This window comes from Paraburkholderia panacisoli, from assembly GCF_008369935.1.
Taxonomy (GTDB): Bacteria; Pseudomonadota; Gammaproteobacteria; order Burkholderiales; family Burkholderiaceae; genus Paraburkholderia; species Paraburkholderia panacisoli.
In genome coordinates this window covers 57,672-115,342 of record NZ_VTUZ01000022.1, presented here as the reverse complement: position 1 = coordinate 115,342, position 57,671 = coordinate 57,672, and the positions used below count along the sequence as shown (strand labels likewise).

The following is a 57,671-nucleotide window of genomic DNA, read 5'->3' as shown; positions in this document are numbered from 1 at the left end:
GCGCATTGACGAAGCGCAACTTGCCCACGTAAATGCCGACGTGCGAATGCGCGCGTCCCGTCGTATTGAAGAAAATCAGGTCGCCCGGCGCGATCTCATCCGGTTCGATGGTCTCGCCGCGTCCGCTCATATCCGCCGTGGTGCGAGGCAGGTTCACCGACGCCGCGCGCAGCACGACATAGCGAACTAGTCCGCTGCAATCGAAGCCGCTATCAGGCGTATTACCTCCCCAACGGTATGGAATGCCGACCAGGCTCATCGCCTGAATCGAGATTTCCTCGCGGCCGATGCTGTGGTCGACAAAATGGGGAAAGCCCGGTGGCGGCGCGTGATACGCGCCGTTCGCCACCACGATCGAGTTGCCGGACCCGCGCGAACTCTTCTGCGGTGCGCCGGCGCAGGCGGCGAGCAGCAGGACGGGCAGCAGCGAAAACGCGAGTCGGCGCATTGAAGGCAAGGCGAGCGTTAAGCGCTCGCTTACGGTCGGACGATCCTTGGATGGTAGCCCGCGCAACATGGCTCGGGCAAGAATTGTTGATAAATTACTTGAAGATCGTGCGCTAAGTGTTGCCTCTCCGTGACCGCCAGGCAATAAAAAAGCCGCGCCCGGACTCCCGGGCGCGGCTTTGCGATACAGCTAACTGACTGAAACTTAAAGAATTTCCGATGCGTAATCAGCCAGTCGCGAGCGCTCGCCACGCGCCAGCGTGACGTGCCCGCTGTGCGCCCAGCCCTTGAAGCGATCGACCACGTACGTCAAACCCGAACTGCCTTCGGTCAGGTAAGGCGTATCGATCTGCGCGATATTGCCCAGACAGATGATCTTCGTCCCCGGACCGGCGCGCGTGACCAGTGTCTTCATCTGCTTCGGCGTCAGATTCTGCGCCTCGTCGATGATCAGATACTTGTCCACGAACGTACGGCCGCGCATGAAGTTCATGCTCTTGACCTTCAGGCGCGAGCGGATCAGCTCCTGAGTCGCGGCGCGGCCCCATTCGCCGGCGGCGTCGTCGGTTTTCTGCAGAACTTCGAGGTTGTCGTCGAATGCACCCATCCACGGCTGCATCTTTTCCTCTTCCGTACCCGGCAGAAAGCCGATGTCTTCGCCGACCGGCACCGTGGCGCGCGTCACGATGATCTCGTTGTAGCGCTTGTCATCGAGCACCTGCGCGAGACCGGCGGCGAGCGCAACCAGCGTCTTGCCGGTGCCGGCCTGGCCCAGCAGCGTGACGAAGTCGATTTCCGGATTCATCAACAGGTTCAGCGCGAAGTTCTGCTCGCGGTTGCGCGCCGTGATCCCCCACACGTTGTTCTTGTTGTGGCCGTAATCGCGCAGCGTTTGCAGCAGCGCCGTCTTGCCGTTCAACTCGCGCACCAGCGCATGAAACGCGGGCTCGCCGTTTTGCGGCTCCAGATAGACGAATTCATTGACCAGCATCGACGCGCACAGCGGACCCGTCACGCGGTAGTACGTGGTGCCGGTCTTGGTGTCCTGCCAGCTCTCCATGCCCTTTGCGTGCTTGGTCCAGAAGTCCTGCGGCAGCGCGCGGATGCCCGAATACAGCAGATCGCTGTCTTCCAGCACCTGGTCGTTGAAGTAGTCTTCGGCGGGCAGACCGAGCGCATGCGCCTTGATGCGCATGTTGATGTCTTTCGACACCAGCACGACCTGGCGATCCGCCCGGTCGCGCTGCAGTGCGCGCACCACGCCGAGGATCTGGTTGTCGGCCTTGCCTTCCGGCAGACCTTCGACTGGCTCGATCGCGGTGAGCTTGGTCTGGAAGTACAGACGCCCGGATGCCTCGCGGCTGCCCAGCCGCGCGAGCGAAATGCCGTCGGACATATTGCCGGCGTTCGCCACCAGCGCGTCCAGCGTGCGGCTCACCTGGCGGGCGTTACGCGCGACTTCCGACATGCCCTTCTTGTGGTTGTCGAGTTCCTCCAACGTCATCATCGGCAGATAGACGTCGTGTTCCTCGAAACGGAACAGGCAGCTCGGGTCGTGCATCAGCACGTTCGTGTCGAGCACGAAGAGCTTCTGGACTTCGACCGGTTCGGCAGCCGTGCCGCGTTTCCTGCTCGTGCCACGCGTGCTGGGCGCGGCGGCGGGTGTGCCGGCCGCGGGTTGTTTCGCGCTCGGCGCGCGCGCGACGACCGGTTGCGGTTCGACTGCGGGTGGGGCCAGTTCGGCTTGCGGCCGCGCAGTCGGAACGGGCTGCAACAGGGCAGCGGTCTGCTTCGATTTGCGCCCGCGCGCCGGGGCGGCTTGCGCGGCGGACGAGTCGGCCGCGGCGGACGACGAAACCGGCACGGGGCGCAAGGTCGTCGCGGCATTGGCGGCGTGCGCCATCGGCGTGGCGACGTTCGCGCGGCCGTAATCGGCCGACTCTGCGGATTCCCCAACGCCTGCCTGTTTCTTCGCGGCGGAGCGCGCCGTCGAGGCGGGTTTGGCCTTGTATTCGTCAGGTGGCAGAAGATTGCCGAGCTTGCTGGGGGGAGTAGGCAAAGGCATGGTTTCCCTCGAATTTATCGGGTCACATATCGTGCGCCGCCTGTCGCATTCTGCCGGTGCCAGTGGATGCGCACGCAGTTTGCGCCCGGAGGCGCGCATTCGGTCTAGAGATGCCGGTTCGCCTGGTCTTCGATCGGCTCCTTGATGCAAGTGCGCGGCCGAGTGAACGAACGGTTGCGCGCAATTAAAAAAGCCGCCGCCCCGGCGTACGGGGCAAGCGGCTCGCCTTCGGTGCTCGCGTTGCGCCTCATGACCCGGACGGCCCCGGTAAATCCGGGAAAGCGGCCGTCAAGTCTGGCGCAGCGGAGGAAAATGTGGGGTGGACAGGCACTCATTGCAACCCAATATAACGCGCCTCAAAGCGCTTGTACAGCCGCCAGAATATCGTCGACGTGGCCGGGCACTTTCACGCCGCGCCACTCCTCGCGCAGCACGCCATCGGCGTCGATGAGGAACGTGGAGCGTTCAATCCCCCGTACTTCTTTGCCATACATTTTCTTCATTTTGATGACATTGAAGAGCGCGCACAGGTTTTCTTCCGGATCGGAGATCAGCGGGAAGGGCAGTTCGAGCTTGGCCTTGAAATTGTCATGCGAGCGCAGGCTGTCGCGCGACACGCCAATGACTTCCGCGCCGGCCTTCCTGAACTTCGGATATAAGTCGCGGAATTGCAGACCTTCGGTGGTGCAGCCCGGCGTGTTGTCCTTCGGGTAAAAGTACAGCACCACCTTCTTGCCCCGCAGCTTGGACAGCGTGATCTCGCCGCCGGTAGCGGGGGCGGTGAAGTCGGGGATGGGTTGGTCGACTGCGATGGACACGAGGTTCTCCGGTTGTTATGGCCGGCGCCGGATTGCTGCGGCGGCGTCGGCCTGGCATCGAGGCTTATGGGGAGGTCGGCCTGTGCGCGGCGTGCTCTCGCGCTGCGGCCGGGTCGTCAGGGTTGGCTGCTGGCGGGCCAGTCAGGGCTGGACGATCAGTTCGCCGGAGCGCCCTGGAATTTCACCCCACGTAACAGGGTACGATGGCAGCGTGCTGCGGTCTAGCGTGGCGTAGTAATCACCCATCGTCGCGAAGGTATGGCCTTGTGCGCGCCAGCCTTCCAGCAGTTGCTCGAAGATCGGCGCGAGCTTTTGCCCTTCGAGTTCCGCGTGCAGTGTGAACACCTGGTCGTGCGGATTGTTGGCAGTGTGTTTGAGCATCCATTGCGCGACGGTGTGCTCGTCGACGCCGTCCACGCCGAGCACTTCGTCGAGCGTGGGCAACGTGGTCGGCATCTGCACATGCGTGAGCGTCCTGCCGCCAACCACTGGTAGATACGGCGAGTGGCCGCGCCCGTCGGACGCGTAGCGCATGCCCCACGCGTCGATCTGCTCGAACGCGTGGCCGTTCATCTGCCAGCCCGCCGCGCCGTGCGTGACCGGCGGCCCGCCGAATACGTCGACGAAACGGTCGTGGCTTTTCTGCATCTGCGCGGTGGTCCACGCGCGATCTTTCGAGCGCACGTTGTCCTGCCAGTACACGTGATCCCACGTGTGAATGCCGCATTCGAAGCCGGCTTCGTGGATCGCGCGCATCTCGGCGGCCGCCTTCGCGCCGATGTCCGGACCGGGCAGCAGCACACCGTACATCAACTGCTTGACGCCGTAGTGTTCGACCACCGAGGTGCGCGACACCTTCTTCAGAAAGCCCGGCCGCAGTACGCGGCGCATCGCCCAACCAGTGTGGTCGGGGCCGAGGCTGAAGAGGAAAGTGGCGCGCGCCTTGAAGCGGTCGAAAATACGCGCGAGATTCGGCACGCCTTCGCGGGTGCCGCGCAGCGTGTCGACGTCGATCTTCAGGACGATACGGGCCAAGGATCAGCCCTTATTGCTGTTCGACGAGTGCGCGTGCTTCGCCGACATGGCCGCGATACGCTTCGAAAATCTTGCGCAGCGCTTCGTCGAAGGTCGACTTCGGCGCCCAGTGGAGTTCCTGCATCGTGTTGTCGATCTTCGGCACGCGGTTCTGCACGTCCTGGTAGCCCGCGCCGTAGTATGCGCCCGACGACGTTTCGATCAGCTGCACCTGCTTGGCCGTCGCCGCGTACTCCGGGAATTCGGCGGCGAGCGCGAGCATCTTGTGCGCGAGTTCGCGTACCGAAAAATTGTTGGTCGGGTTGCCGATGTTGTAGATCTTGCCCGTGGCGATGCCGTCCTTGTTCTCGATGATCTTCATCAGCGCGCCGATGCCGTCGTCGATATCCGTGAACGCGCGCTTTTGCGCGCCGCCGTCGACGAGGCTGATGTTCTCGCCGCGCACGATGTGGCCGAGGAACTGCGTGACCACGCGCGAGCTGCCTTCCTTCGGCGTGTAGATCGAGTCGAGGCCCGGGCCGATCCAGTTGAACGGACGGAACAGCGTGAAGTTGAGGCCTTCCATGCCGTAACCCCAGATCACGCGGTCCATCAGTTGCTTCGAGCACGCGTAGATCCAGCGCGGCTTGTTGATCGGGCCGTACGACAGTTGCGATTCTTCCGGATCGAACTGCTCGTCCGTGCACATACCGTAGACCTCGGACGTGGACGGAAACACGAGGTGCTTGCCGTACTTGACGGCCGAACGCACGATCGGGAGGTTCGCTTCGAAGTCCAGCTCGAACACGCGCAGCGGCTGCTTCACATACGTGGCCGGGGTAGCGATCGCGACCAGCGGCAGAATCACATCGCACTTGCGGATGTGATACTCGACCCACTCCTTGTTGATCGTGATGTCGCCTTCGAAGAAGTGCATCCGCTCATGATTGATGAGGTCGCCCAGGCGTTCGGTCTGCATGTCCATCCCGAAGACTTCCCAATCGGTCGTTTCGAGAATGCGTTTGGACAGGTGATGGCCGATAAAGCCGTTCACACCCAGAATCAGGACTTTTTTGGCGAAACCTTCGGTTTTCATGAATGTCGGGGAGTTGGGATGAGCTGGGCGAATTCGGCCGGGGTGACGACAGGCTCGCTGCCGTCGTGCTGGTGCCGCAATTCGTGGATGGCGATAGCGCGGCCGTCGCCGCAGATCGCAAAAACGGCATTATCGCTTACGTGCAGGCCCGGCGGCAAATCCGAGCGTAGCGCGCCTGGCGCGGCCAGGCGCGCGCGCGCGACGATGAAACGGTGGCCGTCGAGGTCGGTGAAAGCGCCGGGGTACGGCGGCGCGACCGCGCGGATCAGGTTGTACACCTGCTGCGCGGATTGCGTCCAGTCGATCCGGCCGTCTTCCGGCTTGCGTCCGCCGTAATAGCTGCCGTGCGCGAGGTCGTTCGGCAGATGCGGCGCTTCGCCCGCCAGCAAGGCCGGCAGTACGCGCCAAAGGGTTTGCTCGGCGGCGACTGTGACCTTGTCGAACACTTGCGCGGCGGTGTCGTCGGGCAGGATCGGCACCGGCGTTTGCGCGATGATCGCGCCCGCGTCGGGTTTGGCGGCCATCTCGTGCAGCGTTGCGCCGGTTTCGGTTTCGCCGTGGATCACCGCCCAGTTGGTCGGCACGCGGCCGCGATATTTCGGCAGCAGTGAACCGTGCATGTTGTAAGCGCCCCGTGCGGCGAGCGCGAGCAGGTCGACCGGCAACATGTGGCGGTAGTAGAACGAGAAGATGAAATCGGGCCGCGCGGCGCTGATCGCGGCGCGCAGCTCCGGGCTCTTCGGGTCACCCGGCGTGACGACCGGAATGCCGTGTTCGGCGGCAACCGACGCCACGCTGCCGAACCAGATGTTTTCGCTCGGGTTGTCTTCGTGGGTGACGACCAGCGTCACGTCGACGCCGCGCGCGAGCAGCACCTGCAGGCAGCGCACGCCGACGTTGTGATACGCGAATACGACAGCACGTGGCTTCATGGCGTCGGCCCCTGATCGGCCAGCGGCGCGGCTTGCACCGCCTGCACCACCGCCTGGCGCGGCGCTTCGGTGAAGGTCGTGCCGTCGCGCTGTTCGAGAATGGTCTGCACCAGATAGCGCGGCCGCGCGCGCACCTGTTGATAGATCCGCCCGATGTACTCGCCGAGCAGGCCGAGCGCGAAGATGATCACGCCGAGCAGGAAGAAGGTGATGGCGAACAGCGTGAACACACCTTGCACTTCCGCGCCGATGATGAAGCGGCGAATCAGCAGCAGCACGAACAGCGCCGCCGACCCGAGCGACAGGATCACGCCGATGAACGACAGCCATTGCAGCGGCACCACCGAGAAGCCGGTGACGAGGTCGAAATTCAGGCGGATCAGCGAGTACAGCGAGTACTTCGATTCGCCGGCGAAACGCTCTTCGTGCGCGACTTCGATTTCGACCGGATTCTGCGCGAAAGTGTAGGCGAGCGCCGGAATGAACGTGTTGATCTCGCCGCAGCGATTGATCGTGTCGATGATGTGCCGGCTGTACGCGCGCAGCATGCAGCCCTGGTCCGTCATCTTGATGCGGGTGATGCGCTCGCGCAGCTGGTTCATCGCGCGCGAGGCCTTGCGGCGCCACAGGCTGTCCTGGCGTTGCAGACGAATCGTGCCGACATAGTCGTAGCCTTCCCGCATCTTCGACACCAGCTTGCCGATTTCCTCGGGCGGATTCTGCAGGTCGGCGTCGAGCGTGATGACGATCTCGCCGCGCGATTGCTCGAAGCCCGCGAGAATCGCCATGTGCTGGCCGTAGTTGCCGTTCAGCAGGATCACGCGGGTCGTGTCGGGCCGCGCGCGGAATTGCTCGGCGAGCAGCGCGGCGGATTTGTCGCGGCTGCCGTCGTTGATGAAAATCACCTCATAACCGGTGCCGAGCGCGTCGAGCGCCGGATAGAGGCGCGCGAACAGCGCGGCCAGTCCGGCTTCCTCGTTGTACACCGGAATGATGATCGACACTTCCGGTGCGGCGGCGCGATGTTCCGAATAACTCATTTCCGCTTATTTTCCGTATTGTTCGCAAATTTCGTTGACCGCGCGGCACACGCGTTCCACGTCGCTCCCGTTCATCAGCGTGAAGAGGGGCAGCGTGACGGTGCTCGCGCCGAAGCGCTCCGCATGCGGGAACATGCCTTCCCTGAAACCGAGCGCGCGATACAGCGTGAACAGATGGATCGCCGGGTAATGCATGCCCGAGCCGATCCCGCGCTCCTTCAACTGGCCCATGAAGCCGGCGCGGTCGAGCGAGAGTTTTTCGAGCGGCAGCGTGATCTGGAACATGTGCCAGTTGCTGTTCTCGAAGTCCGCAAGCGGCAGGCCGACGCCCAGCTTCACCGCCGCGCCGCCTTCGAAGCCCGCGAAATACGCGCGCACGAGCTTCCTGCGCTGCGCGAGGAAGCGCTCCAGATGCGGCAGCTGGCCGAGGCCGACGCGCGCGGCGACGTCCGTCAGGTTGTACTTGCCGCCGAGCACGTCGCAGTCCATCCCGTCGAAGCCCGTGCGGGTGATGCCTTGAAGCCGGTACTTCTGGGCCAGCACGGCTTCTTCCTCGTTGTTCAGCACCAGGGCGCCGCCTTCGATCGAGGTCAGGTTCTTGTTCGCATGGAAGCTGAACGACACGATGTCGCCGAGCTTGCCGATGCGCTCGCCGTGCCACGTCGAGCCGAACGCCTGCGCGGCGTCTTCGATCACGCGCAGCTTGTGCGCGCGGGCGATCGCGTAGAGCCGGTCCATGTCGACCGGCAGGCCGGACAGGTACACCGGCAGCAGCGCCTTGGTGCGCGGCGTGATGGCTTTTTCGAGCAGGTCGAGGTCGATGTTGCGCGTGGCCGGATCGATGTCGACGAACACCGGCGTCGCGCCGGTTTCGAGGATCACGTTGCTGGTCGAGACCCACGACGCGGGCGTCGTGATGACTTCGTCGCCCGCGCCCACGCCGGCGATGCGCAGCCCGATTTCCAGCGTCGCCGTGCCGGAGTTGAACGTGCGCACCGGACGGCCGCCGCAGAACTCGGACAGCGCCGCTTCGAACTTCTGGTTCTGCGGGCCGGTGGTGATCCAGCCGGAGCGCAGCACGTCGGCGACGCCCTGGATCGTTTCCTCGTCGATCTCAGGTTTGACAAACGGCAAAAACGGGACTGTTGACTGGCTCATGAATGCTTCGCTCGATTGATAGGGGCGCAACCCGAAAGGGCGCGAAGTAAACCACAAACTACGCGCAAACCCAAGGCCGCGCTAAAGAGCAACCGCACAGGATAGTACGGTCAACCTTATGTCATGCTTAGCCGGTTTGCAGCTTTTGCTTACGGTATCTTGTGCCGGCGCGCGCCGCGCCGGCCCGGTACGCACGATAAAAGGCAATGAATCGTGTCCGGCGATGCGCTGCCGGGTTCGCCGCGCGTGGCTAGCTGCGCGTCAGCACCACCACGCCGATCAGGATGATGCCGATGCCGATCAGCTTCTGCAGCGACAGCATTTCGCCGAACAGATACCACGCCGCGAACGCGTTGACGACGTAGCCGAGCGACAGCATCGGATAGGCGATCGACACGTCCACCCGCGACAGCCCCACCACCCACACGACCAGGCTGATCACATAGCACGCGAGCCCGCCGATGATCGGCGGCTGGGTCGCGAGCCGCCAGCCGATGGGCAGGATGTTCGCACGGGTGAATTCGAAGTGTCCAACAGCATTGGTGCCGGCTTTGAGCAGCAACTGCGCGCCGGCGTTCAGCGTCACGCCGGCGAGGATGCAAAAGAGGGAAATCGGGTTCATCGAACGGTTGGATCCTGAGATGGGGTCATGGTTGCTGCTTTTCCACCGGCGCCGGCGCATCGGGCGCCGCGAGCGGCTTCATCACCACCACCCGGCGCGAATCGCGCGCGATGACCTGCATCGGCAGGCCTTGCTTGACGAGCCGGTCGTAGGTCGGCGGCGGGATCAGCGCGAGCGCGTAGCGCTCGGCCTTCCAGCGTTCGATCCACGCGTCGACGGACGGCACCCATTTCTGCGGTTCGACGGACACGCCGAACGCCAGTTCGTCGGGATGCTCGACCATGATCATCGTGTGGTCGACGTAGAAAGGCAGCGTGTGGTCGAGCACGCCGACCGAGTAGAACGGGGTATCGGCCGGCAGCTTGGCGAGCTGGGCCTTGATCGCCGGGGCGAGCGGCGCGCCAGAGCTCAGGCGGCCGAACACGTCGTGACCCGTGCCGGCGATCGTGCCGAGCAGCAGCCACGCCGCGCCGAAGCAGGCGATCGCGCCGAGGCTGCCCGCCCGGCTGCGGCGGTTCAGCCACAGCGCGGCGAGCGTCAGCGCGAACGCGACGCCGAGCGCGGCGAGCACCCACGTGCGGTACTCGGCATACAGTTCGGCCGGATTGCGCGCGCTGCCAAAGCGCGTCATGAAGAGCGCGGCGAACGCGGCGACCACCAGAAACAGCGCGTAGCCGGCCAGATGCCGGCGCAACTGGTCGCGCGTGACGAGCGGCAGATACATGCCGATCAGCAACGCGATCGGCGGGGCGATCGGCAGCGTGTAGGACAGCAGTTTCGAGTGCGACGCGCTGAAGAACAGGAAGATGAAGCCGATCCACACCAGCATCAGGATCACCGGCGCGAAGCCGTTCGGCTGGCGCGGCAGGCGCCACGCGTGGCGCACGCTTTGCAGCGTCACCGAGAGCCACGGCAGAAAGCCCACCAGCAGCACCGGCACGAAGTAATAGAACGGCCCGGGGCGATTCTGCTCGGGCGTCAGATAGCGCTTGAACTGCTGAACGATGAAGAAGAAGTTCAGGAATTCGGGATTGCGCTGCTGCACCAGCACGAACCACGGCGTGACGATCGCGAAGAACACGATCAGGCCGCCGATCAGGTGCAGGCGCTTCCACAGCGCCCAGTCGCGTGCGACCACGGTATACAGCACCAGCACGGCGCCCGGCAGGATCACGCCGACGAGTCCCTTGGACAACACCGCCAGCGCCATCGAGCCCCAGCACACCCACATCCAGCCGCGCACGCTCGACGTCGACAGGTTGGGGCGTTGCGCGAGCAGCAGCGCGCACAGCGTGAGCGCCATCCAGAACGACAGGCCCATGTCGAGCGTGTTGAAGTGGCCCATCAGGTTCCAGTACGGCGAGCACGCCAGCACGATCGCGGCGAACACGCCGGTCGCGGCATTGAACACGCGCGCGCCGGTGAAGCCGATCAGCAGCACGCCGGCGAAGCCCGTCAGGGCGGTGTACAGGCGCGCCTGCCATTCGCCGATGCCGAACCACGCGAACGTGAGCGCGTTCGCCCAGGTTTGCAGCGGCGGCTTCTCGAAATATTTGTAGTCGTTGTAGCGCGGCGTGATCCAGTCGCCGGTGACGAACATCTCGCGCGCCATTTCGGCGTAGCGGCCTTCGTCGCTCGGCAGCAGGTGGCGCCAGCCGAGCGGCACGAACCAGATCACGGCGAGGGCCAGCACCAGCAGCAGGATCGTAGTGCGATTGAGCGGTAGCCTCGACGGCGTATCGTTCATGGATTTCAACCTGTTGGGCGACGCCGCGTGTGGGCGGCGAAGCGGAGTTGTCTGGAAACGGCGACCGGCTATGCGCGGGTGGCCATTTGCGGATTCTGCGGGCGGAGCTGCGGCGCCGGGCGAGCCGCGGACGGCTTCGGCGGCGGGTCGCCAAGGCGTCGGTTGCCTGCTGCCTGGCGGCGTAACGTGACCAGTCGATTGACGCACAGACGGGTGACGCACGGCCTGGCCGGGCTCGTCAGCACCGCACCGATGGCGCGCAGTGTACGTGATCAGCCGTGACGCGGCCAGGGTGGCCGGGGGCGATGTGGCGTCACGACCGTCTTTTCGCACGTTGCCACGCGGCGCGGAAGCGTGCCGCCGCTGCGAAGCCGCTCCGGGCGGGACGGCGCCACGGCCATGCCGCAGCCGCACCGGCGCGTCACGACGCCCCGGCCGCTACGCTTCGATCAGCAACGCGGCGGCGACCTTGCGGCCTTCGGCCATCAGAATGTTGTAGGTGCGGCAGGCGGCCTTGAAATCCATCGTTTCGACGCCGATGCGCTTCGCGGTGAGCGCGGCAGTCAGGCGCGGATGCGGAAAGCGCAGCCGCTCGCCGCTGCCGAACACGACCACTTCGGGCGCGGCCTCGATCAGCATCGCAAAGTGCTCGGCGCTCAACTGGTCGAACGACGACACGGGCCAAGGGATGACCGGTGCGTCCGGCAGCACGAGAATGCTGCCCGCATGACGCACCAGATTGATTTCGACGTAGTCGGCGCCGTAGCCGGTCACGGTGTTGAGGGCGCCGCTGGAATCCTGATGTAATTTCAAATTGGTTTTCCGAAGTCGTCGTGAGACATCATGCGTGCGGGCCGCCTGATCGGACGGAGCGAAGCAGGGCGGGTCGACGCGAGTGGGCACGAAGGGGCCGAAAAGGCTTGCCGATGCGGTTGGTGCATTGCGGAAGTCGGCCAAAATCCGCTAAATTATAACTTTTTGGCCGCCTTGCGGCGCCCCTCGCTCATGTGCCGCCACAAGCTGCGCCGTGCGCAGCGGCGCGGCCCATCGGCTACCTGCCCTGGTTTTGCCCGCTTTCGTCGGATTTTTGCCGGGTTTTCGCCCGTGTTGGCCCGTTTTGACTGCTTCATCCCGTTTTTTCCCGCTTCGCTGCTACCCCGGCGCAATCCGCCGCAAGCGCATGGCGGGCGCGGCGGGCGAAGCAACGGGCCGCGCAAGCGGCACTCGAGCGGCACGAAAGCAAGCGGCACGAAAGCTTGCCCCGAAAAACGCGTCAGCTGCGAAAATGCAGCGGCGGCTCGACAGGGCGGTCCGATTTGCGTCTGGCGGCCGTCGCCGGCCCTGCGCGCCCGAATCCCCCTATCGGCGAACTGGCCGGCCTGGCGTTTTTAGCCAGCGCCGGTTCGCCCAAGCCATCAACAGGATGAAGTGCCCGCCGTGAAACCGATTCTCAAATCCAACAAGTTGCTGAATGTCTGCTACGACATTCGCGGGCCCGTCCTCGAACATGCGAAGCGGCTCGAAGAAGAGGGCCACCGCATCATCAAGCTGAACATCGGCAATCTCGCGCCGTTCGGCTTCGAAGCGCCCGACGAAATCATTCAGGACATGATCCTGAACCTGCCGGGCTCGTCCGGCTACTCCGATTCGAAGGGCGTGTTCGCCGCGCGCAAGGCGATCATGCATTACACGCAGCAAAAGGGCGTGCACGGCGTCGAGCTGGACGACATCTACATCGGCAACGGCGCGTCGGAGCTGATCGTGATGGCGCTGCAGGGGTTGCTGAACGACGGCGACGAAGTGCTGCTGCCGGCGCCCGACTATCCGCTGTGGACCGCCGGCGTGAGCCTCGCGGGCGGCACGCCGGTGCACTACATCTGCGACGAGTCGAACCGCTGGATGCCCGACCTCGACGACATCCGCGCGAAAATCACGCCGAACACGCGCGCTCTCGTGGTGATCAACCCGAACAATCCGACCGGCGCGCTGTACTCGGACGAACTGCTGCTCGGCCTGATCGAAATCGCGCGCCAGCACGGCCTCGTGATCTTCGCCGACGAGGTCTACGACAAGATCGTCTACGACGGCAAGACCCATACGTCGATGGCGGCGCTTTCCGAAGACGTGCTCACCGTCACGTTCAACAGCCTGTCGAAGAGCTACCGCTCGTGCGGCTATCGCGCCGGCTGGATGTTCATCTCGGGCCTGACCGGCGAGAACCGCCGCAACGGCCGCGACTATTTCGAGGGCCTGGGCATCCTCGCGTCGATGCGGCTGTGCCCGAACGTGCCCGGCCAGTACGCGATCCAGACCGCGCTCGGCGGATATCAGAGCATCAACGACCTGATCGTGCCGACCGGGCGCCTGTACAAACAGCGCGAACTCGCGTATGACATGCTGACGGCCATCCCCGGTGTGAGCTGCGTGAAGCCCGAAGCGGCGCTGTACATGTTCCCGCGCCTCGATCCGAAGGTGTATCCGATCCAGAACGACCAGCAGTTCATCCTCGACCTGCTGCTCGAAGAGCGCGTGCTGCTCGTGCAGGGCACCGGTTTCAACTGGAAGACGCCGGATCACTTCCGCGTCGTGTTCCTGCCGAACGTCGACGACCTCGCGGATTCGATCAACCGGATCGCGCGATTCCTCGACGGCTACCGCAAACGGCACACGGCCTAGCGCACGAGGTGGCGCGCGGCGCGGCGCATAGCGCGCCGTGCAAAGCGCCACACCCGACATCCGTTTCCTTTCAATCATCTACTCGAAAACACACGCTGCATGGAACCGATCAAAGTTGGACTGCTGGGCTTCGGCACGGTAGGCAGCGGCACCTTCACGGTACTGCGCCGCAATCAGGAAGAAATCAAACGCCGCGCGGGCCGCGGCATCGAGATTGCGCGCATCGCCGTGCGCAATCCCGCGAAGGCGACGGCGGCGCTCGGCACACAAGCCGGCACGGTCGCGCTGACCGATGACTTCAACGCGGTGGTCGACGACCCCTCGATCGATATCGTGGCCGAAATGATCGGCGGCACCGGCGTGGCGCGCGATCTCGTGCTGCGCGCGATCAGGAACGGCAAGCATGTGGTCACCGCCAACAAGGCGCTGCTCGCGGTGCACGGCACCGAGATCTTCGAAGCGGCGCACGCCAATGGCGTGATGGTGTCGTTCGAGGCGGCAGTGGCGGGCGGCATTCCGATCATCAAGGCGTTGCGCGAGGGGCTGACGGCCAATCGCATCCAGTACATCGCGGGCATCATCAACGGCACCACGAACTACATCCTGTCGGAGATGCGCGACCGCGGGCTCGATTTCGCGACCGCGCTGAAAGCCGCGCAGGAGCTGGGCTACGCGGAAGCCGATCCGACCTTCGACATCGAAGGCGTCGACGCTGCGCACAAGGCGACCATCATGAGCGCGATCGCGTTCGGCGTGCCGGTGCAGTTCGACCGCGCCTATGTCGAAGGCATCAGCAAGCTCGCGGCGATCGACATCAAATACGCCGAGGAACTCGGCTACCGCATCAAGCTGCTCGGCATTGCGCGCCGCACCGACAAGGGCATCGAATTGCGCGTGCACCCCACGCTGATTCCGGAAAAGCGCCTGCTGGCGAACGTGGAAGGCGCGATGAACGCGGTAGTCGTGCATGGCGACGCGGTCGGCACGACGCTCTACTACGGCAAGGGCGCGGGCGCGGAACCGACGGCGTCCGCGGTGGTGGCCGACCTGGTCGACGTGACGCGCCTGCACACGGCTGATCCGGAGCATCGGGTGCCGCACCTCGCGTTCCAGCCGGACAGCCTGTCGAACACCCCGATCCTGCCGATCGACGAAGTGACGAGCGGCTACTACCTGCGTCTACGGGTGGCGGACGTGACCGGCGTGCTGGCCGACATCACGCGCATTCTGGCCGACACCGGCATCTCGATCGACGCGCTGCTGCAGAAGGAATCGGAGCAGGTCGACGCGAACGGCAAGGGCGAAACCGACATCATCCTGATCACGCATGAAACGGTCGAAAAGCACGTCAACGCCGCGATCAAGTCGATCGAAGCCTTGAAGACCGTCGTCTCGCAAGTCACGAAGCTGCGCATGGAAGCGCTGAACTAGGCCCACTATGAACTACCTCTCCACGCGCGGCGCCGGAGCCGGCGAGCGCCACACCTTTTCGGACATCCTGCTGGGCGGTCTCGCGAAAGACGGCGGCCTGTATCTGCCCGCCGAATATCCGCGCGTCAGCGCTGAAGAACTGACGCGCTGGCGCACCCTGCCTTACGCGGACCTCGCCTTCGAGATCCTGTCGAAATTCAGCGACGACATTCCCGCCGAGGATCTGCGCGCACTCACGCGCAAGACCTACACGGCCGCGACATACTGCAACGTGCGCGCCGATGAAAGCGCTGCGCAGATCACGCCGCTGAAAACGCTGGGCGTCGAGAACGGCGCGCCGCTCGCGCTGCTGGAACTGTCGAACGGGCCGACGCTCGCGTTCAAGGACATGGCGATGCAGCTGATCGGCAACCTGTTCGAGTACGCGCTCGCGAAGCACGGCGAGACGCTGAACATTCTCGGCGCGACCTCGGGCGACACCGGCAGCGCCGCCGAATACGCGATGCGCGGCAAGAAGGGCGTCCGCGTGTTCATGCTGTCGCCGCACAAGAAGATGAGCGCGTTCCAGACCGCGCAGATGTACAGCCTGCAGGACCCGAACATTTTCAACATCGCGGTTGAAGGCGTGTTCGACGACGCTCAGGACATCGTCAAGGCGGTGTCGAACGATCATGCGTTCAAGGCGAAGTACAAGATCGGCACGGTCAATTCGATCAACTGGGCGCGCGTCGTCGCGCAGGTCGTGTACTACTTCAAGGGCTACTTCGCGGCGACGAAGTCGAACGAGGAGCGCGTATCGTTCACGGTGCCGTCGGGCAATTTCGGCAATGTCTGCGCGGGTCACATCGCGCGGATGATGGGTCTGCCGATCGAGAAGCTGGTCGTCGCGACGAATGAAAACGATGTGCTCGACGAGTTCTTCCGCACCGGCATCTACCGCGTGCGCAAGGCGGCCGAGACGTACCACACCAGCAGCCCGAGCATGGACATTTCGAAGGCGTCGAACTTCGAGCGCTTCGTGTTCGATCTGCTGGGCCGCGATCCGGCGCGGGTGCTGCAACTGTTTCGCGATGTCGAGGAAAAGGGCGGTTTCGATCTCGCGGCGAGCGGCGATTTTGCGCGCGTAGAGGAGTTCGGTTTCGTGTCGGGCCGCAGCAGCCACGACAGCCGCCTGGAGACGATCCGAGACGTGTTCGAGCGTTACGACACGATGATCGACACGCACACGGCCGACGGCCTGAAGGTGGCCCGCGAGCATCTGCAACCTGGCATTCCGATGATCGTGCTGGAGACCGCGCAACCGATCAAGTTCGGCGAGACGATCCGCGAAGCGCTGTTGCGCGAACCGGAGCGGCCGGCGGCGTTTTCGGGGCTGGAGTCGTTGCCGCAGCGCTTCGAAGTGCTGCCGGCGGATGCGCAGCGCGTGAAGGACTTTATCGTGGCGAACACGGGCGGGTGAGGCTGTTCTGCGCGCTGCGTGAGCCGGCGGGCCACGCAGCGCTGCTCGGGCGGGCTGGAGCGGCCGGATGCGGTTTGATGCGCTGCGAGGCGCGCCGATAGGAGCCGCGCCGCGCAGACAGGCGTTCAGCCGCATTGGGACGGGCCGAAAGGCCCGCTGCAAAAAGAGCGCTTGCAGCGAGTTCGCTGAGCGCGCTAAATGAGCAACCCCCCCGCAGTCACACGAAGCAAAACCCCCGCATCATGCCGGGCCGCCCAGGCCGACGGCATCGACCGCTACAATGTTCATTTAATCCGCGGTTTCGAAACCAGAGATGTCCACACCAACGCCCCGCGCTCCCATGCTCGCCACTGCCGAAGCGTTGGCGACCCTGCTTGGTGCCGCGAGTCCGATCGCCGGCACAGAATCCATTCCCACGCTGGACGCGTTGAACCGCGTGCTGTCGGCCGACGTCACGTCGCCGCTCGACGTCCCACCGATGAACACCAGCGCAATGGACGGTTACGCAATCCGCACCGCGGATCTGGCGCGCGCGGGCGGCAGCCGGTTGCCGGTGTCGCAACGCATTCCGGCCGGCCATGCACCCATGCCGCTGGTGCCCGGCACCGCGGCGCACATCTTCACCGGCGCAACGGTGCCGCCCGGCGCCGACGCGATCGTGATGCAGGAGCAAACCGAAGCCGCCGGCGACGAAGTCGCGATCCTCCACACGCCGCAAACCGGTGAATGGATCACGGCGCAAGGCGCGGACATCCGCAGCGGCTCGATCATCCTGCCGGCGGGCACACGGCTCACGCCGCAGGCGCTGGGGCTCGCCGCGTCGGTCGGCTGCGCGAAGCTTCAGGTGCGCCGCCGCGTCAAGGTCGCGGTGTTCTTCACCGGCGACGAGCTGACCATGCCAGGCGAGCCGCTGAAACCGGGCGCGATTTACAATTCGAACCGCTTCACGCTGCGCGGGCTGCTGGAAAAGCTCGGCTGCGAAGTGACCGACTATGGCATCGTCGCCGACCGGCTCGACGCGACCCGCGCGACGTTGCGCGAAGCCGCCGGCGGGCACGATCTGATCCTGACTTGCGGCGGCGTATCGGTCGGCGAGGAAGATCACGTGAAGCCCGCCGTCGAGGCGGAAGGGCGTTTGTCGATGTGGCAGATCGCGATGAAGCCGGGCAAGCCGCTCGCCTTCGGCGCGGTGCGCCGCGCCGCGGCGCATACGAATGCGAATGCGGACGCATCGGCATCGGCTTCGGCATCGGCCGAAACGTTCTTCATCGGCCTGCCGGGCAACCCGGTTTCCAGCTTCGCCACCTTCCTGCTGTTCGTGCGTCCATTCGTTCTGAGTCTCGCCGGTGCACGGACGGTCGCGCCGCGCACGCTGTCGCTGCGCGCGGATTTCACCCAGAGCAAGGCCGACCGCCGCAACGAATTTCTGCGCGCGCGGCTCAACGAGGCAGGCGGCCTCGATCTGTTCCCGAATCAGAGTTCGGCCGTGCTGACCTCGACGGTCTGGGGCGACGGCCTGATCGACAATCCGCCGAACCATGCGATCCGCGCGGGCGAGACCGTGCGCTTCATTCCCTTTTCCGAATTGCTGAACTGAGGCCGGCCATGCGTAGCAGACCGGCGACATCCCGATGAAGATCGAACTCCGCTATTTTGCGAGCGTGCGCGAAGCGCTCAATCTGGCCGACGAAACCGTCGAGCTGCCCGACGGCGTCGCGACCGTCGGCGACGTGCGCGCGTGGCTGCGCGTGCGCGGCGGAATCTGGGCCGAGACGCTCGCCGAAGGCCGCGCGCTGCGCATGGCCTGCAACCACGTGATGACCGGCGCCGGCACCCGGATCACGGATGGCTGCGAAGTCGCGTTCTTCCCGCCGGTTACTGGCGGCTAGGCGGCAACGCCGCCAGATCGTCACCAGGGAGCCACCCATGCCCGTTCGCGTCCAGACTGAAGACTTCGACCTCACAGCCGAGGTGGCCGCATTGCGCGCACGCAATCCGAAGATCGGCGCGGTCGCCTGTTTTGTCGGCACCGTGCGCGATCTGAACGACGGCAGCACCGTCGAGACGATGGAGCTCGAGCATTATCCCGGCATGACCGAGAAGTCGCTGGAAGCGATCATCGTGAGCGCGCGCGAGCGCTGGCCGGGTATCGAGGTGCTGATCATCCATCGGGTCGGCAAGCTCTATCCGCTCGACCAGATCGTGCTCGTCGCGACCACGGCTGCGCATCGCGGCGACGCATTCGCGTCGTGTGAGTTCGTGATGGATTATCTGAAGACCCAGGCGCCGTTCTGGAAGAAAGAGAAGACCGAGGCCGGCGAACGCTGGGTCGACGCCCGCGTCACGGACGACGCCGCGCTCGCCCGCTGGGGCATCGAATCGGGGAATCGCACGCAGGAGTAGAGGCGGGTCAGGCCGCTATCGAAGCGGTGCTCGGCACTCGGCGTCAAGACGCCTGTCGTGCGCGATGCACCCAAACGCACCCAACACCCGTTCACTCGTCGCGAGGCCGCCCGATGATCCGCGCCGGAAACGGCTCGCCAGCCGGACGTGTCGCGTGAGCCGGCCCATCGTCATCGTGCGGACGGCGCTTCGGCGCCACGCGCTCCAGCAGCGCCTGCTGCTCGGGCGGAATCTTGTAATCCCAGCCGAAGCGGCTCAATTGCAGGCTTTGCGCGATACGCAGCGCCGGTTCCATGAAGCGCACCGCCGCAGCCGGCTGGTAGCGTGACTCGACCGTATCCAGAAACAGATACAGCCAGCGGCTGAAATGCTGCGGCTCGACGCCTTCCAGCGGCTGATGCGCCTGCTGCACGTTGCCGCGGTACTGCTTCGCGCCCAGCACGAGCGAGCCCCAGAACGTGCACATCTTCGGCAGATGGTCGTCCCAGCGGCCGGCCAGCTTTGCTTCGAAGACCGGGCCGAGCAACGCATCGGCGCGCACGCGATCATAAAAGCCGTAGACGAGTTCGCGAATATTCTCTTCGGTGGGCTCGGCGGCGCGCTCGACGACCGGCGCTGCGGGGAAGGACGGATTCATGCAAATTCCAGATAAATGCTGCGCAAGGCGGCGCGTCACGCGGCGCCCGGGCCGCTCGGAAGCGGCCCTTAAATGCGTGCGATCGAAAAGAAGGCCGGGAATAACTCGCTTTTCGCGTGAAAGGTTGACGCAGGAAACGTTACCATTACTACCCGAACACCGGCGCGAACACCAACGCCGCCCATCCGCGCAAAGTTGGCAAACATGCGTACTGGCTGCATCTTATGGCGAAGCGGTGCGCCACGGCAACCCTAGCATCGACGCGGTTATCTCAGGGATCGCGGCTTGCGCTTATCGTGACCTGCATTTATGAGACTGACCGATTATACGGATTACTCACTACGCGTCCTGCTGTACCTCGCTGTGCGGGGCGATGGCCTGTCGACGATCCAGGACATTTCGCAGGCGTACGGGATATCCAAGAACCACTTGATGAAAGTCGTGCAGCAACTCGCCGAGCACGGCTGGATCGAGACCGTGCGCGGGCGCAACGGCGGCCTGCGGTTCGCCGAACGATCTCGCGCGTTGACGGTGGGCGAGGTGGTCCGCGCGATGGAAAGCGACTTCGCGCTGGTCGCCTGTCTGCCCGACCAGCACGGCGCGCACCGCTCCTGTGTGATCATGCCGGCGTGCCGCCTGCGCGAGGCGCTCGACGCTGCGGGCAAAGCCTTCCTTGCCGAACTCGACCGCTACACCATCGGCGAGGTCGCGCAGCCGCATGGCGCGCTCTCTTCGCTGCTCGGCCTGGGTGGCGCGGTGATCCCGATCGTGCCGGTCGCACCGACGCCGTCCGCGTAAATCAGGGCGCGGACGGTTCTTGCGCTCAAATGTTAAATACTTGCTGTTGAGCGCAAAAAAGCGCTTGAAACCTGGATAAAACGCCTCATTTTGGTGGTAATCGAAATTGGAGGTCTCTTGATGAGAATCGACAAACTCACCACTAAATTCCAGGAAGCACTGGCGGATGCGCAGAGTCTGGCCGTTGGCCATGACAATCAATACGTCGAACCGGTTCATGTGCTGTCGGCGCTCGTCGCGCAGCAGGATGGGTCGGCGCGCTCGCTGCTGTCGCGCGCCGGCGTGCACGTTCAGGCGTTGCAAACCGCGCTCGGCGACGCGATGACGCGTCTGCCGCAAGTGCAGGGTACCGACGGCAACGTGCAGATCGGCCGCGAGCTGACCGGCCTGCTGAATCAGGCGGACAAGGAAGCGCAGAAGCTCAACGACACGTTCATCGCCAGCGAGATGTTCCTGCTCGCGGTCGCCGACGACAAGGGCGAAGCCGGACGCCTCGCGCGTCAGCATGGCTTGTCGCGCAAGTCGCTGGAAAGCGCGATTGCGGCGGTGCGCGGCGGCTCGCAGGTGCATAGCCAGGACGCCGAAAGCCAGCGCGAGGCGCTCAAGAAGTACACCATCGACCTGACCGAGCGCGCGCGGGCCGGCAAGCTCGACCCGGTGATCGGCCGCGACGACGAAATCCGTCGTTCGATCCAGATCCTGCAACGCCGCACCAAGAACAATCCGGTGCTGATCGGCGAACCGGGCGTGGGCAAGACCGCGATCGTCGAAGGGCTCGCGCAGCGCATCGTCAACGGCGAGGTGCCGGAAACGCTGAAGGGCAAGCGCGTGTTGTCGCTCGACATGGCCGCGTTGCTGGCCGGCGCGAAGTATCGCGGCGAGTTCGAAGAGCGGCTGAAGGCCGTGCTCAACGATATCGCGAAGGACGAAGGCCAGACCATCGTCTTCATCGACGAAATCCACACGATGGTCGGCGCGGGCAAGGCCGAAGGCGCGATGGACGCGGGCAACATGCTCAAGCCGGCGCTCTCGCGCGGCGAACTGCATTGCGTGGGCGCCACCACGCTCGACGAGTATCGCAAGTACATCGAGAAGGATGCCGCGCTCGAGCGCCGCTTCCAGAAAGTGCTGGTCGACGAACCGACGGTAGAAGCGACCATCGCGATCCTGCGCGGGCTGCAGGAAAAGTACGAACTGCATCACGGCGTCGATATCACCGACCCGGCCATCGTCGCGGCAGCCGAGCTGTCGCATCGCTACATCACGGACCGCTTCCTGCCGGACAAGGCGATCGATCTGATCGACGAAGCCGCGTCGAAGATCAAGATGGAAATCGACTCGAAGCCCGAAGAGATGGACCGGCTCGACCGGCGTCTGATCCAGTTGAAGATCGAACGCGAAGCCGTGAAGAAGGAAAAGGACGAAGCGTCGCAAAAGCGCCTGCAACTGATCGAGGAGGAAATCGAGCGGCTGAATCGTGAATATTCGGACCTCGAAGAGATCTGGACCGCGGAAAAAGCCGCGGTGCAGGGCAGCGCGCAGCTGAAGGAAGAGATCGAGAAAACGCGTGCGGAAATCATGCGCCTGCAGCGTGAAGGCAAGTTGGAGAAGGTCGCCGAGTTGCAGTACGGCAAGCTGCCGGGTCTCGAAGCGCAGTTGAAGGAAGTGACGCGGGTCGAGGCTGAGGAGCAGAGCAATCCGCAGCGTCCGCGTCTGTTGCGCACGCGGGTCGGCGCGGAAGAAATCGCGGAAGTCGTGTCGCGTTCCACCGGCATTCCGGTGTCACGGATGATGCAGGGCGAGCGCGAAAAGCTGCTGCAGATCGAAGCGAAACTGCACGACCGCGTGGTCGGTCAGGACGAGGCGATCAACGCGGTGGCCGATGCGATTCGCCGTTCGCGCGCGGGCCTCTCGGACCCTAACCGTCCGTATGGTTCGTTCCTGTTCCTCGGGCCGACCGGCGTCGGCAAGACCGAACTGTGCAAGGCGTTGGCGGCGTTCCTGTTCGATTCGGAAGATCATCTGATCCGTATCGACATGAGCGAATTCATGGAGAAGCACAGCGTCGCGCGTTTGATCGGTGCGCCGCCGGGCTACGTCGGTTACGAGGAAGGGGGTTACCTGACCGAGGCGGTGCGCCGCAAGCCGTATAGCGTGATCCTGCTCGACGAAATCGAGAAGGCGCACCCGGACGTGTTCAACGTGCTGCTGCAGGTACTCGACGACGGACGCATGACCGACGGCCAGGGACGTACGGTGGACTTCAAGAACACGGTGATCGTGATGACCTCGAACCTCGGCTCGCAGGTGATCCAGTCGATGGTCGGCGAGCCGCAGGAAGCGGTCAAGGACGCGGTCTGGGAAGAGGTGAAGTTGCACTTCCGGCCTGAGTTCCTGAACCGGATCGACGACGTCGTGGTGTTCCATGCGCTCGACCGCTCGAACATCCAGTCGATCGCGCGTATACAGCTGCAGCGTCTGCATGAGCGGCTTGCGAAGCTCGACATGCAACTGGTGGTGTCGGATGACGCGCTCGAGCACGTCGGCAAGGTCGGCTACGATCCGCTGTTCGGCGCGCGGCCGTTGAAGCGCGCGATCCAGCAGGAGATCGAGAACCCGGTCGCCAAGCTGATCCTGGCCGGCAAGTTCGGGCCGAAGGATGTGATTCCGGTGGAAGTGGAAGACGGCAAGCTGGTGTTCGACCGCGTCGTGCATTAAGCAAAACGCGTGTTCGGCGGCGAAAAGCGGCGCTAGTCGAGCTGCTTTCCCGCCGGCGATAATGAGTAGCAACGGAAAAGCGGCAACGAAGGTGACTTCGTTGCCGCTTTTTTTTTTGCGTCCGCAATGCCGCTCAGGTGCGGCTACTCGCGTCGTTAAGCGTTGTTGTTCTTGCCGAACAGCGCCGACAGGCCGCCGAGCGCGCCGAGCACGGTGGTCGCGTTCAGCTTGCCCTCGGCCGGCACTTCGCCTTCCGGCGTCGCCGCATTGACGACGTGCGGCAGGATCTGCGACAGCAGGCCGGTCACCTGATCCGGCTGCACGCCGGCTTTCGCCGCGAGGTTCGTGACGGCCTCCGAGCCGAGCACGCTATGCAGCGCATCAGGGGCGATCGGCTGGTTCTCGCCGTTGCTGACCCACGACGATACGACGTCGCCGAGGCCCTTTTCCTTGAAGCGGTCGATCAGGCCGTTCAGGCCGCCCGGCTGGCTATTGACGAATTCGAGTGCGGCTGCGACAAGCGCTTGCTGGCCGCCGCCTTCGGGCGATTTGCCAAGCAGGGAACCAATGGTGTCGAGTAGGCTCATGACGGTCTCTCTTGAAAGCCGGCACGTGCTTGACGGGCCGGCGGGTGAAAACGCCGCGCGGATGCGCGGCGCGGTGGGAAGGCGGGCGGGCCGCTTCGATATGGGCATGGCGCGAGGCTCATGCGTGTATCGGTGAAGCTTCGCGATGCCGTCGCCCGCCCCGTTGTGCGTCGTTGATGCGTCTGCCTATGTGTCTGCTTATGCGCCGGAAGCTGCAGCCGCCGAAGCGGCCTTGCTCTTCTTCGCCTTCTTCGAAGCTTTGGCGCCGGACGCGTCGGCGGGCGCTGCCGCCGGTGCGGAAGCCGCTGCCGCTTCGGAGGCCGCGGCTTTGCTCTTCTTCTTCGACTTCGACGCTTTGGTGCCCGACGCTTCCGCCGGCGCAGCCGTGGTCGTTGTCGTGGCCGGCGCGGCGGTGGTCGCGGCGGGCGCGGCTGCCGGCGCCGCCTTGGTGCTCGCGGTGCTGCTGGACTTGGCGGCGGGCTTGGCCCCGCTCGGCGGCGCGGACGAGCCGTTGATCGTCAGGCCGGCCGCCTCGAGGTTGGTGACCGATTTGGTGCCGATGCCCTTGACGCGGGCGGCGAGATCGTCGGCATCCTTGAAGGGGCCATTCTTGGTGCGTTCGTCGATGATCGCCTTTGCATGCACCGGCCCGATGCCCTTGACCGATTCGAGCGCCGCCTGATCGGCGGAATTCACTTCGACGGCCGCCGCAAATCCGGCCGACAGCGACAAAGCCAAAGCAACGCAAAGCATTAAAAGCTTCTTCAGCATGGCAAGCACTCCATTGAGGGCAAAAAAGTAAGCCGGGAACGGACGACGCATCCAGCACGCGCTGCGCTTAAGCATAGAACAATTCAAGCGCCCCTATTTGCGAACGCCGACGATTTATACCGACCGATTCATGACAAGTAAATCAGCGCGGACAATATTTAAACCTTTTGCATCGCGATTAGGCTCGTGCGAGTTTATCCATCCATATCGCGCGCCATAAAGAATGACAACGCAGACAAATGACAACGACGAGTGCTTGACTTAGAGTGCACTCGAAGTCCTAACCTGAGTCCGTCATGTCGAAACTCCCAACTGCACTCACCATCGGTCAGGTTGCCGAAACGATCGGCGTCTCGACGCATACGCTGCGTTATTACGAACAGGCCGGGCTGATTCGCCCGGTGGGGCGCACGCAGGCGGGGCATCGCCTGTATTCGCCCGCCGATCTCGACTGGCTGCTGTTCGTGATGCGTCTGAAAGCGACCGGCATGCCGATCGCCGGAATGCAGGCTTTCGCGACGCTGCGCGCGCAAGGCCGGCCGACGACAGGCGCGCGCCGCGACTTGCTGGTGGCGCACCGGGATGCGGTTTTGGCGCGCATCGCCGAGTTGCAGAGCAACCTTGGTGCGATCGTCGACAAGATCGCGTACTACGAAAAAGCGGCGCAGCAGAACGCCGATGCGGGAAATCCGGCACGACAGATCGACGCAAGTTCAACGCATTCACATTCGGACAAGGACTCACCATGGACTACGCACACAACGACCGCTACACCCGAGGCTGGGACAAACTGAAGGAGATCGACGGCTCGGCCGGCGAACAGGTGATCGCCGCGCTCGCGCCGATCGCGCCGGATTTCGGCCGGCTGCTGATCGAATTCGGTTTCGGCGATATTTACAGCCGGCCACAGCTCGATCTGCGTGTGCGCGAAATCGCCACCATCGCGTCGCTCGCGACGCTGGGCTGCGCACAACCGCAGTTGAAGGTGCATATCGAGGCGGCGTTGAACGTCGGCTGCACGCGCGAGGAGATCGTCGAGGTGTTTATGCAGATGGCCCTTTATGCGGGCTTTCCGGCGGCGCTGAATGCGCTGTTTGCCGCGCGGGAGATTTTCGAGCGGCACGATCGGGCGGCGGAGATGGCGCAGCGGGAGAGGGCAGGCGAGGTGGCGGAGGAGGCGCTCGTCGGTTGACGGGTTGGTGGTTGGGTGGGAAAGCGGCCGCCTTGTGGCGCCGCTTTTTCCTTCGACTTAAATGCAACTAACAGTCTGTTTTTGAGGGAGACCTCGAAGAGGCGTGCGTGGTGACTCCTGACAGCCGTTTAGCAGGAGCGGGGCCATGCCAAATTATCGTTGCCAGGCAAGCCAGCAACATGGTCAATTGGGGAGTCAGCCAGGCAGTCAGATAGGCACCGGGCCACGCGAGCAGCCCGTCAGGCCTACCCATCGACCTTCACCCCGCCGAATCCAGCGAAACCGCCGCACCGCCGCGCAAATACCGCTTGCTCACCGTCCGCCAGTACATCAGCAAACCAACTCCGGCAATCGCCAGACTCGCGGTATTCGCGACCCAGAATCCACGCGCGCCGGTCAGCCATTGAGGCGTGACGCCGCTCACATCGAAGCCGAGCAGATAGCCGCCGCCCAGTCCGACGCCCCACAGCGCCACCGCATAGATGACGGTCGGCACGACCGCCACCTTGTACGCGCGCAGCACGAACGCGGTGGTGATCTGCAACGCGTCGAACAGGTGGTAGCACACGACGATCAGCACGAGCGGCATCGCCGCCGCCACGACCTGCGCATTCGGCGTATAGCCTTCGATGATGTACGGCCGCAGCACCAGCACGATCGCGCCATAACAGCAGGCGATCGCGACCGCCATCACGATTCCGTGACGCGACAGCGTGCGCGCCGCTTCCGGACGATGCGCGCCGAGCGCCTGCGCGACCAGCGTCGAAGAAGCAATGCCGATCGACAGCGGCGTCATGTACAGCACCGCGCCGATGTTGCCGGCGATCTGATGTCCGGCGAGCGTCGTCGTGCCGAAGCGCGCGATGAACAGCGCCATGAACGTATAGGACGTGACTTCGATCAGATATGACAGGCCCATCGGAATGCCGAGCCGCAACTGCGCGGCCTGGCGCCGCCACACCGGCCAGCAGAAGTGCGCGAAGATCGCGAACGGCCTGAAGACGTCGACACGCGTCAGCAACACCATACCGAGCACCGCCAGAGCCCAGTTGATCGACGTACTGGCAAGCGCGCACCCCGGACCGCCTAGCGCCGGTACGCCAAATCCGCCGAAGATGAACCACGTGTTGAGCGGAACCTTGAGCAGCAGCGCGCCGATCTGCAGGATCATCACGAGCCGCGGTTTGCCGACCGCATTGGTGACCGAACTGTAGACGCGAAACGCGAGGCCGGCAGGCAGGCCGAAGGCCAGAATCCGCAGATACGCGACCGTGCGTTCATGCAGCGCGTCGGGCACGCGCGCCAGATGCAGCACGGGTCCGGGGAAAAACAGAATCAGGAAGCCGATCACGGTCAGCACGAGCGTGAGCCACAGCGACTGCCGCACTTCCTCGCCGATCTCGGCGTCGCGGCGCGCGCCGTAGAGCTGCGCGGCGATCGGCTGCAGCGCGGTCAGAATGCCGGTCAGTCCGATATAGACGGAGATATAGATCGACGAGCCGAGGCCGAGCGCGGCCAGATCGACCGCCGAGTATCGGCCGACCATCGCCGTGTCGATCACGCCGAAGGCGATGATCGCCAGCTGGCCGATCAATACGGGCCACGCCAGCGCGGCGATTTTCCGTACGTCGGCGAACATGGTCAGTCGAGCTTCTTGTGCCAGCTGCGACGCTTGACGACTGGCGGCTTCGGCCGGTCGATCCGTACGTACAGACGGAAGCGTTCATCGCGGTCAGCCACGCGGCGGCCTTCCCACACCAGTTTCCAGATGTAGTCGGGCATCGCGCTCGGGTCGCCGTACTCATTCGAGTCCTGACGCAGGATGACGTCGCAGTCCTGGTCGAACGAGAAGTGCATGTCGCCGAAATAAGCGAACGTGGCGATCTGCGCATTGCCCAGGCGCACCGGCGAAATGCAGGTGTAGTCATCCGGCAGATGGCTTGCGATCTGTTGCGCGACGTCCTTATAGGTCCGGCTGTAGTTGACGACGGGCAGCCACAGCGTCATCAGCAGCACCCACATCAGCGTCGTGCCGGCGCTCGAGAGCACCACGCTGCGCCACAATACTTTCGGATGACGCGCGAGACGCCAGCGCACCAGCACGAACCAGCACACGGTCACGGCGACCGCGCAGACGAACGACAGAATCTTGAACTGCGGCGCGAAACCTGGCGCGAGGCGCGCGAGATTGCGCGCGAGCGGATGCGGAAAGCCGGTCAGGCCCGCCACGTAAACCAGCCAGACGAAGCTGCCGAGGATCGTGAAGCTTAGCAGCGCGAACCAGTCGATCGCGTTGATCGCGCCGCGTTTGAGCGTGGGCAGCGCAAAGGTGGCGAGCACCGCGAGCGGCGGCAGCAACAGCATATAGAGCCGGTTGGACTGATGACTCTGCAGGATCACCAGCGCCAGTAGCGGCCCGATCACCGAAAGTGGAATCGCCACGTGCGGCGCACGCCGCAGACCTTTCCAGCTGAACCACGACCACAGCGCGAGCGGCCATGCCGGCCACGTGAAAAGCGGCAGGTTTTTCAGCGCATAGGCGGCGACCGAGCCCGGCGGCCCGGCAAACGAACTCAGGCTGACATGCACCCATTGATTCAGGTACCAGACGGCGTCGTCGGGAAAGGCGGCGAGCGCGGCGATCGGCCACGACACCGACACCACGAGCGCGACCGGCAGACCGGCAAGCAGCAGCCAGCGGGAACGCCCTTCGCGCACGATCAGCGACATCGCCAAGGTGCCGATCAGCAGTGCGCAGACCAGCACCGGGCTGCTCGCGAGCGTGACGAAGCCGAGCGCGAGACCCCAGATCAGCGCGCCTTGAATCGGCTTGTCGATCATCCGCACGAGCCCGTACACGAGCATCGCGATGCCGACGAACTGCACCAGTTGCGGCGTGGTTTCGTGACCGCGTTCGGCAAGGCCGAAGCAGGCCAGCAGAATCAGCAGCGCGCCGTCGGCGAGTGTGCGGCCGTAGTCGCGCGGCTCCGGCTCGCCGCCGAATGCGTACTTGAACGGCTGAACTTCGGCGCGCCGGCCGAGCAGGTAGGCCGCATACCAGACGAACGCGCAGCCCGCGCAAAACAGCAGGCCGGTGAACACGCGCGACGCGTTGCTCGCATCGACCCACGGCGCGAGCGCGCGGATCGCGCTGGCGCCGAGCCAGTACCCGAGCGGACCGTCCTCGGTCAGGTATTTGCCGACCAGATTCGGCAGCAGCCAGTCGTGGGCGCCGCCGTTCGCCATGGTCCACATGACACCGAAGCCGGCTGCGTCCTCGTTCTTCCACGGATCGCGGCCGAACAGCCCGAACGATGCGTAGACGATACAGATGGTCAGCAGCAGCCAGCGCGGTAGCGCACTGGTCGCAGAGGCAGTGAGGCGAACGACAGGTCTCATGCGGTGTGTGGAAATTGGATAAGCGGTGCGGCCATGACCGGACGACGTGTCCGGCCGGAATGGCCCATCTGGAGCATCCGGCATTGTAGTCGTGCCGTGCGTTGCGCGTCACGGCTGATAACGGTCCGCAACGTCGTTGTGAAGCCTGTAACACGCGCATTGCGAGCGCAGCTGCAGCGGGTGCCATGAGCACGGCATCGGCGATCCTTGGCCGGTGCATGAGGCAACTACCGAGGCTACAAACAAGCCCGCAAACAAGCCGCCAGCGCAGGTGACAAAAAAAGGGCAGCTCGCGCTGCCCTTTTTTGCTGCTTCGCTGCCGGCCAAAGCCAGCGACGAGGCGGGTATTACTTCGCTGCTGCCTTGCCGGTAGCGCGTGCGCCGAACTTCTTGTTGAACTTCTCGACGCGGCCTGCCGTGTCCATGATCTTTTGCTGGCCGGTGTAGAACGGATGCGATTCCGACGACACTTCGATCTTGGCGAGCGGGTAGGTCTTGCCGTTGAATTCGGCGGTTTCACGCGTCTGGATGGTCGAGCGCGTCACAAACTTGAAGTCGTTCGACATGTCGATGAACAGGACTTCGCGGTAATCCGGGTGAATGCCTTCTTTCATGGTCTTTCCTTTAATCTGGCGGTAGCCAACCCGCGTGCAGCCGCAAAGCGCGGACCGCATCTAGGCGCGAGCCACTTGCCTATGGTCGAAAAACGGCGATTATGCCAGAAAATCAGTCGCTTGACGACTTTTCTGCCAGCTTTTTGGCAGCCGTGAAGGAGGCTGTTTCCGCGACGACAATGCCGGCCGCCGCAGCGTGGGCGGATTTTGGGCTCTGGGCCTTGCCCGGCCGACCCGAGGCATAACGGCGGGAGAAGCGCGCTGTCAGGCCGGCGTGAAGGTCACTCCGACGCGCGCCGGGTCCTGCCGGTAATAGCGCGCGAGCAGCCGGTAAAGCTCCGGATACTCCGCTTCGAACGCCCGCGGCGTCGCGAACAGCGCCTCGCTGCACACGGCAAAAAATTCCGACGGATGATCCGCCGCGTACGGATCGATCAGCGACTCGCGCTCGAAACGCGCCCAGCGACGCTCCGGCACCGCATCGACGCGGGCGCAGAACTGGTCGTACGCGGAGTCGAACACGTCGGCCCACGCCTGCGAGTCGAGCGGCGCATGCCAGCGGCGCATCAGAGGCGGATGGCCGTCCGCCTCGCCGTTGAGCATGTCGATCTTGTGTGCGAATTCGTGAATCACGACGTTGTACGCTTCCGTGCCGTCCGTCATCTGCGCGTCTTCCCACGACAGCACCACCGGGCCGCCTTCCCACGCTTCGCCGCTCGCATCGTGCTCGACTTCGTGCACCACGCCGTCCTCGTCCTCGACGGTCTTGCGGATCACGAATTCGCCCGGATAGACGATCACCCCGACCCAGCCGCGGTACAGATCGAGACTCAGGTTCAGCACGGGCAGACACGCCTGCGCGGCGATCGCCACGGTCATCGCGTCGGTCAGCTCGAGCTCGTGGGCGGTCGAGAATTCCTTTTGCGCGATGAACAGGCTGGTCAGCTCGCGCAGCCGCGCGAGGTCCGGCGCATCGAGGTGCGCGAGAAACGGCAGGCCGTCGAGCGTGGCTTGCCACAGCGCGTCGTCGATCGCGTAGTCGCGCAGCGCGCGGTCGCGGCGGCGCGAGCCCAGCCATTGAGTGAGTTTCGAAAGCATTGCCTGGTGAACCTTAGTCGATCTGTTTTTGCCATGCGGCGAAAATGCCGCCGCAAATCGCTACGCCGATCAGAAAGTAGAAGCCGTCCAGCGAAGCCAGAAAGCTTGCCTGCTGCGCAACCGTCCGGCTGATTTCGACGAGCGCCAGCGAGTGCGCCTCGGGTGCCGGGCGGCCTGCTGCGGCGAAGCCGTGCGTCAGCGCGGCGAGCGCGTTCTGGAACACAGGATTGTACGGATTCACGAACTCAGAGAGGCGAGTTTGATGCAATGCCTGCCGATGCTGCTCGACGATGATCACCGAGGCTGTGGCGAACGAGATCGTCAACTGCCGAACGATGTTTTTCAGCCGGTAGCCGTGCGTGAATTCCTCGATCGCGAAGATTCTGAACGTCAGATTGGCGACCGGCAACACGATGAACAGCAACAGCAGTCCGCGTAGCAACAACGGCACGACGAGCGCCGCTTCGCCGACACCTGGCGACATACGTGTCATCCACGCAGCGGTGAACGCCGCCACCGCGAAGCCCGGCACGATGATCCACTTCTTGCGCGGCAGCAGCTTCGCATAACGCAGATAAACGAACAGCGCGCTCGCGGAAATCAGCGACGTCACGCCGACCAGCCGCCCGGTGTTGTCGACCGGAAAGCCGAGGCCGCCTTCGAGAAAGCGCGAGATCAGATAGCTGAACACGGTCGAGATGTAGTAGTAGAACATATACAGCACGAGCCCGACCTGGAAGACCCTTTCGCGCAGCGCATGTAGACGCATGAGCGGCGCGGGATGGTGCCACTGCTGATACGCGAACCAGCCCAGCGCGACGAGGCCGGCGACCGTCAGCAGAATCAGCCCGGGCGACGCGCTGAACAGCTGGAAGCGCAGCTGCTGCATCACGATCTGCAGCGCGCCTTGGGCGAACGCGAAGATCAGATATGGCCGGAAATGCGCCGACCCGCGCTCTTCGGGCAGGCGGTTGCCGGAGTCGGGTAGCGCGAGCAGGGCCAGTACCGCGAACAGCACGCCCAGTGGCGCGGTGCAGGCGAACAGCGCGCGCCAGTCGAAATGCGCGACCAGTTGACCGCCGATCAAAGGCGCGAGCGCGCTGCTCAACACGATCAGCACGAGAAACGCGCGCGTGGCCGCTGGCCGCTGCTGCGGCGTGAAACTCATCTGGATCAGAATGCGGCAAGTGCCCATCATCGGGCCGATGAAGTAGCCCTGAAAGCCGCGCGCCACGGCGAGTTCGATCGACGATTCGCAGAGTGCGGCGGCGATCGCGCCGGCGCAATAGAGCAGCATGCAGCCGGCCACGTAGCGCCGGTAGCCGAAGCGCTCGACCCACCATTGCTGCTGCAGGATGCCGAGCACCGCCGCGATCGCGTAGGCGCTCGAGGCCCACACCAGTTCGTCGGGCGACGCATTGATGCCGCCGGCGATATAGCTCGTGAAAAACGAGAAGATCGAATTGTCGAAGTAGTCGAGGCCGGTGACGACCGCCAATACCCAGGGGAAAAAATCGCCGCGCAGTTTTTCGACGCTGAAGAGCGCGACGCGGGACGACGCCGCGCTCATGACGATTCGTCCGGCGCGGCGGGTCGTGCTTTCTTTGCACGCTTTGCCGAAGGAGATTGTGCCGTGCTCGCGGTCTTTGCCGCTTTGGCAAGCGCGCTGCGGCGTTGTGCGAGCAGCGCGTCGGCATTCTCGCCGGCGAGGCGTCGTTCGAGATAGTCGAGGTCGGGGCTCAACTCGGCGCGCAGCTTTTGCGCTTCCTTGAGTTCGCGGCGCATCGTTTCGATGCGAGCGTCGAGCGCTTCGACCTGTTGCCCAATGGCGTCGCGAATCTGCTTCAGCGATTCGGTCGAAAAGCGATGCCCGCCATCGACGGGCTCCAGCGGACGCTTGAGCATTTCGGTGATGCCGTGCAGCGAGAAGCCGAGCGAGCGCAAACGCAAAATGCGGCCGAAGCGCTTGAGGTCCTCTTCGTCGTAGAGCCGGTAACGGCCCTCGCTGCGCGTGGGCGAGACGAGGCCGCGTTCCTCGTAGTATTTGAGCGTGCGCGGCGTGACGCCGAGGCGTTCGGCGGCGTCACGCACGGTCAGTAAGGCGGGTGAGTCCTTCGACATGAGCAGTGGCAGGTATGACGGACTGGTCGCATTGTACTCCAACGTGTACGTTCACGTACAGGTTCAGCGGCTGGGCAGCGCCGGAACCCGAAAAGCGAAGTGGGCGGACGAAAAAAAACCGCTCGTTGGTGACGAGCGGTTTTTGCGGTACGGCCGATGCGGCTGAGCTGGCGTGAGGCTTTAGCTGCCGCCGCCACGACGCATCATGTCGAAGAACTCGGAGTTGCTCTTCGTCTGGCGGATCTTGTCGAGCAGGAATTCCATCGACTCGACTTCGTCCATGTCGTGAATGAACTTGCGCAGCACCCAGATCTTTTGCAGGACTTCGGGCTTGATCAGCAGTTCTTCACGGCGCGTGCCGGACTTGTTCAGGTTGATCGACGGGTAAACGCGCTTCTCGGCGAGACGGCGCTCGAGGTGCACTTCCATGTTGCCGGTGCCCTTGAATTCTTCGTAGATCACATCGTCCATGCGGCTACCGGTTTCGATCAGCGCCGTGCCGATGATGGTCAGCGAACCGCCTTCCTCGATATTGCGCGCCGCGCCGAAGAAGCGCTTCGGACGTTGCAGCGCGTTGGCGTCGACACCGCCCGTCAGCACCTTGCCCGAGGCCGGCACGACGGTGTTGTAGGCGCGCGCGAGACGTGTGATCGAGTCGAGCAGAATCACCACGTCGTTCTTCATTTCGACGAGGCGCTTGGCTTTCTCGATCACCATTTCGGCGACCTGCACGTGACGCGCGGCGGGTTCGTCGAATGTGGAGGCGATCACTTCGCCGGCCACCGAACGCTGCATTTCGGTCACTTCTTCAGGGCGTTCGTCGATCAGCAGCACGAACAGCACGACGTCGGGGTGGTTCTGCTTGATCGCGTGCGCGATGTGCTGAAGCATCACGGTCTTGCCGGACTTCGGCGATGCCACCAGCAGGCCGCGCTGGCCTTTGCCGATCGGCGCGATCATGTCGATGATGCGGCCCGTGACGTTTTCCTCGCCGCGCATTTCACGCTCGAGCAGCAGCACCTTGTTCGGGTGCAGCGGCGTCAGGTTTTCGAACATGATCTTGTGCTTCGAGGCTTCCGGCGGCTGGCCGTTGACCTTGTCCACCTTGACCAGCGCGAAATAGCGTTCGCCGTCTTTCGGCGTGCGCACTTCACCTTCGATCGTGTCGCCCGTATGCAGATTGAAACGGCGGATTTGCGACGGGCTGATGTAGATGTCATCCGTGCTGGCGAGGTACGAGGTTTCCGGCGAGCGCAGGAAGCCGAAGCCGTCCGGAAGCACTTCGAGCGTGCCGTCGCCGAAGATCGTGTCGCCCGTTTTGGCTCGTTTTTTTAGAATGGCGAACATCAGTTCCTGCTTGCGCAGGCGGTTCGCACTTTCGATCTCGAGGCCATTGGCCATCTCGATCAATTCGGACACGTGCAGAGTCTTAAGCTCGGATAAATGCATACGGAGAACCCGCAGGAGAAGGTGCGACGAAATGAAATCTGGGAGGAGAGTGAGCGGAACCGCTCAAGGACTTACACGTCTTTTCGACGTTTTGCGGATTCTAGCATAGCACACGCCAATTTCCGCCAGTGCGGCGGCATGGCATCTTTCTTGTTGAGCGTGTTGCCGGATGACAACACGCCCATTTCGACCTGCTCGCGAGTCTCGCGGACTCCGGGAGCGCCGATATGCGCCGCTTTACAGGTTGCCGTCAAGGAACGCGGTGAGCTGCGACTTCGACAACGCGCCGACCTTCTGCGCGGCGACAGCGCCGTTCTTGAACAGGATCAGCGTGGGGATGCCACGCACGCCAAACTTGACCGGCGTCGACTGATGTTCGTCAACATTGATCTTGGCGATCTGCAGACGATCCGCGTAATCCTTCGCGACTTCGTCGAGGATCGGCGCGATCATCTTGCACGGACCGCACCATTCGGCCCAGAAATCGAGCAGCACGGGTTTGTCGGATTTCACGACGTCCTGTTCGAACGATGCGTCGCTAATATGCTTGATTTGTTCGCTCATTGTATGAATACCTCTATCGGTTCGAGGCCCGCCTGAATTGCTCGCCACGATACGTCAAAACCTAAGGAAACTTCCGTTCGCTTTGCCGCACTCGGAGTCTTGCCAACACATGCCGGAAACGTTGATGCCATATCCTGGAATGTGCGGAAGCCTCGCGCATGCGGGTCATCCGTACGGCAGTTTAGCTTAATTCGCTATGCGTTGCCGGGGGCGATAGTACTCATCAGGGGCAGTGGGGCTAACGGCTGCCGGTGAAGTGCTACTACGTTCCAGGCGCGTTTCAACCACCTTCAATCACTGTGACGCAGCTTATGTGGTGGCTGGCTGCGCGAACTCAAGTGCCTCGCCCGCGAGCAAGCGGGGCTCCGTCTATATGGTGTGAAGAGCCTGATTCGGCGCGTCGATGTCCCTTTGCTCGTATTAACAGTCGCGCGATGCGCCAAGCGGTGATAGAATGTTTCGTGACGGGCCTCCTCGCATGGAGGGATGGTCAACCTGGTCAGGTCGGGAACGAAGCAGCCACAGCCGTTTTCCACCAGTGCCGAGGGTCGGGCTCGTCACCTTCCTTTTTCTGTCGTTCTTCTGTTTGTCTCCGCGGGTTCTTCCGCAATATTCCTCAACTCGGGTTTTACCCTTAGCGTCGCCTTCCTCGGTGCATGCCGTCGTGTCGCGGTCGTATTTCGCGCGCTTCATCCATTTTTTTCTATCGGTCCGTTAGCCTCTTTCAATGAAGCGGTGACACGCGCTCGCACATCGTTTCGATTCGGTTTTGCGCGGCATCGTTACTGATACAATTTCCGGATGACCTATCAAGTTCTCGCACGCAAATGGCGGCCGAAGGATTTCGCTTCGCTCGTCGGACAGGAGCACGTGGTGCGCGCGCTCACGCACGCGCTCGACGGTGGCCGTCTGCATCATGCCTATCTGTTTACCGGCACGCGCGGCGTCGGCAAAACCACGCTGTCGCGCATCTTTGCCAAGGCGCTCAATTGCGAGACCGGCGTGACTTCCACGCCGTGCGGCGTGTGCCGTGCGTGCCGTGAAATCGACGAAGGGCGCTTCGTTGATTACGTCGAGATGGACGCGGCGAGCAATCGCGGCGTCGACGAAATGGCGACGCTGCTGGAGCGCGCGGTGTATGCGCCGGTCGACGCGCGCTTCAAGGTCTACATGATCGACGAAGTGCACATGCTGACTAACCACGCCTTCAACGCGATGCTGAAGACGCTGGAAGAGCCGCCGTCGCACGTCAAGTTCATTCTCGCCACCACGGATCCGCAGAAGATTCCGGTCACGGTGCTGTCGCGCTGTCTGCAGTTCAATCTGAAGCAGATGCCCGCTGGTCATATCGTGTCGCATCTCGAGCACATTCTCGGCGAAGAGAGGGTGCCGTACGACGCTCAGGCGCTGCGCCTGCTTGCGCGCGCAGCCGATGGCTCGATGCGCGACGCGCTGTCGCTGACCGATCAGGCCATCGCCTATTCGGCCAATCAGGTCAATGAAGAGGCGGTGCGCGGGATGCTCGGCGCACTCGATCAAAGCTATCTGATCCGTCTGCTCGACGCGCTCGCGGACGGCGACGGCGCCGCTGTGCTGGCGGTCGCCGACGAGATGGCGCTGCGCAGCCTGTCGTTTTCGACGGCCTTGCAGGATCTGGCGAGTTTGCTGCACCGGATTGCGTGGGCGCAGTTCGCACCTTCGTCGGTGCTGGACGAGTGGCCGGAAGCCGGCGATCTGCGCCGCTTTGCCGAAACGCTGAGCGCGGAGCAGGTGCAATTGTTCTACCAGATCGCGACGATCGGCCGAAGCGAACTGGGTCTCGCGCCGGACGAATACGCCGGCTTTACGATGACGCTGCTGCGGATGCTGGCGTTCGAGCCGGCGCCGACCGGCGGTGGCGGCAACAACGCGGCGGGTGCGGCGCGTGCTGCTGGTCAGACGGGGGCGGCGGGTGCGAAGCGCACGGGTGCGCCGACGGTGGCGGCATTGCGGGCCTTGCCGGGCTCGACCGTGACGGCTGCCGCTGCGCCGGCGAGTGCTCGCGAAGCGCAGGGCAGCGATGCGTTGGCGAACAAGGGTGCTGCATCGGTTGGGGCGGCCGCAGCCGCATCGTCCGCTGCGCTACGAAGCGCCGATGCAATGGGCGCTCAAGCGCCTTCGGTTGATACGGCAGCATCGCAATCATCTGCTGCCGAAGCGGCCAACGTCGTCGAGTCGATGCCGGCTGCCGATGAAGCGAAGTCGGCGCCTAGCGTACCGGCTGCGTTGGCTCCGTGGGACGATGCGCCCGCCGACGCCGTTTCGAACGCAGTCGCCGCGAACGCTGGTCTCGATAGCGCGCGCGTAAGCGATATCCCAGCAAAACCCGCTCCCGCTGCCGCGGCGCCTGCGTCATCTCTCACCGCGTCGGCCACTGCGGCGCTCGCGCGCACGGAACAGGCGGCGGCCTCGCAGCAAGAGCCGCCATCCGCAGCCGGAACCGCGCCGCGCCGCGCAGGCGGCGCAAGCGCCGCGCTCGACGTGTTGCGCAGCGCTGGCCTGAAGGTCTCGTCGGATCGTGGCCGCGCCACTTCAGCAGCGGCTGCCGCGCCGGCAGCGCCGAAGCCCGCCGCCGCGCCGCGCGTGGTGGTCCCGGTGCCGACGCCCGGTGGTCCACGCCGCGCGCCGCAGCAGGATGCCGCGCCGGCCGCTCGTGCAGCGTCGTCGCCGCCTGCGCGTGGCAGCGCGGAGCAGGGTGGCTCGTCGGTTCCGCCATGGGACGACATGCCGCCCGACGACTACGTGCCGATCTCGGCATCGGACGACGGCTATTTCGGCCCGCCGGACGACGACTACATGCCCGTCTTCGACCGCGGCCCGGACGATGTCCGCATGAATGCCACGGCCACGGCTGCCGCCGCATCGGCGCCGGCGGTCGACCCGCGCCCGCTGCCGCCCGCCGTGCCGCTCGATCCGCTCGGCTTCAAGGGCGACTGGCCGGCGCTCGCCGTCGATTTGCCGCTGAAGGGCATTTCGTACCAGCTCGCGTTCAACAGCGAACTGATGTCGCTCGAAGGCAACACGCTCAAGCTGAACGTGCCGGTGCCGCAGTACGCGGAAGCGTCGCAGGTCGCTAAACTGAAGAGCGCGCTCGCCGAAAGGCTCGGCCAGAATGTCGACGTGCTGGTCGAAGTCGGTGCGGCGCGGCGCACCGCCGCCGCGAACGACGCCGCGTTGCGCGCGCAGCGCCAGCAGGAAGCGGAGCGCGAGATCGGCGCCGATCCGTTCGTGCAGTCGCTGATTCGCGAGTTCGGCGCGAGCATCGTGCCCGGCTCGATTCGCCCGATTACCCCGGACGCCGCCTCGAACGGCGCGTCGTCGGTCCACTGATTCGCCGCGTTATCCGCTGTAGCGCGACCGATTTCCAGATTTCACGCTATCAAGAAGGAGCATGTCCATGATGAAAGGCCAACTCGCCGGGCTGATGAAGCAGGCTCAGCAGATGCAGGAAAACATGAAGAAGATGCAGGAGCAACTCGCGCAGATCGAAGTCGAGGGGCAGTCGGGCGCCGGTCTCGTGAAGGTTACGATGACCTGCAAGAACGACGTGCGCCGCGTGTCGATCGACCCGAGCCTGCTCGCCGACGACAAGGACATGCTGGAAGACCTCGTCGCCGCCGCGTTCAACGACGCCGTGCGCAAGGCCGAAGCCACCGCCCAGGAAAAGATGGGTGGCATGACCTCGGGCCTGCCGCTGCCGCCGGGCTTCAAGCTGCCGTTCTGAACCCCGCCGCGAGGCGGGCGAGCGCCGCGGCGTGAGCGGAACGCGCCGGCCGGACTCGCGAATGGAATGCGCGGCTCGAACGCAACGCGCCGCCTGCACGCGCATCTCCATTCGCGCCAGCTCGTGCTGGCTCACCCCAGCTCGAACTGCCCTGCGGCGCGGGTATCCGCGCCGCAGCCGCGCCGGCATTTGCCTGACCGAATCCGCCGCATCGCCACCCGCCTGCACGGGCACTAAACACTTCGACGCCGATCCGCATGAAACAACCTTCCGCCTTGTCGGCGCTCGTCGAAGCGCTGCGCGTGTTGCCCGGAGTCGGGCCGAAGTCCGCGCAACGCATGGCGTATCACCTGATGCAGCACGACCGCGAGGGCGCCGAGAAGCTCGGTCGCTCGTTGCTGTTCGCGACCGAGCATCTGCAGCACTGCGAGAAATGCAACACCTTTACCGAGGCGCAGATCTGCGAAGTCTGCCTCGATGATGAGCGCGATCCGACGCTGCTATGTGTCGTCGAAACGCCTGCGGACCAGATCATGCTCGAACAGACCATGACCTATCGCGGCCTCTATTTCGTGCTGATGGGGCGGCTGAGTCCGCTCGACGGCATCGGCCCGAAGGAGATCCATTTCGACCGGCTGGTCAGGCGCGCGTCGGATGGCGTCGTCAAGGAAGTCGTGCTCGCGACCAATTTCACCAACGAAGGCGAGGCTACCGCGCATTACCTCGGGCAGACGCTCAAGGCACGCGGTCTCGCCGTCACGCGTCTCGCGCGCGGCGTGCCGGTGGGCGGCGAGCTCGAATATGTCGACGCCGGCACGATCGCCCGCGCGATGCTCGACCGCCGTTCGATGTAGCGCGGCGCCGGCAGACGGCTGACCAGACCGCCGCGCGCATCCGCACCCGCCACGTCACGACCGCCCACGTCAGGACCAGAACAAAGGAGACCCATGAGCGCCACCCCTGAATCAGGCGCGAGCGCCGCGCCGCATGGACAGCCCGGCCCGCTCGCCGGCGTCAAGGTGCTGGAACTCGGCACGCTGATCGCCGGCCCGTTCGCCGCGCGTTTTCTCGGCGAGTTCGGCGCCGACGTCATCAAGATCGAAGACCCCAAAGGCGGCGACCCGCTGCGTAAATGGCGCAAGCTATATCCGGAAGTCGGCGGCACGTCGCTGTGGTGGGCCGTGCAGGCGCGCAACAAGAAGTCCGTCACGATCAATCTGAAAGCCGAAGAGGGCAAGGAGATCGTGCGGCGTCTCGCGAAAGAAGCGGATATCGTCGTCGAAAATTTCCGGCCGGGTTTGCTGGAAAAACTCGGGCTCGGTTACGACGTGCTGTCCGCCGAAAACCCCGGCCTCGTGATGGTGCGTCTGTCCGGCTACGGCCAGAGCGGCCCGTATCGCGACCGGCCCGGTTTCGGCGCGATCGCCGAATCGATGGGCGGCTTGCGGCATATCACCGGCTACCCGGATTTGCCGCCGCCGCGCATCGGCATTTCGATCGGCGATTCGATCGCTGCGTTGCACGGCGTGATCGGCGCGCTGATGGCGCTGCATCACAAGCAGGTGAACGGCGGCAAGGGCCAGGTCGTCGACGTCGCGCTGTATGAGGCCGTCTTCAACATGATGGAAAGCGTGGTGCCCGAGTACGGCGTCTACGGCATGGTGCGCGAGCGCACCGGCGCGTCGCTGCCGGGCATCGTGCCGTCGAATACGTATCCGTGCCGCGACGGCAGCATCGTGATCGGCGGCAATAGCGACCCGATCTTCAAGCGGCTGATGGTGGCGATCGAGCGCGACGATCTCGCCAACGATCCGGGGCTCGCGCATAACGACGGACGTGTGCCGCGCACCCAGGAAATCGACGGCGCGATCGCCGCGTGGCTCGCCACGCGCACCATCGATGAAGCGCTCGCGGTGCTGAATGCGGCCGACGTGCCGGTTGGCCGCATCTACAGCGTGGCGGACATGTTCACCGATCCGCAGTTCATCGCGCGCCAGATGATTCAGCGCTTCAAGTGGCAGGACGGCCAGGAAATCACGCTGCCGGCGGTCACGCCGAAGCTCTCGGCGACGCCCGGCGAGACGCGCTGGCTCGGTCCCGAACTGGGTGAACATACCGATGAAGTCCTGCAATCGCTAGGTTATGATGCTGAGCACATCGCAAGGTTGCACGCGCAACAGATCGTGTGAAGCGCAGCGCCCACGAGCGCCGCGGCAAAAAACAGAGCAGCGATAGAACAGCTGCAAAACAAGCTGAAAAAAGCCGGACAACAAAGTTTGGAGACGACAGACCATGCAACGCAGAACCTTTCTCGCCGGTAGCGCCGCGCTCGCGGGAGCGACGCTCGTGGCCCCGCCGTTCGCTTTCGCGCAGGGCAAACCTGAAACCACCAAGGTGGCGATCGCGGTCGGCGGCAAGAACCTGTTCTATTACCTGCCGCTCACGATTGCCGAGCGTCGCAATTACTTCAAGGACGAAGGGCTCGAAGTCGAGATTTCGGATTTCGCCGGCGGCTCGCAGGCGTTGAAGGCGGCGGTCGGCGGCAGCGCGGATGTGGTCTCCGGCGCGTTCGAACACACGCTGCTGTTGCAGGCGCAGAAGCAGATGTTCCGCGAATTCGTGCTGCAGGGCCGCGCGCCGCAGATCGTGCTGGCGGTGTCGAAGAGGACCATGCCGAACTACAAGTCGATCGCCGATCTGAAGGGCAAGAAGATCGGCGTCACCGCGCCGGGTTCGTCGACCTCGATCATGGCGAGCTTCGTGCTCGCGAAGGCCGGGCTGAGCGCGAAAGACGTTGCGTTCATCGGCGTGGGAGCAGGCGCGGGCGCGATCGCCGCGCTGCAGTCCGGGCAGATCGACGCGATCGCCAATCTCGACCCCGTGATGACCAAGCTCGAACGCGCGGGCGAGATCCGCGTCGTGTCGGACACGCGCACGCTCGCCGATACGCGCAGCGTGTTCGGCGGCGACATGCCGGCAGGGTGCCTGTATGCGTCGCAAAGCTTCATCACGAAGAATCCGAACACTACCCAGGCGCTGACCAACGCGATGGTGCGCGCGCTCAAGTGGCTGCAGGCGTCGACCGGCAGCGAGTTGATCAACACGGTGCCGGAAGGCTATCTGCTCGGCGACCGCGCGGTGTATCTGGATGCGTGGCAGCACGTGAAAGAAGCGATGTCGCCCGATGGCTTGATGCCCGCAGATGGTCCCGCGACGTCGCTGAAGACGCTGCAGACATTCGACCCAAATATGCAGGGCAAGCCGATCGATTTGTCGAAGGCGTGGACCAACGACTTCGTGAAGAAAGCGCTGACTACCGTCAAGGCGTGATGCGGGCGTAACGCGTAAGCGCAAAGCGCGGACGTAAAGCGCAACGCCAACGCGGCTCCGCTGCGTCTGCCTCGCCCACGCCCGCCACAACCACATCACCTACTAAAACCCGATCTTCGAAGAAGCGAGCCGAACGATGACCGTTGCCGCTCTGGCGCTCGAAAACATCACCTGCACGTTCGCCGCGCGCGACAACCGCGCGCAGCGCTACACGGCGGTCAAGGACACCACGCTGCGCATCGCACCCGGCGAGTTCGTCTCGGTGGTCGGCCCGACCGGCTGCGGTAAATCCACGCTGCTGAACATCGGCGCGGGCTTGCTGGCGCCGTCATCGGGCACGGTCAGCGTGTTCGGCGAACCGCTCGACGGCATCAACCGGCGCGCCGGCTACATGTTCCAGGCCGACGCGTTGATGCCGTGGCGCTCGGCCATCGACAACGTGATGGCCGGCCTCGCGTTTCACGGCGTGCCGGCCGCGCAAGCGCGCGTCAAAGCCGACGAGTGGTTAAAGCGCGTCGGCCTCGGCGGGTTCGGCGACCGTTATCCGCATCAACTGTCGGGCGGCATGCGCAAGCGCGTCGCGATGGCGCAGACGCTGATTCTCGACCCCGACATCATCCTGATGGACGAGCCGTTTTCCGCGTTGGATATCCAGACGCGTCAGCTGATGGAAAACGAATTGCTCGACCTGTGGGCCGCCAAACGCAAAGCGGTGTTGTTCATCACGCACGATCTCGACGAAGCCATCGCGATGTCCGATCGCGTGGTGGTGTTGTCGGCGGGACCGGGCACGCATCCGATGGGCGAATTCACGATCGACTTGCCGCGTCCGCGCGACGTCGCCGAAATTCGCGCGCATCCGCGCTTCGTCGAGTTGCACGCGCAGATCTGGAGCGTGTTGCGCGATGAAGTGCTCAAGGGCTACCAGCAGCAACTGAACGCGGTTTAACCGCGTCGATCCAATCGTCCAAGGCAAACCGAGTCATGTGGAAGACGTTACGCCCGAGGCGGGCGAATCTGGTGATCTGGCAATGGCTGCTGCTCGTGCTGTGCTTCGTGCTCTGGTACGTGCTGACCAGTCCGACGCTGCTGCCGGCGTTCTATTTCGACGATCCGAACAAGGCCGCGTTCTTCTTCGGCGAGCCGCAGAAGGTGCTGCAGCGGATCTGGGAGTGGTTCACAGGCGGCGAGATCTATCTGCATCTGTGGATCACGCTGGTCGAGACCGTGCTTGCGTTCGTGCTGGGCACGGCGCTCGGGCTTGGTGTCGGGTTGTGGCTCGCGCTCGCGCCGCTCGCGAGTGCGTTGTTCGATCCGTATGTGAAAGCGGCCAACTCGATGCCGCGCGTGATTCTCGCGCCGATCTTCGGCGTCTGGTTCGGGTTGGGGATCTGGTCGAAGGTCGCGTTGGGTGTGACGCTGGTGTTCTTCATCGTGTTCTTCAACGTCTATCAGGGCGTGAAGGAAGTCAGCCCAGTCGTGCTCGCAAACGCGCGGATGCTCGGCGCGAACCGCAAGCAACTGCTGCGCTTCGTCTATTTGCCGAGCGCGATGAGCTGGGTGTTTTCGAGCTTGCATACGTCGGTGGGGCTGGCGTTCGTCGGCTCGGTGGTGGGTGAGTATCTCGGCTCGGCGCGCGGCGTCGGCTATCTGATTCTGCAAGCCGAGGGCACCTTCGATATCAACACCGTGTTCGCCGGGATTCTGGTGTTGACCGCGTTCGCGCTGGTGCTCGATGCGATTGTCGGCATGGGCGAGCGGCGCCTCATGAAATGGCAGCCGAAAACCGGGGACACCGAGAAGCTGTAGGCGCGCGCTCGATAAAAAAACGGCATGTGGTTTTGAACACCGCATGCCGTTTTTGCTTTTGCTGAACGACTGACCACGCGTTCAACAAGCATCGATCAGGCGCACAAAGACTTAAGGCGTGATCACCACCTTCCCGATCACACGACGCTCGGCCATATCGCGCAATGCGCGGCCAGTGTCCTCGAGTGAATAGCGCGCGGACACGTACGGCTTGAGCTTGCCTTTACCGATCCAGTCAGTCATCTGCTGGAACGCGGCGTGATTGCGCTGCGGCTCGCGCTTCGCGAAATCGCCCCAGAATACGCCGACCACACTCGCGCCTTTGAGCAGCATCAGATTGAGCGGCAACTTCGGAATTTCGCCGTTCGCGAAACCGACCACCAGATAACGCCCGCGCCAGCCGATGCTGCGAAACGCCGGCTCCGCATACACGCCGCCGACGGGATCGTAGATGACGTCCGGACCTTTGCCGTCGGTGAGCGCCTTGATGCGCTCGCGCAGATCTTCCGTGCTGTAGTTGATGGTGGCGTCCGCGCCATGTGCGACGCAGGTGGCGAGCTTCGCGTCGCTCGATGCCGCCGCAATCACGCGCGCACCTAACGCCTTGCCGATCTCGACGGCGGCCAGTCCGACGCCGCCGGCCGCGCCCAGTACCAGCATCGTCTCGCCGGCCTGCAATGCGCCGCGATCGACCACCGCGTGATGCGAGGTGCCATACGCGAGCGTGAACGCCGCGGCCAGTTCGAACTCGACGCCGTCGGCGAGCGGCACGCAGGCCGCGGCCGGCGCCAGCGCCTGTTCGGCGAAGCCGCCCGAACCGGTGAACGCGACCACCCGCGAGCCCGGCGTGAACTGCGTGACGCCGGCGCCGACCGCGCGCACGATGCCCGCGACTTCCGAGCCGGGCGTGAAGGGCAGCGGCGGCTTGAACTGGTATTTGTTTTCGATGATCAGCACGTCGGGGAAGTTGACGGCTGCCGCTTTGACGTCGATCACCACGTGGCCGGGCGGCGCTTCGAGCTCCGGCAGGTTTTCGACGACCAGGCTCTCGGGCGGCCCATATTGATTACAGCGAATCGCGCGCATCGTGTCTCCATATCGATCAGGGTTCGCAAGCATTTCGGAGTGTAGAGTAATTCGCACGGTCGTGCGTTTATTTTATGTGGCACATTTCGGCACGTTTTTGACACCTTCCTGGGACCTTTCGACAGCTGGGCTGCTATCACGTAACAGCCGCGCGAGAATCCCACGATAGTCCCGCAGCACCGATACAACGCAGCAACGGCAAGCGGCCGGCGCCGCTTCACCACGCACCTCGCGCGTGCGCTTTTACACGCTACGCGCGCGGGGCCGCCGTGTCGTTCGCGTGCCATCTTTCCTCGGTTACAATCGCCGCATGCGAATCCTACTCAGCAATGACGACGGTTATCTGGCGCCAGGCCTTGCCGCGCTTTACGAAGCGCTCAAGCCGATCGCGGACGTCACCGTGATGGCCCCCGAACAGAATTGCAGCGGCGCGTCGAATTCCCTGACGCTGTCGCGGCCGCTCTCGGTTCTGCGCTCGGCCAACGGCTTCTACTACGTGAACGGCACGCCCACCGACTCGGTGCACATCGCGCTGACCGGCATGCTCGACCATACACCGGACCTGGTGGTGTCGGGCATCAACAACGGTCAGAACATGGGTGAAGACACGCTCTATTCGGGCACCGTCGCGGCCGCCACTGAAGGCATCATGTTCGGCGTGCCCGCCATCGCGTTTTCATTGGTCGACAAGGATTGGGCACATCTCGAAGACGCGGTGCGGGTCGCCGCGGAAATCGTCAAGCATTATCTCGAGCAGCCGCTGCCCGGCCATCCGTTGCTGAATGTCAATATTCCGAACCTGCCGTACGAGCAACTCGGCGACTGGCTTATCACGCGTCTCGGCAAGCGGCATCCGTCGCAGCCGGTGATCCGCCAGACCAACCCGCGCGGCGAGCCGATCTACTGGATCGGTCCGTCGGGCAGCGCGCGCGACGCGAGCGAAGGCACGGACTTCCACGCGGTTGCCAATGGGCACGTGTCGATCACGCCGCTGCAGCTCGATCTGACCCACACGCAAATGCTGCCCGTGGCGCGCGACTGGCTGCGCGCCGGCAGCGGCGCTTCATGACCAGCGAGCGCGCCAAGCGCTTTCCGCTCGGCCTCGAGGACCTGGTGCGCGAACCGCGCCGCCCCGAAGGGCGTCCGGGCGAAGTGCGCGCGGCGGCGCTCGCTGCGAGCGCGGCGCTCAATGCGCGTCAACAGCCGGGCAAATATGCGCCGGGCGGCGCCGGGGGCAAGTCGCAGTCCAGAGCGCCGGGCAACGCGCAGACCGTCGTGCAGGCGAAACCGCAGCCGAAGCCTCAAACCATTGCGCCGCCGAAGCCGCAGGCCGCGCCGTCGCTGTTGCAGTCGCAAGCGAAGCCGCAGCCGCAGTCGGCCAAAGCACAGCCCAAGCCGTCGACCTCCGCATCGGGCGCGGCCGCGCGCGGCGCACCGCAATCGAGCTCATCCGCCAGATCCGCCGCCCGTTCCAACGAACGCGCGGCCGCGCCGAACGTCGCGTTGAGCGGCGCGTTGGCGCTGACTTCGGAACGGGTTCGCGAACGGATGGTCGAACGCCTGCGTGCGAACGGCGTGACCGATCAGCGCGTGTTGAACGCGATGTCGGTGGTGCCGCGCCACATGTTCGTCGACCCGGGTCTGGCGGCCCAGGCCTACGAAGATGCGGCGTTGCCGATCGGCCATCACCAGACGATCTCCAAGCCCTCGGTGGTCGCACGGATGATCGAACTGGCGGCGGCCGGCCGCGCGCTCGGCAACGTGCTCGAAATCGGCACCGGCTGCGGTTATCAGGCGGCGGTGCTGAGCCAGGTCGCGCGCGAGGTCTATTCGATCGAACGCATCAAGCCGTTGTCCGAACGCGCGAAGACGAATCTGCGGCCGCTGCGCATTCCGAATATCCGGTTGCACTATGGCGACGGACGACTCGGCCTGCCGTCCGCGGCGCCGTTTGACGCGATCCTGATCGCCGCGGCGGGGCTCGACGTGCCGCAGGCATTACTTGAACAACTCGCGATCGGCGGCCGTCTGGTCGCGCCGGTCGGCTCGCAGGACGGCCAGAACCAGGTGCTGACGCTGGTCGAGCGCCTCGGGCCCGCGCAGTGGCGCGAGTCGCGGCTTGATCGCGTTTTCTTTGTACCCTTAAAATCCGGAGTGATTTGACACCGATGAGTATGTTGCGCGCGATGCAGAGAACCAGCCTGAATGTCCCAATGACCGTAACCCAGCGTAGCGTGTGCGTGCTCGCCTTGTCCCTGTTGATGACGGCCTGTGCATCCCGGCTCGATCAGGCGCCCGTCGTCGATCGTTCCGGCGGCAGCCCGCTCAGTACGCAAGCTGCGCAGCCGGCCGTGCCGCTCGGGCCGCCGCCGCCGGGCTACTATCGCGTGAAGCCGGGCGACACGCTGTACCGGATCGCATTGGAGAACGGCCAGAACTATCGCGATATTTCGGCGTGGAATAATCTCACCAACCCGAATCAGATCGAAGTCGACCAGTTGCTGCGTGTGGTGCCGCCGGGTGCGAATACGGCCGCGCTGACGCCGGGCGTGTCGACTGCGCCGATCGGCGGCGGTGGCGCGGTGCAAAGCGCGCCGCTCGGCAGCACGGCGCCGTCCGCGGGCGCCGCTGCCGGCGTGGCGGCACCGCCGTTGTACGGCTCGGCCGCGAACAATGCAGCGTTGACGCCGCCGGCCCCTGCGGGCGCCGCGAGCGACTCGGGCACCGGCGCGTCGGGCAATGTCGCATTCGGGTGGCCGGTGCGCGGACCGCTCCTCGGCACGTTTAACGATTCGACCAACAAAGGTGTCAACATTGGCGGCGCCGCGGGCGATCCAGTGAAGGCTTCCGCGGATGGCCGCGTGGTCTATGCCGGAAATGGGCTGCGTGGTTACGGCAATCTCATTATCATCAAGCATGATGCAACTTATCTCACCGCGTATGCACACAACCGCTCTTTGATGGTAAAAGAGGGAGACGCGGTAACGAAGGGGCAGAAGATCGCCGAGATGGGCAATAGCGATTCCGACCGTGTGATGTTGCATTTCGAAGTTCGCCGTCAGGGTAAACCTGTCGACCCACTGAAGTATTTGCCGCCGCAATAAGCGATACGACCATGCCGAAATCGAAGCGCCGCCCGCCGCAAGCCGAGTCTGAAACGATCAGCCAGGTTTCGTCCGCCGCAGTGGACGAAAGCGGCGCTTCGGAAGTCGAAGAAGAGATCGCGGAAGAGCACGATCTCGACGAACGTCAGAGCGGCGTGGACGAAGTCGGCGACGCCCGCGAAGGCGCGAGCGAAGCCGCGCCGGACGCGGACGATTTTCGCGCGCTGCTGCAAGCCGAGCTGACCGCGGACACGATCCAGCATTATCTGAATCGCATCAGCGTGAAGCCGCTTCTCACGGTGGAAGAGGAACAGAAGTATTCGCGTCTTGCCAAGGCCGGCGAGTTCGATGCGCGTCAGGTGATGATCGAACGCAATCTGCGGCTCGTCGTCAGCATCGCCAAGGGGTATCTGAATCGCGGCGTGCCGCTGCTCGATCTCATCGAAGAGGGCAACCTCGGCCTGATGCACGCAATCGAAAAATTCGATCCGACGCGCGGCTTCCGGTTTTCGACCTATGCGACCTGGTGGATCCGCCAGAGCATCGAGCGCGCGATCATGAACCAGGCGCGCACCGTGCGCTTGCCGGTGCACGTGATTCGTGAGCTCAACCAGGTGTTGCGCGCCAAACGTCACCTCGAAAAGAATTCGATGAATTCCGGCGAGGCGGCCGAGCGCCGCGACGCCAGCATCGACGACATTGCCTATCTGACCGGCAAGACCACCGACGAAGTCACCGACATTCTCGCGCTGAACGAGCACACGGCGTCGCTCGATGCGCCGCTCGATCTCGACCCGGCGAGCAGCCTGCTCGATCTGCTGTCCGACGACCAGAGCCAGTCGCCGGATGCCGAAGTGCAGCATCGCGAGCTGGAAACGCTGACACGCGCGTGGCTCGCGCGCCTGTCGGACAAGCATCGGCATGTGATCGAGCGCCGCTTCGGGCTCAATCACATCGAACCCGCCACGCTCGAAGAGCTGGCCGATGAAATGGGCCTCACGCGCGAGCGTGTGCGCCAGATCCAACAGGAAGCGCTGGTGCGGTTGAAGCGCTTCTTCGCCTCCAATGGTGTTCGGAAGGACGCCGTTCTATAACTTGATGACACCGATTCTTGTTTTCGACATCGAGACGATTCCCGATGTCGCCGGCATTCGCCGCCTCGAAGATTTGCCTGCCACGCTGAGCGACGCCGAAGTCGCCGAGCATGCGTTCGCCGCGCGTCGTGAAAAGACCGGCAGCGATTTCCTGCCGCATCACCTGCAACGGATCGCGGCGATTTCCTGCGTGTTCCGCGATAACAACGGTTTCCGGGTGCGCTCGCTCGGCACGCTGGAAGACGGCGAGGCGGCGCTGGTGCAGTCGTTCTATCGCGTGATCGAGAAGTACACGCCGCAGCTCGTGTCGTGGAACGGCGGCGGTTTCGACCTGCCGGTGCTGAACTACCGGGCGCTCGTCAACGGCATTCCCGCGAGCCGTTTCTGGGATCTCGGCGAGGACGACCGCGAGTTCAAGTGGAACAACTACATCAGCCGTTACCACGCGCGTCACACGGATCTGATGGACGTGCTCGCGATGTACCAGGCGCGCGCCAACGCGCCGCTCGACGCGCTCGCCAAGATGTGCGGCTTTCCCGGCAAGATGGGCATGGACGGCAGCCAGGTGTGGCAGGCGTACCAGCAAGGCCGCATCGAGGAGATCCGCAATTACTGCGAGACGGACGTCGTCAATACGTACCTGCTGTATTGCCGCTTCCAGCTAATTCGCGGCGCGTTTTCGGCGGCGGAGTATGCTGACGAGATCAACCTGGTCAAGAATGCACTGGCGCAGGAAATCGCGCCGCAATGGGCCGAGTATCTGGCGGCGTTCGAGCAATAGTTTTTCGTTGGCCGGCTCGACAGCCGGCCGACGCAGCGTCGCGCCGAACCTCGGCAGCCCGGCGCTTCGTCTACAATCTCGCCTTTCCCCAAGTCTGTCAGGAAGTCGCAGGTGTCCCGAACTGCCCCCCATCGTCGCTCGCCGAAGCGCCCTTCGAAATACCACAAGGCGCCCGCTGCGGCGCCAGCGCTCGTCATCACCGGCAACGAGCCGGTCGTCGAAATCGTTTCGCTCGATATGGAAGCGCGCGGCGTTGGCCGCATCGAGAGCGAAGACGGTACGCCCGGCAAGGTGATTTTCGTCGAAGGCGCATTGCCCGGCGAACGCGTCAGCTACTCGACGCATCGCAGCAAGCCGAAATTCGAGCAGGCCGAAGTCGTCCAGGTGTTCCGCGAAAGCGTGATGCGCACCAAACCGAAGTGCCGCTACTTCGATATCTGCGGCGGCTGTTCGATGCAGCATCTGGACGTGCGCGCGCAGGTCGCCGTCAAGCAGCGCGTGCTCGAGGACAACCTGCAGCATCTGGCGAAACTGCGCCCCGAAACGGTGTTCCGGCCGATTCACGGTCCGGCCTGGGGTTATCGCTATCGTGCGCGCCTGGGCGTGCGCTATCTGCCGGAGAAGGGCGGCATGCGCATCGGCTTCCACGAGAAGAAGAGCAGCTACATCGCGGACATGAAAACCTGCGAAGTGCTGCCGCCGCACGTGTCGGCGATGCTGATGCCGCTGCGCTTCATGGTCCGCAAGCTGTCGATCTACGACCGCATGCCGCAGCTCGAACTGGCGGTGGGTTCGTCGGTGACGGCGTTGGTGGTGCGCAACCTCGAACCGATCACCGCCGCCGACGAACAGGTGCTGCGCGATTTCGCCGACGAGCACAAGGTGCAGTTCTGGCTGCAGCCGGGCGGCCCGGATACGGTCATGCCGTTCTATCCGCTCGACGTGGAGCTCGACTACACGCTGCCGGAATACGGCATCCGCATGCCGTTCAAGCCGACCGACTTCACCCAGGTCAATCACGCGATCAACCGCGTGCTGGTGAGCCGCGCATTGCGCTTGCTGGCGCCGGCGCGCACCGATCGGGTGCTCGATCTGTTCTGCGGGATCGGCAACTTCACGCTGCCGCTCGCGCGGATCGCGCAGGAAGTCGTGGGGATCGAGGGCAGCGAAGTGCTGACCTCGCGCGCGCTCGCCAATGCCGAGCTGAACGGTGTGGCGGGGCATACGTCGTTCGCGTGCCGCAATCTGTTCGAAATCACCGCCGACGACATGCGCGCGCTCGGCCACTTCGACAAATTCCTAGTCGATCCGCCGCGCGAAGGCGCGCTGGCTGTCGCGAAGGCGCTGGCGGAGATCGCGCAAAGCGGCAATGGGCCGCTGCCGAAGCGGATCGTCTACGTGTCGTGCAATCCGGCGACGCTCGCCCGCGATTCGGGCCTGCTCGTGCACGAGGCGGGCTATCGGCTGGTGGGCGCGGGCGTGGTGAACATGTTCCCGCATACGTCGCACGTGGAGTCCATCGCGTTGTTCGAACGGGACTGAGGCCCGTCGAACTGACGCGGTGACGTGGGGCCGGCTGCGCGGGCCTCGCACGAGAAAAAGCCACGCACAAACAGAAACGCCACGACCGAGGTCGTGGCGTTTCTGTTTGCAGCGGGGAGTGTCAGTGCGTGGCGCGCGTTAGAACTGCCACCACGACTTCTGCGTGCCCGGCCGTGCGTGGCCCGTGATGTACGGGCTATCCGGGAAGGTGCCGGCCAGCACGCGCTTGGTGTCGTCGGCCAGTTGCGGCTGGTTCAGCTTCTCGTACGACAGCATCATGATGTGCAGCGCGTCTTCGATAGCCGGTGCGTTCTTGTACTCGCGCAACGCCAGTTGTGCGCGGTTGATCGCGGCGACATAAGCGCCACGGCGGTAGTAGTAATCGGCCGCGTGGACTTCGTGCGACGCCAGCGCGTTCACGATGTAGCGCATGCGTTGCGCAGCGTCCGGCGCGTACTTGCTGTTCGGGTAGCGGTCGACCACGACCTTGAACGCGTCATACGACTCGCGCAGCGACTTCGGATCGCGCTCGCTCATGTCCTGGCCGGAGAAGCGGCCGAACAGACCGAGGTCGTCGTTGAAGTGGATCATGCCCTTCAGGTAGTACGCGTAAGCGATGTCCGGATGATCCGGGTGCAGCTGGATGAAGCGGTCGATCGCCTGATCGGCGGCGGCGTTTTCGTTGTCTTTCCAGTTGCAGTACGCGACGTTGATCTGCGCCTGCTGTGCGAAATGGCCAAACGGATCGCGGCCTTCGAGCATTTCGAAATACTTCGCGCACTTGCCGAAATCACCACCGGTCAGGGCGTCGTTCGCCTCCGTATATAATTTGTTGTTATTCCACGTTGCCGTTTCGTCGGTCTTTTCCGGCAGGCCGTGGCAAGCCGCAACGACGGTGACGGCCGCGGCGCATGCAATGTATCCGGCCACTTTCCGGGCCGCCTTCTTGATGGCCGCCAAATTGATCGCCGCTTCAGTGATGGTGTTCAAGGCTCGCATTTTCCAGTCTAGCTTTACGTCCAGGTGACCCAGACTCAATGACCCGCTCAAATACTCCAGGCGCCGCAACCGGTGCCCGGAATAGCAACGAAGATTATAGCGTAAGCGCCAACCCCTCCGACGCGTTGGGCGTCGATTCCCTCGACGACGATCTCGGCAGCGATGCGCTCGCGGCCGCAGCCGCGCCGTCCATGGTGCCGACCGTGGCGAGCCGCGTGGCGGACGAGAGTCCGCGCAACGTCGTCGTGCCGGACGAACTGGCGGGCGAGCGCCTCGACAAGGTGCTCGCGCGCGTGTTTCCCGAGTTCTCGCGCAACCGTCTGCAAAGCTGGATCGAAGCCGAGCGCGTGCGGGTCGACGGTAAGCCGGCGAAGATCCGCCAGCCGGTGCCGCTCGGCGCGACCATCGAGCTCGTGCCCGATCTGCTGCCGGAGCAGCTCGCATTCACGCCCGAGCCGGTGCCGCTCGACATCGTCTACGAAGACGACACGCTCGTGGTCATCAACAAGCCGGCCGGCATGGTCGTGCATCCGGCGGCCGGCAACTGGAGCGGCACCGTGCTCAATGGCCTGCTGTACCGTTACGGCGACGCGGCGGCGGGGCTGCCGCGCGCGGGCATCGTGCACCGGCTCGACAAGGAAACCTCCGGTCTGATGGTGGTGGCGCGCACGCTCGAAGCGCAGACCGACCTCGTGCGCCAGTTGCAGGCGCGCACGGTGAAGCGCCGCTATCTCGCGCTGGTGTGGGGCAACATGCCGGAGGAAGGCACGATCGACGCGCCGATCGGCCGCGATCCGCGCGAGCGCACCCGCATGGCGGTGGTGACGAGCGCGGCGGGCAAGCCGGCGCGCACGCATTTTCGCCGCGTCGACTCGGCGATCTGGCAGCGTCAGCCGGTCACGGCGATTCACTGCGATCTGGAAACCGGTCGCACCCATCAGATTCGCGTGCATTGCGCGCACATCGGCCATCCGCTGCTCGGCGATCCGGTGTACGGGCGCGCGCGCGGCAAGCGCTCGGTCACGCCGCTGCCCGGCGGCTTCGCGCGGCAGGCGCTGCATGCGTGGCGGCTCGGGCTGATTCATCCGCAAACCGGCCGCACGATGCAATGGCGCGCCGATGTGCCGGAAGACATCGAGGCGCTGTCCGCGGCGCTCGGTCTGGGGCGCGACGAAGCGGGCGAGTTCGACGACACGTATTATGAGGAAGACGGCTACGACGCGTCGTTGGACGGCGATGCCGACGAAGACGGCGCGCTCGATCACGACGACGCGGACGACGGCGATGACGACGCAGCCGATGACCACGACGACAACCCAAGGGACGATCACGCATGAGCGCGAGTTTGCCTGAGCTGAGCTTTGCCGATGTCGTGCAACCCGCATGGAACGTATCGCCACGCGTGCGCGCGCTCGTGACCACGCGCAACGGCGGCGTGAGTCAGCCGCCGTTCGGCCGCTGGCAGGCCGGCGCGGATCAACCCGGCGGCCTGAACCTGGGCTTGAAAACGGGTGACGATCCGGCCGCGGTCGCGCAGAACCGCGAGCGCTTGCTGGGCCTCGCCGGCGTCAGCGAGGCCGCGTGGCTCGAACAGATTCACGGCGCGGGCATCGTGCGCGCTGAGGATGTGCTCGCGCAGGCGAACGCGCACGGCACGCGCACGCGTGCCGATGCGAGCGTCACCGATCGTCCCGGCACCGTGTGTGTCGTGATGGTGGCCGATTGCATGCCGGTGCTGTTGTGCGACGAAGCGGGCCGCGCGGTCGGTGCGGCGCATGCGGGGTGGCGCGGGCTGGCGGCGGGCATCGTCGAACAGACCGCTCAGCGCGTCGCGCAACTCGCGGGCGTCGAGCCCGCTGCATTGCATGCGTACCTCGGACCGTCGATCGGTCCCGGCGCGTTCGAAGTCGGAACCGATGTGCGTGACGCCTTCATGAACGGTGTAGACGGCGCGCAACGCGATGCCACCGCGGACGCATTCGTCGCGCATCCGGACCATGCGGGCAAATATCTCGCCGATCTGCCGGCGCTGGCGCGCTTGCGTCTGCAAGCGCTCGGCGTGACGCGGATCGTCGGCGGGGATCTCTGCACGGTCACGCAACGCGATCGTTTCTATTCCTATCGACGCGACCGCGAGACCGGCCGCATGGCCGCGCTGATCTGGCTCGACGCTCACGCGCAGACGCTCGCGGACTGATGCGCAGCGCGGCTCGACCCTGCGTCTGAGGAAGTCGCCCGCCCGCATGATGATGATTGGGCCGCCGGGTGCGCCGGTGCGCGCGATTGCATCGCCACGCGGGCGTGTCGCATGCGGAGCGCGTCGACCGTGCGGGCTGCGCGGGGCCGCAAGCAGCGTTTGCGGATCGTACGGGGGGGCGTATGCGGGTTTATTCCGAGGCGCGCAGCGCGTTTTTGCTGCGGTGCCGGAATTCATCGAACTAGCGTAAATCTGCCGCGAAAAGTGTGTGCCCACGCACCGATAAATGCACATAACCCCATGCAATCTGGGAGCTTTTTTCGCTCGACCGATCCATTAGTCATACGTGCCTCAAAAGCGCGATCTGCTACACAGGGAAAACGATAATTAAAAAACTATCGCACTGCGGCAAAATCGGGAACAAGCATTGACATGCCTTGCCATGGGGAGCAAGAATGTTCCTCACGAGATCCTCGTACATGGGACAGGGCGTGACGAGGTCGCGAGCAATCGCACACGTGCGCACGAACCTGCCTCTCCAACCCGTCCGCAAGGACTTACCGGTCAAAAGCAGGTATGGCAGCTTCATATTCCTCAGCTTCCCCCAGCACGGACTCCTCGACGGAGCATACGCAGCAGGCCGGTACGAGCGGCGCAACATCCGCCGCAGGCATGCAGCAATTCGTCGACGCCTGGATGAACGCATGGCGTTCGCTCGGGACGCCCCCGGGCGCCGCCGGCACGCCTTTCCAGATGCCGCCCATGCCGCAAGTGCCGGGCATGCCGCAAATGGGTTTCCCCCCGATGCCGTCGTTTCCCGGCATGCCGGACTTCAGCAAACTGGCGGCGGGGGCGATGCCTTCCATGCCTTCGTTCGCAGGTCTGAACATACCCGCCGCCGCGATTCCCTCCGAACGTCTGCAGAAACTGCAGGCGGATTATTCGCGCGATGCGATGGAGTTGATCCAGCAGGCAGCCACGTCGGTTTCGAAGGCGCCCGAACTCAAGGACCGCCGCTTCAGTTCCGAAGCATGGAGCGCGACACCGGCCTATGCGTTCACCGCCGCGTGGTATCTGCTGAACGCGCGCTATCTGCAGGAGATGGTCGACGCGCTCGACACCGAACCGAAGGTGCGCGAGCGCATCCGTTTCGCCGTCCAGCAATGGACCGCGGCCGCTTCGCCGAGCAACTTCTTCGCGTTGAATCCGGAAGCGCAAAAAACCCTGCTCGACAGCAAGGGCGAGAGCCTGCGGCAAGGCGTGATGAACCTGCTCACCGACCTGCAGCGCGGCAAGATTTCGCAGACCGACGAATCGGGCTTCGTGGTCGGTGAGAACCTCGCCAACACCGAAGGCTCGGTGGTGTTCGAGAACGACCTGCTGCAACTGATCCAGTACAAGCCGCGCACGGCGACCGTGCGCGAGCGGCCGCTGCTGATCGTGCCGCCGTGCATCAACAAGTACTACATTCTCGACCTGCAGCCGGAGAATTCGCTGGTCGCGCATGCGCTCGATTCGGGGCACCAGGTGTTCCTGATCTCGTGGCGCAACGCGGATCAGTCGATCGCGCACAAGACGTGGGACGATTACATCGGCGAGGGTGTGCTCGCCGCGATCGACACCGTCTGCAAGATCAGCGGCCGCGAACAGGTCAACACGCTCGGCTTTTGCGTCGGCGGCACGATGCTCGCCACTGCGCTGGCGGTGGCCGCCGCACGCGGCGAGCACCCGGCCGCGTCGATGACGCTGCTCACCGCGATGCTCGACTTCTCCGACACGGGAGTGCTCGACGTGTTCGTCGACGAGACGCACGTGCAGATGCGCGAGCAGACCATCGGCGGCAAGAATGGTGCGCCGCCGGGATTGATGCGCGGCATCGAGTTCGCCAACACGTTCTCGTTCCTGCGGCCGAACGATCTGGTCTGGAACTACGTCGTCGACAATTACCTGAAGGGCCGCACGCCGGTGCCGTTCGACCTGCTGTACTGGAACAGCGACTCGACCAGCCTGCCGGGCCCGATGTATGTCTGGTATCTGCGCAACACCTACCTCGAGAATCGTCTGCGCGAACCGGGTGCGTTGAGCACCTGCGGCCAGTCGATCGACTTGTCGAAGATCGACGTGCCCACCTTCATCTACGGGTCACGCGAAGACCATATCGTGCCGTGGCAAACGGCGTACGCGTCGGCGCCGCTCCTGAGCGGGCCGCTGAAGTTCGTGCTCGGCGCGTCGGGCCATATCGCCGGCGTGATCAATCCGCCCGCGAAGAAAAAGCGCAGTTACTGGACGCTGGAAGGTGACGCCGCGACGTTGCCGGCGAGCCCGGACGAATGGTTCGGCGCCGCGACCGAAGTGCCCGGCAGCTGGTGGCCCGAATGGACTACGTGGCTCGATCAGTACGGCGGCAAGAAGGTGAAGCCGCGCGCCGCGGCGGGCTCGGCGGAGTTTCCGGAGATCGAGCCGGCGCCAGGACGTTACGTGCGGCAACGGGAGTAAGTTGAACGCGCTTCACAGTGCGATGGTTGGCAATAGGTGAGTGGGCGTCTGAATAAGTAAAGGCGTTGGAGCAACGAATTTTTAACTTGACGGGCTGCGGCGCATTCGGCCGACATGCCCGGAGGATATGGAAATGACTGATGTTGTGATCGTATCGGCCGCCCGTACGGCAGTAGGTAAATTCGGTGGATCGCTGGCGAAGATCGCCGCGCCCGAACTCGGCGCCACGGTGATCCGTGCCGTGCTCGAGCGGGCCGGGCTGAAGCCGGAGCAGGTGAGCGAAGTGATCCTGGGCCAGGTGTTGACGGCCGGCTCCGGCCAGAATCCTGCGCGTCAGTCGCTGATCAAGGCGGGCTTGCCCGCGGCCGTGCCCGCCATGACGATCAACGTGGTGTGCGGCTCGGGTCTGAAGTCCGTGATGCTCGCGGCCAACGCGATCATCGCGGGCGATGCGGACATCGTGGTGGCCGGTGGTCAGGAAAACATGAGCGCCGCGCCGCACGTTCTGCCGGGCTCACGCGACGGCTTCCGCATGGGCGACGCGAAGCTGATCGACTCGATGATCGTCGACGGCCTGTGGGACGTGTACAACCAGTACCACATGGGCGTGACGG

Annotated in this window: 51 protein-coding genes and 1 other RNA gene (2 of these 52 cut by a window edge); 28 read left to right on the top strand and 24 right to left on the bottom strand. The window is 64.3% G+C overall.

Annotation, left to right across the window (positions count from 1 at the left end):
- The 11 genes from FVF58_RS28810 to FVF58_RS28755 form a co-directional block, all read right to left on the bottom strand.
- On the bottom strand, positions 1–448 hold the beginning of the coding sequence (locus FVF58_RS28810) for an NlpC/P60 family protein (RefSeq protein ID WP_149673182.1). The gene continues 794 nt to the left of window position 1, outside the view; only the first 448 of its 1,242 coding nucleotides appear in the window; its start codon is at positions 446–448; its stop codon lies beyond the left edge, outside the window.
- 204 nt (positions 449–652) lie between these two features.
- Positions 653–2,512, bottom strand: a complete 1,860-nt coding sequence (locus FVF58_RS28805) for a PhoH family protein (protein WP_149673181.1) — start codon at positions 2,510–2,512, stop codon at positions 653–655.
- 356 nt (positions 2,513–2,868) lie between these two features.
- The gene (locus FVF58_RS28795; RefSeq protein WP_149673180.1) at positions 2,869–3,330 is read right to left on the bottom strand and encodes a peroxiredoxin; all 462 of its coding nucleotides are present in this window, start codon (positions 3,328–3,330) and stop codon (positions 2,869–2,871) included.
- Positions 3,331–3,471: 141 nt separating this feature from the next.
- The gene (locus FVF58_RS28790; RefSeq protein WP_149673179.1) at positions 3,472–4,365 is read right to left on the bottom strand and encodes a polysaccharide deacetylase family protein; all 894 of its coding nucleotides are present in this window, start codon (positions 4,363–4,365) and stop codon (positions 3,472–3,474) included.
- A gap of 10 nt (positions 4,366–4,375) precedes the next feature.
- The gene (locus FVF58_RS28785) at positions 4,376–5,440 is read right to left on the bottom strand and encodes a bifunctional UDP-4-keto-pentose/UDP-xylose synthase (RefSeq protein WP_149673178.1); all 1,065 of its coding nucleotides are present in this window, start codon (positions 5,438–5,440) and stop codon (positions 4,376–4,378) included.
- On the bottom strand, positions 5,437–6,372 hold the full coding sequence (locus FVF58_RS28780) for a formyltransferase (protein WP_149673177.1): 936 nt from the start codon (positions 6,370–6,372) through the stop codon (positions 5,437–5,439). Before FVF58_RS28780 ends, FVF58_RS28785 begins: the two co-directional genes overlap by 4 nt.
- A complete protein-coding gene (locus FVF58_RS28775) occupies positions 6,369–7,412 on the bottom strand; it encodes a glycosyltransferase (protein WP_149673176.1) in 1,044 nt (347 codons plus the stop codon). The genes FVF58_RS28780 and FVF58_RS28775 overlap by 4 nt, the downstream gene beginning before the upstream one ends.
- Positions 7,413–7,418: 6 nt before the next feature.
- A complete protein-coding gene (locus FVF58_RS28770; protein ID WP_149673175.1) occupies positions 7,419–8,570 on the bottom strand; it encodes a DegT/DnrJ/EryC1/StrS family aminotransferase in 1,152 nt (383 codons plus the stop codon).
- Between the two features lie 250 nt (positions 8,571–8,820).
- Positions 8,821–9,192: an SMR family transporter gene (locus FVF58_RS28765; RefSeq protein WP_149673174.1), complete on the bottom strand. Its 372-nt coding sequence runs from the start codon at positions 9,190–9,192 to the stop codon at positions 8,821–8,823.
- Positions 9,193–9,217: 25 nt separating this feature from the next.
- Positions 9,218–10,939 (bottom strand): ArnT family glycosyltransferase, encoded by a 1,722-nt coding sequence (locus FVF58_RS28760; protein WP_149673173.1) that lies wholly within the window; start codon positions 10,937–10,939, stop codon positions 9,218–9,220.
- A gap of 438 nt (positions 10,940–11,377) precedes the next feature.
- Positions 11,378–11,752: an Mth938-like domain-containing protein gene (locus FVF58_RS28755; protein WP_149673172.1), complete on the bottom strand. Its 375-nt coding sequence runs from the start codon at positions 11,750–11,752 to the stop codon at positions 11,378–11,380.
- Between the two features lie 615 nt (positions 11,753–12,367).
- On the opposite strand from FVF58_RS28755, the gene FVF58_RS28750 reads away from it, so the two are divergent.
- From FVF58_RS28750 to moaE, 6 genes are all read left to right on the top strand, one after another.
- Positions 12,368–13,615, top strand: coding sequence for a pyridoxal phosphate-dependent aminotransferase (locus tag FVF58_RS28750; protein WP_149673171.1), 1,248 nt, complete (start codon positions 12,368–12,370; stop codon positions 13,613–13,615).
- Between the two features lie 99 nt (positions 13,616–13,714).
- Positions 13,715–15,046, top strand: a complete 1,332-nt coding sequence (locus tag FVF58_RS28745) for a homoserine dehydrogenase (RefSeq protein ID WP_149673170.1) — start codon at positions 13,715–13,717, stop codon at positions 15,044–15,046.
- A gap of 7 nt (positions 15,047–15,053) precedes the next feature.
- Complete coding sequence (thrC, locus tag FVF58_RS28740) at positions 15,054–16,505, top strand: threonine synthase (protein WP_149673169.1); 1,452 nt, start codon at positions 15,054–15,056, stop codon at positions 16,503–16,505.
- A 340-nt stretch (positions 16,506–16,845) separates the two neighbouring features.
- The gene (locus tag FVF58_RS28735) at positions 16,846–18,102 is read left to right on the top strand and encodes a molybdopterin molybdotransferase MoeA (protein ID WP_149673221.1); all 1,257 of its coding nucleotides are present in this window, start codon (positions 16,846–16,848) and stop codon (positions 18,100–18,102) included.
- Between the two features lie 34 nt (positions 18,103–18,136).
- The gene (moaD, locus tag FVF58_RS28730; RefSeq protein ID WP_149673168.1) at positions 18,137–18,394 is read left to right on the top strand and encodes a molybdopterin converting factor subunit 1; all 258 of its coding nucleotides are present in this window, start codon (positions 18,137–18,139) and stop codon (positions 18,392–18,394) included.
- 37 nt (positions 18,395–18,431) lie between these two features.
- Positions 18,432–18,908, top strand: a complete 477-nt coding sequence (gene moaE, locus FVF58_RS28725; protein ID WP_149673167.1) for a molybdopterin synthase catalytic subunit MoaE — start codon at positions 18,432–18,434, stop codon at positions 18,906–18,908.
- A 91-nt stretch (positions 18,909–18,999) separates the two neighbouring features.
- Here moaE and FVF58_RS28720 read toward each other — a convergent pair whose 3' ends face one another.
- Positions 19,000–19,545, bottom strand: a complete 546-nt coding sequence (locus FVF58_RS28720) for a group III truncated hemoglobin (RefSeq protein WP_149673166.1) — start codon at positions 19,543–19,545, stop codon at positions 19,000–19,002.
- 309 nt (positions 19,546–19,854) lie between these two features.
- On the opposite strand from FVF58_RS28720, the gene FVF58_RS28715 reads away from it, so the two are divergent.
- Complete coding sequence (locus FVF58_RS28715) at positions 19,855–20,343, top strand: Rrf2 family transcriptional regulator (RefSeq protein ID WP_149673165.1); 489 nt, start codon at positions 19,855–19,857, stop codon at positions 20,341–20,343.
- 120 nt (positions 20,344–20,463) lie between these two features.
- Positions 20,464–23,061 carry an ATP-dependent chaperone ClpB gene (clpB, locus tag FVF58_RS28710; RefSeq protein WP_149673164.1) on the top strand — a complete coding sequence of 866 codons (2,598 nt, stop codon included), beginning with the start codon at positions 20,464–20,466 and terminating at the stop codon, positions 23,059–23,061.
- 155 nt (positions 23,062–23,216) lie between these two features.
- On the opposite strand, the gene FVF58_RS28705 is transcribed toward clpB, so the two are convergent.
- Both FVF58_RS28705 and FVF58_RS28700 read right to left on the bottom strand, forming a co-directional pair.
- Positions 23,217–23,756 carry a YidB family protein gene (locus FVF58_RS28705; RefSeq protein ID WP_484217518.1) on the bottom strand — a complete coding sequence of 180 codons (540 nt, stop codon included), beginning with the start codon at positions 23,754–23,756 and terminating at the stop codon, positions 23,217–23,219.
- 90 nt (positions 23,757–23,846) lie between these two features.
- Positions 23,847–24,419 carry a ComEA family DNA-binding protein gene (locus FVF58_RS28700; protein WP_149673162.1) on the bottom strand — a complete coding sequence of 191 codons (573 nt, stop codon included), beginning with the start codon at positions 24,417–24,419 and terminating at the stop codon, positions 23,847–23,849.
- A 296-nt stretch (positions 24,420–24,715) separates the two neighbouring features.
- On the opposite strand from FVF58_RS28700, the gene FVF58_RS28695 reads away from it, so the two are divergent.
- Both FVF58_RS28695 and FVF58_RS28690 read left to right on the top strand, forming a co-directional pair.
- On the top strand, positions 24,716–25,213 hold the full coding sequence (locus FVF58_RS28695) for a MerR family transcriptional regulator (RefSeq protein WP_149673161.1): 498 nt from the start codon (positions 24,716–24,718) through the stop codon (positions 25,211–25,213).
- Positions 25,165–25,611, top strand: coding sequence for a carboxymuconolactone decarboxylase family protein (locus tag FVF58_RS28690; protein WP_149673160.1), 447 nt, complete (start codon positions 25,165–25,167; stop codon positions 25,609–25,611). Before FVF58_RS28695 ends, FVF58_RS28690 begins: the two co-directional genes overlap by 49 nt.
- Positions 25,612–25,870: 259 nt before the next feature.
- Here FVF58_RS28690 and FVF58_RS28685 read toward each other — a convergent pair whose 3' ends face one another.
- The 8 genes from FVF58_RS28685 to trxA form a co-directional block, all read right to left on the bottom strand.
- The gene (locus tag FVF58_RS28685; protein ID WP_149673159.1) at positions 25,871–27,250 is read right to left on the bottom strand and encodes an MATE family efflux transporter; all 1,380 of its coding nucleotides are present in this window, start codon (positions 27,248–27,250) and stop codon (positions 25,871–25,873) included.
- 2 nt (positions 27,251–27,252) lie between these two features.
- The gene (locus FVF58_RS28680) at positions 27,253–29,010 is read right to left on the bottom strand and encodes an ArnT family glycosyltransferase (protein ID WP_149673158.1); all 1,758 of its coding nucleotides are present in this window, start codon (positions 29,008–29,010) and stop codon (positions 27,253–27,255) included.
- A 347-nt stretch (positions 29,011–29,357) separates the two neighbouring features.
- Positions 29,358–29,624 carry a type B 50S ribosomal protein L31 gene (locus tag FVF58_RS28675; protein WP_149673157.1) on the bottom strand — a complete coding sequence of 89 codons (267 nt, stop codon included), beginning with the start codon at positions 29,622–29,624 and terminating at the stop codon, positions 29,358–29,360.
- A 264-nt stretch (positions 29,625–29,888) separates the two neighbouring features.
- The gene (locus FVF58_RS28670; RefSeq protein ID WP_149673156.1) at positions 29,889–30,722 is read right to left on the bottom strand and encodes a M90 family metallopeptidase; all 834 of its coding nucleotides are present in this window, start codon (positions 30,720–30,722) and stop codon (positions 29,889–29,891) included.
- A 13-nt stretch (positions 30,723–30,735) separates the two neighbouring features.
- Positions 30,736–32,292, bottom strand: a complete 1,557-nt coding sequence (locus FVF58_RS28665; protein ID WP_149673155.1) for an MFS transporter — start codon at positions 32,290–32,292, stop codon at positions 30,736–30,738.
- Entirely contained in the window at positions 32,289–32,843 is a 555-nt protein-coding gene (locus tag FVF58_RS28660) for a MerR family transcriptional regulator (RefSeq protein WP_149673154.1), read from the bottom strand. Before FVF58_RS28660 ends, FVF58_RS28665 begins: the two co-directional genes overlap by 4 nt.
- Before the next feature lie 180 nt (positions 32,844–33,023).
- Entirely contained in the window at positions 33,024–34,292 is a 1,269-nt protein-coding gene (gene rho, locus FVF58_RS28655; protein ID WP_006048863.1) for a transcription termination factor Rho, read from the bottom strand.
- Between the two features lie 237 nt (positions 34,293–34,529).
- The gene (trxA, locus tag FVF58_RS28650; RefSeq protein ID WP_006048864.1) at positions 34,530–34,856 is read right to left on the bottom strand and encodes a thioredoxin TrxA; all 327 of its coding nucleotides are present in this window, start codon (positions 34,854–34,856) and stop codon (positions 34,530–34,532) included.
- Positions 34,857–35,319: 463 nt separating this feature from the next.
- Here trxA and ffs point away from each other — a divergent pair.
- The 8 genes from ffs (at position 35,320) to FVF58_RS28610 (ending at position 43,758) form a co-directional block, all read left to right on the top strand.
- Positions 35,320–35,418, top strand: an RNA gene (gene ffs, locus FVF58_RS28645) — signal recognition particle sRNA small type.
- 239 nt (positions 35,419–35,657) lie between these two features.
- A complete protein-coding gene (locus FVF58_RS28640; protein WP_149673153.1) occupies positions 35,658–38,225 on the top strand; it encodes a DNA polymerase III subunit gamma/tau in 2,568 nt (855 codons plus the stop codon).
- A 67-nt stretch (positions 38,226–38,292) separates the two neighbouring features.
- On the top strand, positions 38,293–38,619 hold the full coding sequence (locus FVF58_RS28635) for a YbaB/EbfC family nucleoid-associated protein (RefSeq protein WP_006048866.1): 327 nt from the start codon (positions 38,293–38,295) through the stop codon (positions 38,617–38,619).
- 257 nt (positions 38,620–38,876) lie between these two features.
- A complete protein-coding gene (recR, locus tag FVF58_RS28630; protein ID WP_149673152.1) occupies positions 38,877–39,473 on the top strand; it encodes a recombination mediator RecR in 597 nt (198 codons plus the stop codon).
- Between the two features lie 93 nt (positions 39,474–39,566).
- Positions 39,567–40,808 carry a CaiB/BaiF CoA transferase family protein gene (locus tag FVF58_RS28625; RefSeq protein WP_149673151.1) on the top strand — a complete coding sequence of 414 codons (1,242 nt, stop codon included), beginning with the start codon at positions 39,567–39,569 and terminating at the stop codon, positions 40,806–40,808.
- A 103-nt stretch (positions 40,809–40,911) separates the two neighbouring features.
- A complete protein-coding gene (locus tag FVF58_RS28620) occupies positions 40,912–41,949 on the top strand; it encodes an ABC transporter substrate-binding protein (protein WP_149673150.1) in 1,038 nt (345 codons plus the stop codon).
- 136 nt (positions 41,950–42,085) lie between these two features.
- Positions 42,086–42,898, top strand: coding sequence for an ABC transporter ATP-binding protein (locus FVF58_RS28615; protein ID WP_149673149.1), 813 nt, complete (start codon positions 42,086–42,088; stop codon positions 42,896–42,898).
- Between the two features lie 35 nt (positions 42,899–42,933).
- Positions 42,934–43,758 (top strand): ABC transporter permease, encoded by an 825-nt coding sequence (locus FVF58_RS28610; protein WP_149673148.1) that lies wholly within the window; start codon positions 42,934–42,936, stop codon positions 43,756–43,758.
- Between the two features lie 111 nt (positions 43,759–43,869).
- Here FVF58_RS28610 and FVF58_RS28605 read toward each other — a convergent pair whose 3' ends face one another.
- Positions 43,870–44,844, bottom strand: a complete 975-nt coding sequence (locus FVF58_RS28605; protein WP_149673147.1) for an NADPH:quinone oxidoreductase family protein — start codon at positions 44,842–44,844, stop codon at positions 43,870–43,872.
- 310 nt (positions 44,845–45,154) lie between these two features.
- Between FVF58_RS28605 and surE the strand changes: the two genes are divergently transcribed.
- The 6 genes from surE (at position 45,155) to rlmD (ending at position 51,365) form a co-directional block, all read left to right on the top strand.
- A complete protein-coding gene (surE, locus tag FVF58_RS28600; protein WP_149673146.1) occupies positions 45,155–45,913 on the top strand; it encodes a 5'/3'-nucleotidase SurE in 759 nt (252 codons plus the stop codon).
- On the top strand, positions 45,910–47,007 hold the full coding sequence (locus tag FVF58_RS28595; protein ID WP_149673145.1) for a protein-L-isoaspartate(D-aspartate) O-methyltransferase: 1,098 nt from the start codon (positions 45,910–45,912) through the stop codon (positions 47,005–47,007). The genes surE and FVF58_RS28595 overlap by 4 nt, the downstream gene beginning before the upstream one ends.
- A 5-nt stretch (positions 47,008–47,012) precedes the next feature.
- Complete coding sequence (locus FVF58_RS28590; protein ID WP_149673144.1) at positions 47,013–47,948, top strand: peptidoglycan DD-metalloendopeptidase family protein; 936 nt, start codon at positions 47,013–47,015, stop codon at positions 47,946–47,948.
- 11 nt (positions 47,949–47,959) lie between these two features.
- The gene (gene rpoS, locus FVF58_RS28585; protein ID WP_149673143.1) at positions 47,960–49,042 is read left to right on the top strand and encodes an RNA polymerase sigma factor RpoS; all 1,083 of its coding nucleotides are present in this window, start codon (positions 47,960–47,962) and stop codon (positions 49,040–49,042) included.
- Positions 49,043–49,046: 4 nt separating this feature from the next.
- Entirely contained in the window at positions 49,047–49,823 is a 777-nt protein-coding gene (locus tag FVF58_RS28580; protein ID WP_149673220.1) for a 3'-5' exonuclease, read from the top strand.
- A 111-nt stretch (positions 49,824–49,934) separates the two neighbouring features.
- The gene (gene rlmD, locus FVF58_RS28575) at positions 49,935–51,365 is read left to right on the top strand and encodes a 23S rRNA (uracil(1939)-C(5))-methyltransferase RlmD (protein WP_149673142.1); all 1,431 of its coding nucleotides are present in this window, start codon (positions 49,935–49,937) and stop codon (positions 51,363–51,365) included.
- 138 nt (positions 51,366–51,503) lie between these two features.
- Here rlmD and FVF58_RS28570 read toward each other — a convergent pair whose 3' ends face one another.
- Entirely contained in the window at positions 51,504–52,364 is an 861-nt protein-coding gene (locus FVF58_RS28570) for an outer membrane protein assembly factor BamD (protein ID WP_149673141.1), read from the bottom strand.
- Positions 52,365–52,402: 38 nt separating this feature from the next.
- Here FVF58_RS28570 and FVF58_RS28565 point away from each other — a divergent pair, with 38 nt between their 5' ends.
- From FVF58_RS28565 to FVF58_RS28550, 4 genes are all read left to right on the top strand, one after another.
- Positions 52,403–53,701: an RluA family pseudouridine synthase gene (locus tag FVF58_RS28565; protein WP_149673140.1), complete on the top strand. Its 1,299-nt coding sequence runs from the start codon at positions 52,403–52,405 to the stop codon at positions 53,699–53,701.
- Complete coding sequence (gene pgeF / locus FVF58_RS28560) at positions 53,698–54,561, top strand: peptidoglycan editing factor PgeF (protein ID WP_149673139.1); 864 nt, start codon at positions 53,698–53,700, stop codon at positions 54,559–54,561. Before FVF58_RS28565 ends, pgeF begins: the two co-directional genes overlap by 4 nt.
- Before the next feature lie 672 nt (positions 54,562–55,233).
- Complete coding sequence (gene phaC, locus FVF58_RS28555) at positions 55,234–57,057, top strand: class I poly(R)-hydroxyalkanoic acid synthase (RefSeq protein ID WP_149673219.1); 1,824 nt, start codon at positions 55,234–55,236, stop codon at positions 57,055–57,057.
- 133 nt (positions 57,058–57,190) lie between these two features.
- A protein-coding gene (locus FVF58_RS28550) for an acetyl-CoA C-acetyltransferase (protein ID WP_149673138.1) crosses the window boundary here: on the top strand, positions 57,191–57,671 show its 5' portion. It continues 701 nt past the right edge of the window; the window shows 481 of its 1,182 coding nt (coding positions 1–481); the start codon lies at positions 57,191–57,193; its stop codon lies beyond the right edge, outside the window.

Bases quoted from the DNA above. Each gene is read 5' to 3' on its own strand.
- FVF58_RS28805 (WP_149673181.1), bottom strand. From the start codon at position 2,512: ATGCCTTTGCCTACTCCCCCCAGCAAGCTCGGCAATCTTCTGCCACCT.
- FVF58_RS28785 (WP_149673178.1), bottom strand. From the start codon at position 5,440: ATGAAAACCGAAGGTTTCGCCAAAAAAGTCCTGATTCTGGGTGTGAAC.
- FVF58_RS28780 (WP_149673177.1), bottom strand. From the start codon at position 6,372: ATGAAGCCACGTGCTGTCGTATTCGCGTATCACAACGTCGGCGTGCGC.
- FVF58_RS28775 (WP_149673176.1), bottom strand. From the start codon at position 7,412: ATGAGTTATTCGGAACATCGCGCCGCCGCACCGGAAGTGTCGATCATC.
- FVF58_RS28770 (WP_149673175.1), bottom strand. From the start codon at position 8,570: ATGAGCCAGTCAACAGTCCCGTTTTTGCCGTTTGTCAAACCTGAGATC.
- FVF58_RS28765 (WP_149673174.1), bottom strand. From the start codon at position 9,192: ATGAACCCGATTTCCCTCTTTTGCATCCTCGCCGGCGTGACGCTGAAC.
- FVF58_RS28760 (WP_149673173.1), bottom strand. From the start codon at position 10,939: ATGAACGATACGCCGTCGAGGCTACCGCTCAATCGCACTACGATCCTG.
- FVF58_RS28745 (WP_149673170.1), top strand. From the start codon at position 13,715: ATGGAACCGATCAAAGTTGGACTGCTGGGCTTCGGCACGGTAGGCAGC.
- thrC (WP_149673169.1), top strand. From the start codon at position 15,054: ATGAACTACCTCTCCACGCGCGGCGCCGGAGCCGGCGAGCGCCACACC.
- FVF58_RS28735 (WP_149673221.1), top strand. From the start codon at position 16,846: ATGCTCGCCACTGCCGAAGCGTTGGCGACCCTGCTTGGTGCCGCGAGT.
- moaD (WP_149673168.1), top strand. From the start codon at position 18,137: ATGAAGATCGAACTCCGCTATTTTGCGAGCGTGCGCGAAGCGCTCAAT.
- moaE (WP_149673167.1), top strand. From the start codon at position 18,432: ATGCCCGTTCGCGTCCAGACTGAAGACTTCGACCTCACAGCCGAGGTG.
- FVF58_RS28720 (WP_149673166.1), bottom strand. From the start codon at position 19,545: ATGAATCCGTCCTTCCCCGCAGCGCCGGTCGTCGAGCGCGCCGCCGAG.
- FVF58_RS28715 (WP_149673165.1), top strand. From the start codon at position 19,855: ATGAGACTGACCGATTATACGGATTACTCACTACGCGTCCTGCTGTAC.
- clpB (WP_149673164.1), top strand. From the start codon at position 20,464: ATGAGAATCGACAAACTCACCACTAAATTCCAGGAAGCACTGGCGGAT.
- FVF58_RS28705 (WP_484217518.1), bottom strand. From the start codon at position 23,756: ATGCCCATATCGAAGCGGCCCGCCCGCCTTCCCACCGCGCCGCGCATC.
- FVF58_RS28700 (WP_149673162.1), bottom strand. From the start codon at position 24,419: ATGCTGAAGAAGCTTTTAATGCTTTGCGTTGCTTTGGCTTTGTCGCTG.
- FVF58_RS28695 (WP_149673161.1), top strand. From the start codon at position 24,716: ATGTCGAAACTCCCAACTGCACTCACCATCGGTCAGGTTGCCGAAACG.
- FVF58_RS28690 (WP_149673160.1), top strand. From the start codon at position 25,165: ATGGACTACGCACACAACGACCGCTACACCCGAGGCTGGGACAAACTG.
- FVF58_RS28685 (WP_149673159.1), bottom strand. From the start codon at position 27,250: ATGTTCGCCGACGTACGGAAAATCGCCGCGCTGGCGTGGCCCGTATTG.
- FVF58_RS28680 (WP_149673158.1), bottom strand. From the start codon at position 29,010: ATGAGACCTGTCGTTCGCCTCACTGCCTCTGCGACCAGTGCGCTACCG.
- FVF58_RS28675 (WP_149673157.1), bottom strand. From the start codon at position 29,624: ATGAAAGAAGGCATTCACCCGGATTACCGCGAAGTCCTGTTCATCGAC.
- FVF58_RS28670 (WP_149673156.1), bottom strand. From the start codon at position 30,722: ATGCTTTCGAAACTCACTCAATGGCTGGGCTCGCGCCGCCGCGACCGC.
- FVF58_RS28665 (WP_149673155.1), bottom strand. From the start codon at position 32,292: ATGAGCGCGGCGTCGTCCCGCGTCGCGCTCTTCAGCGTCGAAAAACTG.
- FVF58_RS28660 (WP_149673154.1), bottom strand. From the start codon at position 32,843: ATGTCGAAGGACTCACCCGCCTTACTGACCGTGCGTGACGCCGCCGAA.
- rho (WP_006048863.1), bottom strand. From the start codon at position 34,292: ATGCATTTATCCGAGCTTAAGACTCTGCACGTGTCCGAATTGATCGAG.
- trxA (WP_006048864.1), bottom strand. From the start codon at position 34,856: ATGAGCGAACAAATCAAGCATATTAGCGACGCATCGTTCGAACAGGAC.
- FVF58_RS28640 (WP_149673153.1), top strand. From the start codon at position 35,658: ATGACCTATCAAGTTCTCGCACGCAAATGGCGGCCGAAGGATTTCGCT.
- FVF58_RS28635 (WP_006048866.1), top strand. From the start codon at position 38,293: ATGATGAAAGGCCAACTCGCCGGGCTGATGAAGCAGGCTCAGCAGATG.
- recR (WP_149673152.1), top strand. From the start codon at position 38,877: ATGAAACAACCTTCCGCCTTGTCGGCGCTCGTCGAAGCGCTGCGCGTG.
- FVF58_RS28625 (WP_149673151.1), top strand. From the start codon at position 39,567: ATGAGCGCCACCCCTGAATCAGGCGCGAGCGCCGCGCCGCATGGACAG.
- FVF58_RS28620 (WP_149673150.1), top strand. From the start codon at position 40,912: ATGCAACGCAGAACCTTTCTCGCCGGTAGCGCCGCGCTCGCGGGAGCG.
- FVF58_RS28615 (WP_149673149.1), top strand. From the start codon at position 42,086: ATGACCGTTGCCGCTCTGGCGCTCGAAAACATCACCTGCACGTTCGCC.
- FVF58_RS28610 (WP_149673148.1), top strand. From the start codon at position 42,934: ATGTGGAAGACGTTACGCCCGAGGCGGGCGAATCTGGTGATCTGGCAA.
- FVF58_RS28605 (WP_149673147.1), bottom strand. From the start codon at position 44,844: ATGCGCGCGATTCGCTGTAATCAATATGGGCCGCCCGAGAGCCTGGTC.
- surE (WP_149673146.1), top strand. From the start codon at position 45,155: ATGCGAATCCTACTCAGCAATGACGACGGTTATCTGGCGCCAGGCCTT.
- FVF58_RS28595 (WP_149673145.1), top strand. From the start codon at position 45,910: ATGACCAGCGAGCGCGCCAAGCGCTTTCCGCTCGGCCTCGAGGACCTG.
- FVF58_RS28590 (WP_149673144.1), top strand. From the start codon at position 47,013: ATGAGTATGTTGCGCGCGATGCAGAGAACCAGCCTGAATGTCCCAATG.
- rpoS (WP_149673143.1), top strand. From the start codon at position 47,960: ATGCCGAAATCGAAGCGCCGCCCGCCGCAAGCCGAGTCTGAAACGATC.
- FVF58_RS28580 (WP_149673220.1), top strand. From the start codon at position 49,047: ATGACACCGATTCTTGTTTTCGACATCGAGACGATTCCCGATGTCGCC.
- FVF58_RS28570 (WP_149673141.1), bottom strand. From the start codon at position 52,364: ATGCGAGCCTTGAACACCATCACTGAAGCGGCGATCAATTTGGCGGCC.
- FVF58_RS28565 (WP_149673140.1), top strand. From the start codon at position 52,403: ATGACCCGCTCAAATACTCCAGGCGCCGCAACCGGTGCCCGGAATAGC.
- pgeF (WP_149673139.1), top strand. From the start codon at position 53,698: ATGAGCGCGAGTTTGCCTGAGCTGAGCTTTGCCGATGTCGTGCAACCC.
- phaC (WP_149673219.1), top strand. From the start codon at position 55,234: ATGCAGCAATTCGTCGACGCCTGGATGAACGCATGGCGTTCGCTCGGG.